The sequence below is a fragment of the Caballeronia sp. LZ043 genome (assembly GCF_031451075.1).
GTDB lineage: Bacteria > Pseudomonadota > Gammaproteobacteria > Burkholderiales > Burkholderiaceae > Caballeronia.
Genome location: NZ_JARUXT010000001.1, coordinates 295151 through 350494 on the forward strand (window position 1 = coordinate 295151; position 55344 = coordinate 350494).

Below are 55344 nucleotides of genomic sequence, written 5' to 3' on the forward strand. Positions count from 1 at the left end.
CAAGACGCCGCCCGTGCTGGAAGCGCTGGTCAAGAACGGCGCGCTGGGCCAGAAGACGGGCGCGGGTTTCTATCGCAAGGAAGGCAAGTCGATCAAGGTGCTCGATCCGAAGACGGCGCAATACGTCGAGGGCGGCGCAAAGGCCGACGAACTGATCGGCCGCATTCTCAAGCGTCCGCCCGCCGAGCGCTTCAAGCTGCTGCGCGAGACCGACAACAAACAGGCGCAATTCCTGTGGGCGATCTTCCGCGACGTGTTCCACTACATCGCGGTGCATCTGGAATCGATCGCGGACAACGCGCGCGACGTCGATCTCGCCATCCGCTGGGGCTTCGGCTGGAACCAGGGGCCGTTCGAAAGCTGGCAGGCAGCGGGCTGGCAACAGGTCGCGCGCTGGGTGCAGGAAGACATCGACGCGGGCAAGGCGCTCTCGAACGCGCCGCTGCCGGCATGGGTGCTCGACGGTCCCGTCGCGGAAAAGGGCGTGCATTCGGACGAAGGATCGTGGTCGCCTGCTGAACGCCGCTTCGTGCCGCGCTCGACGCTGCCGGTCTACGGCAAGCAGGTGTTCCGCGCGCCGCTGGTCGGCGAGACCGGCGCGGATTCGAAGACCTCCGGCAAGACGCTGTTCGAGACCGAGAGCGTGCGCGCATGGCTCGACAGCGAGCAGGGCGACATCGTGATCGTCTCGTTCAAGACGAAGATGAACACGATCGGGCCGGGTGTGATCGACGGCCTCACGCAGGCCATCGAACTCGCCGAGAAGGAGTATCGCGGCGTGGTGATCTGGCAGCCGACCTCGCTGCAACTCGGCACGCCGGGCGGCCCGTTCTCGGCGGGCGCGAATCTCGAAGAGGCGATGCCCGCGTTCATGATGGGCGGCGCCAAGGGCATCGAGCCATTCGTCGCGAAGTTCCAGCAAGGGATGCTGCGCGTGAAGTACGCGAACGTGCCGGTCGTGTCGGCCGTGTCCGGTCTCGCGCTGGGCGGCGGCTGCGAGCTGCTGTTGCAGTCGGCGAAGCGCGTGGCGCACGTCGAAAGCTATATCGGGCTGGTTGAAGTGGGCGTCGGCCTGGTGCCGGCGGGCGGCGGCCTGAAGGAAGCGGCGTTGCGCGCGGCGGAGGCAGCGGCCGCCGTCAATGCCACCAGCGACCTGCTCAAGTTCCTGCAGAAGCCGTTCGAGAACGCGGCGATGGCGAAAGTCTCGTCCTCCGCCTTCGATGCCCGCGCGATGGGCTACCTGAAGTCCACCGACACCATCGTCTTCAACGTCCACGAACTGCTCGACATCGCGAAGAAGGAAGCGCGCGCGTTGAGCGATGCCGGCTACCGGCCGCCGCTGCGCGTGAAGCAGGTGCCGGTGGCGGGCCGCTCGGCGATCGCGACGATCAAGGCGTCGCTCGTCAACATGCGCGACGGCCGCTTCATCAGCGACCACGACTATCTGATCGCGAGCCGCATCGCGGAAGCGGTGTGCGGCGGGGAAGTGGAGGCGGGCAGTCTCGTCGACGAGGAATGGCTCCTCGCGCTGGAGCGCCGCGCCTTCGTCGAGCTGCTCGGCACGCAGAAGACGCAGGAGCGGATCATGGGCATGTTGCAGACCGGCAAGCCGGTCCGCAACTGACCCGCGCGACATAGCGACATACAGGAGCTGCACACAATGAGCAAACAACTGCAAGACGCATACATCGTCGCCGCGAGCCGCACGCCGATCGGCAAGGCGCCGCGCGGCGTGTTCAGGAACACGCGCCCGGACGAGTTGCTGGTCCACGCGATCAGGAACGCCGTCGCGCAAGCGCCCGGACTCGACACCAGCGTGATCGAGGACGCCATCATCGGTTGCGCGATTCCCGAGGCCGAGCAGGGCCTCAACGTGGCGCGCATGGGCGCGTTGCTGGCGGGCCTGCCGAATACGGTCGGCGGCGTCACGGTGAACCGCTTCTGCGCGTCGGGCCTGACGGCGCTCGCGATGGCAGCCGACCGCATTCGTGTCGGCGAGGCCGATGCGATGATCGCGGGCGGTTGCGAATCGATGAGCATGGTGCCGATGATGGGCAACAAGCCTTCGCTGTCGCCGCATATCTTCGAGCGCAATGAGGACGTCGGCATCGCGTACGGCATGGGCCTGACGGCGGAGAAGGTCGCGGAGCGCTGGAAGGTGAGCCGCGAGGCGCAGGACGCGTTCGCGGCGGAGTCGCATCGGCGCGCGCTGGCCGCGCAGCAGGCAGGCGAATTCGCCGACGAGATCGCCGCCTATACGCTCAACGAGCGCTTTCCGGATCTCGCCTCGGGTCAGGTGCGCACCAACACGCGCGAGATCGCCCTCGACGAAGGTCCGCGTGCCGAGACCTCGGTGGAAGGACTCGGCAAGCTGCGTCCCGTGTTCGCCAATAAAGGCTCGGTCACGGCCGGCAACAGTTCGCAGACGTCGGACGGCGCGGGCGCGTTGATCGTCGTGTCGGAGAAGATCCTGAAGCAGTTCAACCTGACGCCGCTGGCGCGCTTCGTCAGCTTCGCCGTGCGCGGCGTGCCGCCGGAGATCATGGGCATCGGGCCGAAGGAAGCGATTCCGGCCGCGCTGAAGGCCGCGGGCCTGAAGCAGGACGATCTCGACTGGATCGAACTGAACGAGGCCTTCGCGGCGCAGGCGCTCGCGGTGATCGGCGATCTCGGTCTCGATACCGCGAAAGTCAATCCGCTCGGCGGCGCGATCGCGCTGGGCCATCCGCTCGGCGCGACCGGCGCAATTCGCGCGGCGACCGTCGTGCACGGCCTGCGCCGGCGCAACCTGAAGTACGGCATGGTGACGATGTGCGTCGGCACCGGCATGGGCGCGGCGGGGATCATCGAACGGCTTTGACGCGAACGGTGCGCGAGCCGGCGTTCTGCAACGGCTCGCGCGCCGGTACAAGGAGGCAGCGCATGGAGATTCAGATCGAACGCGCGGACGGCGTGCTGAGCATCGTGCTCAATCGTCCGGACAAGAAGAACGCGATCACCGCGCCGATGTATCAGGAAATGGCCGACGGCCTGTACGAAGCCGAGATGGACCCGACCGTGCGCGCGGCGCTGATTCGCGCGAACGGCGGCGTCTTCAGCGCGGGCAACGATCTCGACGACTTCCTGAACGATCCGCCCAAGGGCCTCGACGCGCCCGTGTTCCAGTTCCTGCGGCGTCTGAGCGGCTTTCCCAAGCCGCTGGTTGCGGCGGTGGGCGGCACGGCGGTGGGCATCGGCACGACGATGCTGCTGCATTGCGATCTCGTCTACGCCAGTCCGGACGCGAAGTTCTCGCTGCCGTTCGCGCAGCTCGGCTTGTGTCCGGAAGCGGCGTCGAGCCTGCTGTTGCCACGTGTGGCGGGTTATCAGCGCGCGGCGGAAAAGCTGCTGCTGGGCGAGGCGTTCGACGTGAACGAGGCGATCGCCATGGGCTTCGTGAACGGCGCGCTCGATGCCGCTCAACTCGATTCCTACGCCTTCGAAAAGGCTCGGCGGCTCGCGTTGCTGCCGGCGTCGTCGCTGCGTGTGACCAAGTCGCTGATGAAGGGTGCGCAGTCCGGCGAAGTGACCGCGCGCATGGCGGACGAGGCCGCGCACTTCGCCCGCATGCTGGCTGCGCCCGAGGCACGCGAGGCCTTCCAGGCGTTCTTCGAGAAGCGCAAGCCGGACTTCAGCAAGTTCGAGTGAGCCGTTTCACTCGACGTCGTATTCGACGAAGCTGTTCTCGCGCGCGAAGCTGACGAGCCGCAAGCCCGCCTGTTTCGCGATGGCGATGGCCAGTGACGTTGGCGCGGAGATGGTCGCGATCATCGGCACGCCGACGCGCGCCGACTTGCGCACGAGCTCGTAGCTCGCGCGGCTCGACAGGAACACGAAGCCTTGCGTCGTGTCCTGCCGTTGCAGGACCAGATGGCCGATGAGCTTGTCGAGCGCGTTGTGACGGCCGACGTCCTCGAACGCGCAGCGGATCGCGCCCGTTTCATCGCACCACGCGGCGGCGTGCAGGCCGCCCGTCAGCTTCGACAGCACCTGATGCGCGGACAGGTCGCGCGCCGCGCGTTCGATGGCATCCGGCGCGAGACGCGCGAGAAAACCAGTGTCCGGCACGCGTTCGGGCTGCAGATCCAGCAACTCGATGCTTTCGATCCCGCACACGCCGCAGCCGGTCCGGCCGGCCATGGCGCGGCGCTTGTCCTTCAGCGCCATGAACGACTGCTGCACTACTTGCAGCTGCACTTCGGCATGCGGCAGCACGTCGCCGTGATCGTGAAACGTGACTTCGATGTCGTGGATGTCGCTGCCGCGTTCGATGATGCCCTCGGTCAGCGAGAATCCCACGGCGAACGCTTCGAGATCGCGCGGGGTACACATCATGACCGCGTGCGAGATGCCGTTGTACACCAGCGCGACCGGCCATTCCTGGCCGACCTGATCGGCCGCCACCGAGCTTGCGCCCGCGCGATGCCTGCGCACCGGACGCTTGACGAAGCCAGGTTGATCGTCGGTTTCGAGTTGACTCACTTTTACTGCTCCTGACCACTTCTTCGAGTAAAGTCGGGTATGCGACTTGCTGCTTCATTGTGCTGTGCGCGCGTTTTAAACATGTGCCCAGCGGCTCGTTTGCAACGGTTCCAGCCAGATCCAAGGCCCTACAATAACTTAAGGCGGCACTGCGCGTCGCGCACGCCCTCAATCCAACGAGGCTTGTTATGGGACTTTATGACGCCGCGCGACTCTTTGGATTCGAAGTCGAATCTTCAGAGAATCTGCGCTTCATTCCGCTTGCCGTGCGCTTCAATCTCGATCGCTTCGGCATGCGCATCACGCTCGACGAGTGGCAGCAGCTTCCGTATGACGATCGCGTATTGCTTGCGCGCTTTCCCATCGAAGACGAAGCCGAAGTCGAGAAGCACTTCGACCTCGCGCTCGAAGAGATGATGAAGACGCATGCGAACACCGCACCCGAGAAGATCGAGCGCGATCCGGATCCGGTCTGGGCTCACGCCGATGCCGTGCCCGAGACCGTCATCCGTCAAAGCAGCCTGTGCGGCGTGAGCGCGCCGAGTCTTTCCCACTGGGGCAAACTCGACCGTTTCCAGCGCTACGCGCTCGCGAAACTCTCGCGCAACACGGACAAGGTCAATCACGACTTCCTGCCGGCCATGCGCGAGTTCGGCCTCCTGGAATGACGAGCAGTGCTCGCAAACGTTTTGCTGACGCATTGATCATATTATTCGGCAACAAGCCCTAAATACGGCGCTGTTGCTGCCGATATTGGGCGTTATCCAATAGTCGCGATGTGAGCGTTTCTCACAACGCGCAACCGCGTGGGCGCGTCTCTTCGAGCCGCGTCCGACGCGCACCAAAGGGATACGCCCGCCGCATGACTCGTTTCCTCTCCAGGGGTTTGCTCGTCAACATCGCCGTGGTGCTGGCCGCGCTCGGCGCAAACGCTTTCGTCGCCTGCGAGCGCATTGGCGGACTGCGCGAAAGCGATGCGCGCACCCTGCGCTCGATGAGCCTCATGCGCGATCTGGGCGCCTACCGCAGCACGCTAGGCGAGGCGCTGCCCGAGCTCAGCCGCTTCGAGGCCACCGGCGTGGCCGAGACCGAAGCGCGGCACCTGGAGCGCGAAGCTCACCTCGATGCGCTCGAAAGCGGCCTGCGCGCGCAGCTCTCGATCGAGCCCGGCATGAGCGGCGCATTCGAGGCGCTCGCCACGCGCGCCTCCATGTTGCGGCGCGACGCCAATCAGGCGTTCGAACACGCCCGTCATGCACCGCCCGACGCTTCCCGCGCCTGGGCCGACGCCGCCTTCGTGACGCTCGGCGAAGACCAGCAGGCGGTGGATGAAGAACTGTCGGCGGTGCGCACGAGAATCGACAACGCGACCATTGCGGCGCTCGACGAATCCGCGCAGGCCTCCAGCGGCGCGATGCTGCTGCTGATCTTCACGATGCTCGCCGGCAGCGCGGTGCTCATCTATCTGTTCGCCAGCAACGAGCGCCAGTCGAGCGAGAAGCTCGGCATCGAGCGGGCGCGGCAGCGCAGCAACGAGCGCTTCCGCAGCCTGTTCGAGGCGCATCCGGTGCCGATGTGGATCGTCGATCGCGAGACCATGCGTTTCATCGCGGTCAATCCGGCGGCGCTCGCCCACTTCGGCTTCGATGAACCCGCGTTTCTCGGCATGACGCTGCGCGACCTGCATCACGCCGACGACTTCGACAGCTTCGCCGCCCGGCTCGCGCGCAGTGCGGGCGAGACCGGCGAGCGGGCGAATGCGGGACAGGCCTCGGCGGGCGTATGGCGCTATCGGCGCAAGGACGGTTCGATCGTCGCCGCCGATGTCTCGCATCACTCGCTCGTATATTCGAACCGGCCCGGCATCTTCATGCTGGCCAACGACGTGACCGACCGCATCAACGCGGAAGCCGAGGCGCGCCGTTCGAACGAGATGCTCGAAGCCGTCATCGACAACATTCCGCAGCGCGTGTTCTGGAAGGATCGCGACCTGCGCTATCTCGGCTGCAACAACGCCTTCGCGCGCGACGCGGGCCTGGCGTACAACGAGCAGGTCATCGGCAAGACGGATTACGAATTGCCGTGGGGCGCGCTTGCGGATGTCGTGCGCGCCGACGATGAAGAAGTCATCGTCACGACCGTGCCCAAGATGCACTTCGAGCGCGACATCGTGATCGGCGAGCAACTGCGCACGCTCGTCACCAGCAAGCTGCCGCTGCTCGACGGCGAAGGGCAGACCATCGGCGTGCTCGGCTCGTATCACGACGTCACCGACCACAAGCGCGCCGAACTGGCGCTGCGCCTGCAAAGCCGCGCGCTCGACGCCAGCGTCAACGCCATCCTGATCACGGGCGTGGTGGACGGCGCGAACGTCATCGAGTACGCGAATCCGGCGTTCAAGCGCATCACCGGCTATGACCCGAGCGAGGTCATCGGCCAGGACTGCCGTTTCCTGCATGGACCGGACGGCGAGCAGGACGGCCTCACCGCGATCCGCCGCGCGCTCGATGTCAACCTCGAAGCGAGCGTCGTGGTGCGCAACTATCGCAAGGACGGCGCGCTGTTCTGGAACCAGCTGTTCGTCGCGCCCGTGCCGAATGCGCAGGGACTGACGACGCATCACATCGGCATCATCAACGACGTGACCGACCTGATGCGCTATCAGGAAGAGCTCGAATACCAGGCGAACTACGACACGCTCACGCGCCTGCCGAACCGCAATTTGCTGAAGGACCGCCTGCAGCACGCGATCGAAGCGGCGCGGCGGCGCGAGACCAAGATCGCAGTCGTGTTCATGGACCTCGACGGCTTCAAGAACGTCAACGACAGCCTGGGCCACAGCGTCGGCGACCGCCTGCTCGCGGTGATCGCGGAACGGCTCGCCCGCACGGCGCGCACCAGCGACACGGTGGCGCGCCATGGCGGCGACGAGTTCGTGATCGTGCTGCCCGACCTGACCGACGAAGCCGGCCTGATTGCGTGGATGGAGCGTACGCGCGCGGCCATCTCGGAGCCGGTGTGGATCGACGACACCGAGCTGTACGTGGGTTGCAGCATGGGTGCGAGTCTCTATCCGCAGGACGGCGACGACGCCGAGACCGTGATGAAGAAGGCCGACCTCGCGATGTACCGCGCGAAGGACATGGGCCGCAACACCTATCAGTTCTATCAGCCGGAGATGAACGCGAGCGTCGGCGCGCGCATGAATCTCGAACGCCGTCTGCGGCGTGCGCTGCGCGACGGCGAGTTCCTGCTGCACTATCAGCCGCAGGTGGACATGACGACGCGCCAGATTGTCGGCATCGAGGCGCTCGTGCGCTGGCACGACCCGGAACAGGGGCTCGTGTCGCCGGCGTCGTTCATTCCGGTCGCGGAAGAGAGCGGCTTGATCGGGCCGCTGTCGGAGTGGGTGCTGCGCGAGGCGTGCCGCCAGAACAAGGCCTGGCAGGACGCCGGCCTGCCGGCCGCGCGCGTGTCGGTGAATCTGTCGGCGCGCCATTTCCAGCAACGCGACATCGCGCGGCTGGTCACGTCCGTGCTGGATGAAACCGGACTGGAACCGCGCTATCTCGAACTCGAACTCACCGAAAGCGCGATCATGCGCAACGCCGAGGAAGCGATCACGATGCTGTCCGAGCTATCCGCGCTCGGGATCGGCATTGCCATCGACGACTTCGGCACCGGCTATTCGAGCCTGTCCTATCTGAAGCGCTTCCCGGTGCACCGGCTGAAGATCGACCGCTCGTTCGTCGCGGACATCGGCGCGTCGAGCGACGACGAAACCATCACCTCGGCGATCATCGCGCTCGCGCATTCGCTGGAGTTGCAGGTGATCGCGGAAGGCGTCGAAACCTCCGCGCAACACGAGTTCCTGCGCGCCCGCGACTGCGACGAAATGCAGGGCTTCTTCTTCTCGCGCCCGATGCCGCACGAAGCGATTCCGGGCCTCTTGCAACAGGGCGTGCTGCCGAACTGAGGCGCGTCAGTCGAGCGGCGGCAGGACGCGCGGACGGCGGTCGCGGTCGGTTGCGACGTAGGTGAGCGTCGCCTCCGTTACCTTGACGACCTCTTCGGCGAGGCTCATGCGCTGCGCATAGACCTCGACCGATACGGTGACCGACGTGTTGCCGGTCTTCACGATGTCGGCATAGAAGCTAAGCAGGTCGCCGACGAATACCGGATGCTTGAAGAGGAACGAATTCACCGCCACGGTCGCGACGCGTCCGTTGGCGCGGCGGCTCGCGGGAATGGAGCCGGCGATGTCCACCTGCGCCATGATCCAGCCGCCGAAGACGTCGCCGTGGACGTTGGCGTCGGCGGGTTGCGGCACGACGCGCAGCGCGACCTGCTTCTGGGGAAGATTGGATTGCTCGGTCATGGCAGGTTTCCGGTTGGCGAGGGAGGAGCGGGCGGCCGGCGCAAGCGGCCCCTTGGGCCTTCTGCGACAATGCCGTTAGACGGATGCGCTTCCGGCCGCGCGGCAACTTGCAGCGGCGCCGGGCGCTTGCCATAAATTGTACGGGAAAGCCTGCGCGAGACCGGCTCCCGCCCCGCCGACCGATGCGTTACCCGGCGCCGCATTCCGGCTGGAAGCGGCGCGCTTGCCCCACGATACTCATGCGCCGCACGTCCAACCGAGAGCCCGGGCCCGTGCCCCAGGGCCCGCGCAACGACTGGCAGACGATCCGTTCGCTGCTGCCTTATCTCACCACGTACAAATGGCGCGTCGCGTTCGCGCTGACCTGCCTGATCGGCGCGAAGGTCGCGAACCTGGGCGTGCCGATCGTGATGAAGAAGATCGTCGATGGCCTGTCTTCCGTGCAGCATCTGACCGCGCTCGGCCGCGCGACGGATGCGCCGGGGATCGTGCTGATCGGCGGCATCGGGCTGCTGGTGGTCGCCTATGCGGCCGCGCGGCTCTCCACCTCGCTGTTCACCGAACTGCGCGAACTGCTGTTCGCCAAGGTCACCGAAAGCGCCGTGCGGCAACTCGCGCTGCGCGTGTTCCGGCATCTGCATTCGCTGTCGCTGCGCTTTCACCTGGAGCGGCAGACGGGCGGCATGTCGCGCGACATCGAGCGCGGCACGCGCGGCATCCAGCAACTCGTTTCCTATTCGCTGTACAGCATCCTGCCGACGCTCGTCGAAGTCGGCCTCGTGCTGGCGTTCTTCGTGACCAAGTACGAAGCGTATTACGCGATCGTCACGGGGATCGCGCTGGTGACGTACATCGTCTTCACCGTGAAGGTGACGGAGTGGCGCACGCATTACCGCCGCACGATGAACGATCTCGATTCGAAGGCGAATTCGCGCGCGATCGATTCGCTGCTCAACTACGAGACCGTCAAGTACTTCGGCAACGAAGAATGGGAAACGCGCCGCTACGACGAGAATCTGCAGCGCTATCGCGCGGCTGCGATCAAGTCGCAGCGCTCGCTGTCGATGCTCAACTTCGGCCAGCAGACGATCATCGGCGTCGGGCTCGTGTTCATCCTGTGGCGCGCGACGCAGGGCGTAATGGCCGGCCGCCTGACGCTCGGCGATCTCGTGCTGATCAACACCTTCATGTTGCAGCTGTATATACCGCTCAATTTCCTGGGTGTCGTGTATCGCGAGCTCAAGCAGGCGCTGACCGACATGGACCGCATGTTCACGCTGCTCGGCGCGGGCCGGGAAGTGCCCGACGCGCCGGATGCGCAAGCGCTCGCGGTGCGCGGCGGCGAAGTGCGCTTCGAGCACGTGAGCTTCGCCTATGAACGCGCGCGGACCATCCTGCATGACGTCGATTTCACGATTGCCGCCGGCACCACGACCGCGGTGGTCGGGCACAGCGGCTCGGGGAAGTCGACGCTCGGACGCCTGCTGTTCCGCTTTTACGATCTCGAGCGCGAGCAGGGCGGCGCCATCCGCATCGACGGACAGGACATTCGCGACGTCACACAGGACTCGCTGCGCGCGGCGATCGGCATCGTGCCGCAGGACACGGTGCTGTTCAACGATTCGATCTATTACAACATCGCGTACGGCCGTCCTTCCGCGAGCCGCGACGAAGTGATCGCGGCGGCGCGCGCGGCGCATATCCACGATTTCATCGAGGCCTTGCCGGCGGGTTATGACACGCCGGTCGGCGAACGCGGGCTGAAGCTCTCGGGCGGCGAGAAGCAGCGTGTCGCCATTGCGCGCACGCTGCTCAAGAACCCGCCGATCCTGATTTTCGATGAAGCCACGTCGGCGCTCGATTCGAAGTCCGAGCGCGCCATCCAGCGCGAACTGGATTCGATTGCGCGGGAGCGGACCACGCTGATCATTGCGCATCGGCTGTCGACGGTGGTGCATGCTCAGCAGATCATCGTGATGGATCATGGGCGCATCGTGGAACGCGGCACGTTCGCCGAGTTGCTCGATGCGGGTGGTCTGTTCGCGCAGATGTGGGCGTTGCAGCAGCAGAAGACCGGAGAAGCGGCGGCGGATCAGCGCGATGCGGCGAGGGTTTGAAGATCGCGCTGAGCAGCGGGCCTGCGTCGCCCGTGTGTCGATAAAATGCGTGTTTTGCCGCCACAGGCGCATTGCGCGCACGACGAAGCATGGAACTCAAATGGCTCGAAGACTTCGTTTCGCTCGCGGAGACGCGCAGCTTCAGCCGCTCCGCTGAATTACGGCATATCACGCAACCCGCCTTCTCACGCCGCATCCAGGCGCTCGAAGCGTGGCTCGGCACCGAACTGATCGATCGGTCCGTCTATCCGACGCGCCTCACGCAGGCCGGCCAGGTCTTCTACGAGCAGGCGCTCGCGATGCTCTCGCAGTTCCACGAGGCGCGCACGCTGTTGCGCGGGCAGGGCGGCGTGCCGGCGGCGACCATCGAGTTCGCCGTGCCGCATACCTTGTCGCTGACCTACTTTCCGCGCTGGCTGGAGCATATCGAAGCGCGTCTCGGGCGGATCCGCACCCGCCTGCGCGCGCTCAACGTGCACGACGCGGTGCTGTCCCTGGTGGAAGGCGGCTGCGATCTGGTGATGGGCTATCACCATCCCAGCCATCCGGTCGCGCTCGATCCCGCGCGTTACGACATGCTCACGCTCGGCACCGAACCGATCAGCCCGTTCTCCGCGGTGACGAAAGGTGGCCGCGCGCGCTTCACGCTGCCGGCGTCCGCCGAATCGCCGGTGCCGTATCTGTCGTACACGCCGAACGCGTACCTCGGCCGCATGACCGAGACGATCATCGCGACCTCGCCGGTACGCCTCTATCTCGACAAGGTCTATGAAACCGACATGGCCGAAGGACTGAAGGCGATGGCGATCGCGGGCCACGGCATTGCCTTCCTGCCACACAGCGCCGTGGAGGATGCGGTGGAGGAGGGCCGCCTCATCCGTCTCGACCGGGGCACGCGCGGCATGCCGGCCGGCCAGTTCACGCTGACCATGGACATCCGGCTGTATCGCGACAAGCTGGCATCGATGGGCGAGGAACCGCGCCAGGCATTGATGCGTGCGCTATGGGACGCGGTCAACGAGGAGCTGCTCAAGGCGGCTGAAACCGCCGCCACGTAAGGCTTTCGAACGTTATGCACAAAACGCATGACGGGATAAAAATCCGGCATTGGATTTGCAGAGGCCGTTTTTCGACAATGGCTGCATTCCTTCACCGCTGGAGCATCAATGTCTTCGTCGAACGCGCAAACGCCGGACGCCAAACATGCCATCCCGTCGTACCTCAATGCCGATGATCTCGGTCCTTGGGGAAACTATCTGAAGCAGGTTGATCGCGTCGCTCCCTATCTCGGTTCTCTCTCCCGCTGGCTCGAAACCCTCAAGCGTCCCAAGCGCATCCTCGTCGTCGACTGCCCGATCGAACTCGATAACGGCACCGTCGCGCACTTCGAAGGCTATCGTGTGCAACACAACACGTCGCGCGGTCCCGGCAAGGGCGGCGTGCGTTACCACCAGGACGTGACGCTCTCGGAAGTCATGGCGCTGTCCGCGTGGATGTCGGTGAAGAACGCTGCCGTGAACGTGCCGTACGGCGGCGCGAAGGGCGGCATCCGCGTGGATCCGCGCACGCTGTCGCGCGGCGAACTCGAACGGCTGACGCGCCGCTATACCAGCGAGATCGGCATCATCATCGGGCCGAACACGGACATCCCCGCGCCCGACGTGAACACCAACGAGCAGATCATGGCGTGGATGATGGACACCTACTCCATGAACCAGGGGCAGACGGCCACCGGCGTCGTCACCGGCAAGCCGATCTCACTCGGCGGCTCGCTCGGCCGCCGGGAAGCCACCGGACGCGGCGTGTTCGTGGTCGGCAGCGAAGCGGCGCGGCGCATCGGCATGGAGATCGAAGGCGCGCGCATCGCGGTGCAGGGCTTCGGCAATGTCGGCGGCATCGCGGCCAAGCTGTTCCAGGAAGCGGGCGCGCGCGTGATCGCCGTGCAGGATCACACCGGCACGCTGCATAACTCGAAGGGCATCGATACCGTCGCGCTGCTCGAGCACGTCGCGCAGAACGGCGGCGTAGGCGGCTTCGCAGGCGCGGACCCGGTGCAGGCCGACGAATTCTGGATGATCGAGAGCGACATCCTGATCCCGGCGGCGCTCGAGAACCAGATCACCGAGAAGAACGCCGGCAAGATCCGCACGAAGATCGTCGTGGAAGGCGCGAACGGCCCGACGACCACCGCGGCGGACGACATCCTGACCGACAAGGGCATCCTCGTGATCCCCGACGTGATCGCCAACGCGGGCGGCGTGACTGTGTCGTACTTCGAGTGGGTGCAGGACTTCTCGAGCTTCTTCTGGACCGAGGACGAGATCAACCAGCGTCTGGAGCGCGTGATGCGCGAAGCCTTCGCCGGCGTGTGGCAGGTGGCGAGCGAGCATCAGGTGTCGGTGCGCACGGCGGCGTTCATCGTCGCGTGCTCGCGGATCCTCCAGGCGCGCGAGATGCGCGGCCTGTATCCCTGATCTGCTACGCGGTCCACGGGTGAGCGGTCTGCAGGAGGCGGACCCGCGTTGCGCTCACTGATTCATGCGTGCGGCATTCGACAGAATGCCGCACGCATTTGCATGAAAACTACAGGCGGGCGCGGCAGATGTAACACGCCATGCGTTAGTCAAAAAACGCCAGTAACATGCGCCGTCGCAATCGGGCGGCCATCCGTCTTAAAAATAAGACGGAGTGGGTTAACAATCATTCTTTCAGAATAATTACCCTGCTAAACTTGGCCCGGTTTTTCGCCACAGGAGATCGAACACATGAAGATTAAAAAGGCTGCGCTGCTGGTTGCCGCGCTCGGTTTCATCGCAACGGGCGCCTACGCGCAAGATGCCGGCACGCTGAAGAAGATCAAGGACACGGGTGTCATCTCGTTGGGGCATCGCGAATCGTCCATTCCGTTCTCGTACTACGACGACAAGCAGCAAGTCGTCGGCTATTCCCACGAATTCGCCCTCAAGGTGGTCGAAGCCGTCAAGACGAAGCTCGGCATGTCCGAGCTGAAGGTCAAGCTGACGCCGATCACCTCGCAGAACCGCATTCCGCTCGTGCAGAACGGCACGGTGGACATCGAGTGCGGCTCGACCACGAACAACGCCGAACGCCAGCAGCAAGTGGCCTTCTCGAACACGATCTTCGTGATCGGCACGCGTCTCATGACCAAGAAGGATTCGGGCGTGAAGGACTGGGCCGACCTGAAGGGCAAGACTGTCGTGACGACCGCCGGCACCACGTCCGAACGCCTGCTTCGCAAGATGAACCAGGACAAGAACATGGGCATGAACATCATCAGCGCGAAGGATCACGGCGAGTCGTTCCTGACGCTGTCGACCGGCCGCGCGGTGGCCTTCATGATGGACGATGCGCTGCTCGCCGGCGAACGCGCCAAGTCGAACAACCCGGGCGATTTCGTGATCGTCGGTGCGCCGCAATCGCATGAAGCGTACGGCTGCATGATCCGCAAGAACGATCCGGAGTTCAAGAAGGTCGTGGACGACGCCATCGCCAAGGTCGAAACCTCGGGCGACGCCGACAAGATCTACAAGAAGTGGTTCGAAAGCCCGATCCCGCCGAAGGGCCTCAACCTGAACTTCCCGGAAAGTGATGACATCAAGGCTCTCTACAAGAGCCCGAATGACAAGGCAATTGACTAAACGGTTCGAGTTTTGAGCGAACGAGACGGAAGGAGCTTGCTTCTTCCGTTTCTTTTTGGAGTGAGTCCATGTCTTATCACTGGAACTGGGGCGTACTGCTGAGCCCCGTTTCGACCGGCGAGCCCACGACCTATCTCGGCTGGCTGATCTCCGGCTTCTGGGTGACGATTACCGTGTCGCTCGCCGCCTGGGTGATCGCGCTGGTGGTCGGCTCGCTGTTCGGCATTCTGCGCACGGTCCCGAACCGCACGCTGGCGGCCATCGGCACTGTTTATGTCGCGATCTTCCGCAATATCCCGCTGATCGTGCAGTTCTTCGTCTGGTATCTCGTGATTCCGGAGTTGCTGCCCGTGTCCTGGGGCAACTGGTTCAAGCAACTGCCGCCGTCGGCGCAGTTCTTTTCATCGTCGATCATCTGTCTCGGGCTCTTCACCGGCGCGCGCGTGTGCGAACAGGTGCGCTCGGGCATCAACGCGTTGCCGCGCGGCCAGCGCAACGCAGGCCTCGCGATGGGCTTCACCGAATGGCAGACCTACCGCTACGTACTGATGCCGGTCGCGTACCGCATCATCGTGCCGCCGCTCACGTCGGAGTTCCTCAACGTGTTCAAGAACTCGGCGGTGGCCTCGACCATCGGTCTGCTCGATCTCTCCGCGCAGGCGCGCCAGCTCGTCGACTACACGGCGCAGACGTATGAGTCGTTCATCGCGGTGACGATCGCCTACATGCTCATCAACCTGATCGTGATGCAGCTGATGCGCTGGCTCGAAGCCAGAACGCGCCTGCCCGGCTACATCGGAGGCAAGTAATGCATTACAACTGGAGTGACATCCTCGCGTCCTGGCCGACGCTGATGACCGGCGCGAAGATCACGCTGCAGATCACGGTGCTGGCGATCGTGATCGGGATCATCTGGGGCACGGTGCTCGCGCTGTTCCGGCTCTCGGGCGTGAAACCGCTGCAATGGTTCGCGAGCGCGTACGTCACGCTGTTCCGCTCGATCCCGCTCGTGATGGTGCTGCTGTGGTTCTTCCTGATCGTGCCGCAGTTGCTGCAGAACGTGCTCGGGTTGTCGGCGGATATCGACATCCGCCTCGCCTCGGCGATGGTCGCGTTCTCGCTGTTCGAAGCCGCGTACTATTCGGAAATCATTCGCGCCGGCATCCAGGCGGTGCCGCGCGGCCAGGTGAACGCCGCGTTCGCGCTCGGCATGACCTACGGCCAGGCCATGAAGCTGGTGGTGCTGCCGCAGGCCTTCCGCGCGATGGTCCCGCTGCTGCTTACCCAGGCCATCGTCCTGTTCCAGGATACGTCGCTCGTGTACGTCATCAGCCTCGCGGACTTCTTCCGCACGGCCACGAACATCGGGGACCGCGACGGCACGTCCGTCGAAATGATCCTGTTCGCGGGCGCCTGCTACTTCGTGATTTGCGTGGTGGCGTCGGCCCTCGTCAAAAGTCTTCAGAAAAAGGTCGCAAGATGATCTCTATCAAGAATGTTTCCAAGTGGTACGGGCAGTTTCAGGTGCTGACGGACTGCACGACCGAAGTGAAGAAGGGCGAAGTGGTCGTGGTGTGCGGTCCGTCGGGCTCGGGCAAGTCGACGCTCATCAAGACGGTCAACGGTCTCGAACCGTTCCAGAAGGGCGAGATCACGATCAACGGCCAGTCGCTCACCGACAAGAAGACCAATCTGTCGAAGCTGCGCTCGAAGGTCGGCATGGTGTTCCAGCATTTCGAGCTGTTCCCGCACCTGACCATCACGCAGAACCTGACGCTTGCGCAGGTCAAGGTGCTCGGCCGCTCGAACGAGGAAGCGACGCAGAAGGGGCTGAAGCTGCTGGACCGCGTGGGTCTGCGGGCGCATGCGGACAAGTTTCCGGGCCAGTTGTCGGGCGGTCAGCAGCAGCGCGTGGCGATTGCACGCGCGCTGTCGATGGACCCGATTGCGATGCTCTTCGACGAACCCACCTCCGCGCTCGATCCGGAGATGATCAACGAAGTGCTGGACGTGATGGTCGAACTCGCGCAGGAAGGCATGACCATGATGTGCGTGACGCACGAAATGGGCTTTGCGAAGAAGGTGGCGAACCGCGTGATCTTCATGGATCGCGGGTTGATCGTCGAGGACGACCAGAAGGAAGCGTTCTTCGCGAATCCGAAGTCGGACCGCGCGAAAGACTTCCTCGCGAAGATCCTGCATTGAGCTTGACCGCGTAATGATGAAAACGGCGCTCTCGAAGCGCCGTTTTTTATCTCACTCGATCCCGAGTTCCGATTCGACCGTGGCCGTGCTGCGCATCTCCTCGATCTGCAGCGCCGAGCCGACGCAGGCTTTCGCAAGCGGCTCGGCGGCCTTCTTCGCGACCGCCTCCGGCACCGGCACGTTCACCGTGCGCGCCAGCGCGCCGCACTGGAACATCGCGAGATCGCCGGGGGCGAAGCGGGTCCAGATTTCGTCGTCGGTGAGCGGCGAGGTGGCGATCACCGCCACGCGATCTTCCGGCGTCGTGTATTTGGCGAAGTCGATGGACATGTCGGCATCGATCAGATGCGCCGTCGAGAACGGCCAGCTGCGCACCAGATAGTACAAATGGGTGGAGCAGTGCGAGAACAGCGCCTGGCCGTTCGACATCAGGAAGTTGAACACGCCGTATTGCGTGATGTCGCGCGTGAGTTCGGCGAGGGCGTCGAACAGCTCGTCGAGCGGCGGCTGCGAGCAGGGGAATTGGCGGCGCAGGCCCTGCAGCAGCGCGCAGAAAGCGAGTTCGCTATCCGTGGTGCCGACCGGCTGATAGACGCCGGTCAGTTCCGGCGCATGGCCTTTCAGGTCGCCGTTGTGCGCGAAGATCCAGTGGCGGCCCCACAGTTCGCGCATGAACGGATGGCAGTTCTCCAGCAGGATGTGCCCTTGCGTCGCCTTGCGGATGTGGGCGATGGTGTTCTTCGACTTGATCGGATAGCGCTTGACCATGTCCGCCAGAGGCGAACTGGCCGATGACTGATGGTCGATGAACAGCCGGCAGGCCTTGTCCTCGAAGAATGCGATGCCCCAGCCGTCGGCGTGATGATCGGTTACGCCGCCGCGCGCTGCAAACCCGGTGAACGAGAACGTCACGTCCGTGGGTTCGGCGCAATTCATTCCGAGAAGTTGGCACATGTCGCTGAGGCAGGCGGGCGGTCGCCCTGAACGGGTTGTTACAATACGTCCGACAAGCATATCACCGAGGCAAGCGCGAAAAAATCGCCCAACCGCTCATAACCGCGCGCGTTGTGCAATTTCCACGGCGGATTTTTCCTGTGCTCGGGTGGCTTGCGCCATTCCAACGTTCCCCGTCATCTCGCCATGTCCGCTACCTCTTCCTCGCCTCAGTCGCTCACCCTCGCGCGCCCCGACGACTGGCACCTGCACGTGCGCGACGGCGCCACCCTCGCAGCCGTGCTGCCGCACACGGCAAGGCAGTTCGGCCGCGCGATCATCATGCCGAACCTGAAGCCGCCGGTCACCACGACCGAACTGGCGAGCGCGTACCGCGAACGCATTCTTGCGGCGCTGCCGAAAGAAGGCGCCGGTGCGCGTTTCGAGCCGCTGATGACGCTCTATCTCACCGACAACACACCGCCCGATGAAATCCGCCGCGCGAAGGCGAGCGGCTTCGTGCATGGCGTGAAGCTGTATCCGGCGGGCGCGACCACGAACTCCGACGCGGGCGTCACGAGTCTCGCGAAGTGCGCGAAGACGATCGAGGCGATGCAGGAAACCGGCATGCCGCTGCTGATTCACGGCGAAGTCACCGATGGGGACATCGACGTGTTCGACCGCGAGAAGGTGTTCATCGACCGGGTGATGACGCCGCTGCGCCGCGATTTCCCCGCGCTCAAGGTCGTGTTCGAGCACATCACGACGAAGGACGCGGCGGACTATGTGCGCGAGGCCGAGGGGCCCATCGGAGCAACCATTACTGCGCATCACCTGCTGTACAACCGCAATATCATGCTGGTCGGCGGGATGCGGCCGCATTACTTCTGCCTGCCGGTGCTCAAGCGCGAGACGCATCGCGTCGCGCTGGTCGAGGCGGCGACGTCGGGCAATCCGCGCTTCTTCCTCGGCACGGACAGCGCGCCGCATCCGAAGGGACTGAAGGAGCATGCCTGCGGCTGCGCGGGCTGCTACACGGCGCTGCATGCGCTGGAACTGTATGCCGAGAGCTTCGACAAGGCCGGCGCGCTCGATAAGCTCGAAGGCTTTGCGAGCTTCCACGGCGCGGACTTCTACGGCCTGCCGCGCAGCAAGGAAACCGTGACGCTGGAACGCGGCACGTGGACGCTGCCCGCGGAATTCACCGCCGGCGACGCGACCATCGTGCCGTTGCGCGGCGGCGAAACCATCGGCTGGCGCTTCGCGGACGCAAGCTGAAGCGTCGGGTGTGAGCGCCGGTTTCGCTGACATCGACTGGACGCGGCCATGGCTTGCGTCCATCGAAGCGCGCGGCAGGCGCTGGCAGGCCGCGGCGCTTGCCGGTCATGCCGACTATCTCGCGGTGCTGAACGCGGACGCATTCGATGCCACGCACGTAACGGGACGCGGCGCACGGCTCGCGTTTATCGCGCAGGACGCGTTGCCGGCCGGTGCGTCCTACGAAGGTCACATTGCCGAGACCGGCTGTGTGCCCACGCGCCACAACCTCCACGATTTCTTCAACGCGTCGATGTGGTTCGCGTATCCGCGCATCAAGGCGGCGCTCAACGCGCGCCAGGCAGAGCAGATCGCGGCGCTCGGCATCGGGCCCACGCGCGGCGCCGTGCGGGATGCGCTGACGCTCTTCGACGAAAACGCTGTGTTCTTCATCTCCGCCGATGCCGCGCTCACCGATGCCCTGCGCGGCTTCGACTGGCGCGCGCTGTTCGTCGCCGGGCGCGCGGCGTGGGGCACGCGTTGCGAGGCGCGCATTTTCGGCCATGCGTTGCTGGAGAAGCTCGTCGCGCCGTACAAGGCGTGTACGGGGCATGCGTGGATCGTCGAGGTGCCGGCGCGCTATTTCTCCCTCGACGATGACGGCCGCCGCGCGTTCATCGACGAAAGCGTTGCGGCGCGCATCGCCGCCGGGCCGTTCGATAGCCGCGCCTTTGCGCCGCTGCCGGTGCTGGGTGTGCCGGGTTGGTGCGAGGCGAATGCGGACGCCGCGTTCTACGACGATTCCACGGTGTTCCGGCCGGGACGCCGGACGATCCGGCGCTAGCCGGATGTTAGAATCGGTGCCGCAAAGCGGGCCAGGCAATCGCGGCCTCGACGGTTTCGGTCGAAGAGGGCGAGGAAAGTCCGGACTCCACAGGGCAGGGTGATGGCTAACGGCCATCCGTGGCAACACGCGGAACAGGGCAACAGAAAGCAAACCGCCGATGGCTTCGGACGCGAGTCCGGAGATCAGGTAAGGGTGAAACGGTGCGGTAAGAGCGCACCGCGGACGTCGCGAGGCGTTCCGGCACGGTAACCTCCACCCGGAGCAATTCCAAATAGGCAGGCAGGCATCTTCGCGATGCAGGACGGGGCCCCCGTTCGTCTGCGGGTAGGAAGCTTGAGCGCGTCAGCAATGGCGCGTCTAGAGGAATGATTGCCACGTGCGCCGGTTTCGGCCGGTGCATGCACAGAATCCGGCTTATCGGCCCGCTTTGTCGTCATTCAAAAGGAAAGAGCCGGCGTCTCGCGACGTCGGCTCTTTTTGTTTGCGCTTGCAGATCCGGCTAAGTCTACGCTTCGACGATGTCGAACGAATGCGTCAGTTCCGTGCCGCTCTTCGCCAGCATGATCGACGCCGAGCAGTACTTGTCGTGCGACAGGTTGATGGCACGCTCGACCGTCGCCGGGTTCAGGTTCTTGCCGGTCACGGTGAAGTGGAAGTGGATCTTCGTGAAGACCTTCGGATCTTCGCTGGCACGGTCGGCCTTGAGGGTGACCGAGCAGTCCTGGATTTCTTGGCGGCTCTTTTTGAGGATCATCACCACGTCATAGGCGGTGCAGCCGCCGGTGCCGAGCAGCACCATTTCCATGGGCCGCGGCGCGAGATTGCGGCCGCCGCCTTCCGGCGCGCCGTCCATGTTCACGAGGTGGCCGCTGCCCGTTTCGGCGGCGAAGGCCATGCCGTCTTGTCCCATCCAGCTCACTTTGCATTCCATGCTCAGGCTCCAACTGCTCAACACTTCGTTACAGAGGGAATCATTGTAGCGGGTCACAGCGGTCGGCCTGCGGGGGGCTTACGCACATTTCCGGGTTGACGGGCGGGAAAGGGCGCTGTTGAACGCGATATGCTGATGCAAAAAACAAGTCGAGGATAAGATCTAGGCGCGAAATTTCACGTTCTTCGGGGCCGGAGACACTGTCAAGTTGTTGATGTAGAGAGAGAAATCTGACTTGATGCAATTCTGCTATTCATTTCAAATAATGAAATGAAATCTCATGATGCAAATCTTCTTGCTTTGCAGCATGGCCGTGCCTATACTCGTTCCTGTCTCCTCCACCTCCTCCTTTGGTGGATTAAGCCCGAGCCTCAGTTGCCCGGGCTTTTTTTCGTCCCTCGGTTTCGCGGCACCTCCGTTTCTTCGGCCTTCTGCGCGCGACGCGCGCTTGTTAAGACCGCCTCTTTGACGCGACGCCTGATTTCCCTATATAATCCAAAGTTCTCTTCGCCACACGCCCGCGGAGAGAGGCTTGTGAGAGCCTGCACGCGTCGTGGGAGGGCATCAACGTCCCGCAAACGCACCCAATAAGCAGGGCCGAACAACGCAAAGTTCAAGGGCAATTCAATTTTTGGATCGATCATGAAGACGTTTTCCGCAAAAGCCGAAGAGGTGACGCGCGAATGGTACGTGATTGACGCGACGGATAAGGTTCTCGGCCGTGTCGCCAGCGAAGTGGCACGCCGTCTTCGCGGCAAGCATAAGCCTGAGTTCACCCCGCACGTCGACACTGGTGATTTCATCATCATCGTCAATGCCGGCAAGCTGAAGGTCACCGGCAACAAGACCACGGACAAGAAGTACTATCGTCACTCGGGCTACCCGGGCGGCATCTACGAAACGACGTTCGGCAAGATGCAAGAGCGCTTCCCGGGCCGTGCGCTCGAGAAGGCCGTCAAGGGCATGCTTCCGAAGGGTCCGCTCGGCTACGCGATGATCAAGAAGCTGAAGGTCTACGCCGAAGCAACGCATCCGCATACGGCTCAACAGCCTAAAGCGCTCGAGATCTAAGGGGAGCCCACATGATCGGTAACTGGAACTACGGTACGGGCCGCCGCAAGAGCGCCGTCGCTCGCGTCTTCATCAAGTCGGGCAAGGGCGAGATCATCGTCAATGGCAAGCCCATCGCCGACTACTTCTCGCGTGAAACGTCGCTGATGATCGTGCGTCAGCCGCTCGAACTCACGAACCACGGCACCACGTTCGACATCAAGGTCAACGTGAACGGCGGCGGTGAGACGGGTCAAGCCGGTGCGGTTCGCCACGGCATCACCCGCGCGCTGATGGACTACGACGCAACGCTCAAGTCGCAACTGTCGAACGCTGGCTTCGTCACCCGTGACGCACGTGAAGTGGAACGTAAGAAGGTCGGTTTCCACAAGGCACGTCGCCGGAAGCAATTCTCGAAGCGTTAAGCGCTCGGGGTTTCGCATCGGGGGCCGATTTTCGGCCTTGCTGCGAAGCTGCTGCAAAGGCCGCCCGCACTGCTGTGCCGGCGGCTTTTTCTTTTTTCGGCGCACGTCGGGGCAGGCTGTCGAAATTTCAACCAGCCCATTGATTTCATGGGCTTTCGGCACGATATCGAGATCAGCCCTACAATAGCGGTTAGAAGCTTAATTGGAGAGTTCGAATGAGCGCTGTCAGCGACACCCCCACGACCGAAATGCCGTTGCCATTCGTCTTCACCGACGCAGCGGCGGACAAGGTCAGGCAATTGATCGACGAAGAAGGCAATCCGGACCTGAAACTGCGCGTGTTCGTGCAGGGCGGCGGATGCTCCGGTTTCCAGTACGGTTTCACGTTCGATGAAACCGTGAACGAAGACGACACCGTGACGGAAAAGGGCGGCGTGCAGTTGCTGATCGACTCGATGAGCTATCAGTATCTGGTCGGCGCGGAGATCGACTACAAGGACGATATCAACGGCGCGCAGTTCGTCATCAAGAACCCGAACGCCTCGACCACCTGCGGTTGCGGATCGTCGTTCTCGGTCTGAGCGCACAGAAACTTGCATGAAAAACGGAGCCTGCGGGCTCCGTTTTTTTGTTTCGGCGCCGCCGTCAGTGCGGATAGATCGCGCCGAGCACCCGCTCACCCGCCGCACCCGTCACCGCCGGAAGATTGCCCGGCTCACGCGCGACGCAGCGCATCGCAAGCCAGGCGAAGGCCAGCGCCTCCACCTGCTGCGGCGGCACGCCAAGCGCATCGGTCGTCATCACGGGCACGCCGTTCACGCCACCGTCCTCCAGCGCCTGCTGGAGCATCTTCAGCAAGACCGGATTGCGCGCGCCGCCGCCGCAGACATAAACCGCGCGGCTGTCCGATGCATGCCGGGCAATCTCGCGGGCAACCGTCGTTGCGGTGAGCGCAGTGAGGGTCGCCTGGACATCGGCGGGCGCGAGTTGCGCGAACGCGCCGAGCTTCGCGTCGATCCACGCGGGATTGAACAGATCGCGCCCGGTGCTCTTGGGCGGCGGAAGATCGAAGAACGGTTCGTCGAGCAAGGCGTTCAGCAATGCCGCGTTCACCTGCCCCTGTGCCGCGAATTGCCCGCCCTCGTCGTAGGGCTTTTTCAAGTGACGCAGCGTCCATTCGTCGATCAGCGCATTCGCCGGCCCGCAGTCGAAGCCGCGCACTTCGCCGCTGGCCGCGAGGATCGTGATATTGCTGATGCCGCCCAGGTTGCATACCACCCGCGTCTCGTTCCTCGCGCCGAACACCGTCGCGTGAAAGGCCGGCACGAGCGGCGCGCCCTGACCGCCGGCGGCGACATCGCGGCTGCGAAAATCCGCGACGACATCGATGCTGGTCATCTCCGCCAGCAGCGCCGGGTTGTTGATCTGCCGCGTGTAACCCTTCTCCGGCCGATGCCGCACCGTCTGCCCATGCACCCCAATGGCGCGCACCTTCGCGGCCGAGAACCCGCTCATGCTCTGCAGTTCATGGCAGCACACGGCATAGCGTGTCGCGAGCGCGTTGGCGGCGAGGGCTTCGCGTTCGATCTCGTTCTCGCCGGGCGCTTGTAACGCGAAGAGTGCGTCCCGCAAGCCTTTCGAAAACGACACGTGCGCCTCGCCGAGCACGACCGGCGGCTTGCCGATGGCGAACTGCACGGCCACGCCGTCAACGCCATCCATGCTGGTGCCGGACATCAAGCCGAAGTACACGCCATCCGCCTTGCCGGTTTCGATTGCTTCGGCTTTCTTTCCCACGCTGTTCTCCTCGTCGATGCGATGCCGCCGGATTCCTCGATCCAGCGGCGATTATCCGGGTTAAGGACCGAATCGTTAAGATGCGTCTGAAACGATCTGTCTCGTGCGGCACATGCGGGCCGCGTCTGGAAGTGCGGCAGGCCGCCCTTGAACGGTGCAAATCCATCCGAAACGGCACGAATAGCCGCCTGATCGCGTAAAATTGCCGGCTTGAAGCATTCAATGCGCGCGATTCCGTCATTCGCCGCGCGCGCCGCGATCCGACGCGGCGACCCATCCGGCCAGCCCGGACCGCGGCCAAGGCGCGCACGAGACGCCGCCGACGCCAGCCATCGAACCTTTTGACTTCACAAGCCGCAAGCATGACCACAGACTCCAACGCTTCCTCCGCGCCTGCCGCCCAGCGCTTTCCGATTACCGACGAAGTGAAGAGCGCGCTCGCCATCGCGAAGCGTGGCTGCGACGAACTGCTGATCGAAGACGAATTCGCGCAGAAGCTCGCGAGGAGCGCCGCGACGGGCAAGCCGCTGCGCATCAAGCTGGGCCTCGACCCGACAGCGCCGGACATCCACATCGGCCATACGGTCGTACTGAACAAGATGCGCCAGCTGCAGGATCTCGGCCATCAGGTGATCTTCCTGATCGGCGACTTCACTTCGCTGATCGGCGATCCGTCCGGCCGCAATGCCACGCGTCCGCCGCTCACGCGCGAACAGATCGAGACCAACGCGAAAACCTATTTCGAACAGGCGGCGCTCGTCCTGGACCGCGACAAGACCGAGATCCGCTACAACAGCGAATGGTCGATGCCGCTCGGCGCCGACGGCATGATCAAGCTGGCCTCGCGCTACACGGTCGCACGCATCCTGGAGCGCGAAGACTTCACCAGGCGTTTCCAGAGCGGCGTGCCCATCTCGATCCACGAATTCCTCTACCCGCTGATGCAGGGCTACGACTCCGTCGCGCTGAACGCGGATCTCGAACTCGGCGGCACGGACCAGAAGTTCAACTTGCTCGTCGGCCGTGAACTGCAAAAGCAGTATGGCCAGGAACAGCAGTGCATCCTGACGATGCCGCTGCTCGAAGGTCTCGACGGCGTCGAGAAGATGTCGAAATCGAAGAACAACTACATCGGCATCAGCGAGAAGCCCACCGACATGTTCGGCAAGCTGATGAGCATCTCGGACGTGCTGATGTGGCGTTACTTCGAGCTGCTGTCGTTCCGGCCGATGAACGAGATCGAAGGCTACAAGCGCGAAGCCGAAGGCGGCCGCAATCCGCGCGACTTCAAGGTGATGCTGGCGCAGGAAATCGTCGCGCGCTTTCATTCGCAGGCGGATGCCGAGCGTGCGCTCGACGACTTCAATCATCGCGCGAAGGGCGGCGTGCCGGACGACATTCCGAGCATCACGCTCGCGGGCGCGCCGCTTGCCATTGGTCAGCTGCTCAAGCAGGCGGGCCTCGTGCCGTCGACCAGCGAAGCCCTGCGCAATATCGAGCAGGGCGGCGTGAAGATCGACGGTACGACCGTCTCCGACAAGGCCGTGAAGATCGAAGCGGGCGAGTTCATCGTGCAGGTGGGCAAGCGCCGCTTTGCGCGCGTCACGCTGACCGCCTGAGCCGATGATCGCGCTGATCCAGCGGGTCCGGCGCGCCGACGTGCGCGTGAACGAACGCGTGACGGGCGCGATCGAAGCGGGCCTGCTCGCGCTGGTCTGCGCCGAGCGCGGCGACGACGAGGCCGCCGCGGACAAACTCCTCGCGAAGATGCTGGCATATCGCGTGTTCAGCGATGCCGCCGGCAAGATGAATCTGCCGGTGTCCAACATGGATGGCGCGGGGCGTGCGGGCGGCGTGTTGCTGGTATCGCAATTCACGCTGGCCGCCGATACTTCGAGCGGCCTGCGCCCGAGCTTCACGCCGGCCGCCCCTCCGGACGAAGGCAAGCGGCTCTTCGACTACTTCGTGGCGCAGGCGCGCGCGAAGCATCCGATCGTCGAGACGGGCGAATTCGGCGCAGAGATGCAGGTGTCGCTCGTCAACGACGGTCCGGTCACCTTCTGGCTGCAAGTGCGGCCCTGATATCAGGAAGCCTATGACGACGCAGGTCCTCTTCATTCGACACGGCGAAACCGATTGGAATCGCCTCAAACGCATTCAGGGACACGTCGATATTCCGCTGTCGGCGCATGGTGTGCAGCAGGCGGAGCAACTGGGCGCGCGGCTTGCCCGTGAAGGGCGACTCGATGCCGTCTATTCGAGCGATCTGCAACGCGCGCGCCAGACCGCGCATCCTTTCGCCGATGCGCTTGGACTCGAAATACGTTTGTCGGAAGGACTGCGCGAGCGTTTCTTCGGCGCGTTCCAGGCGCACGACAGCGACGAGATCAACGAGAAATTCCCCGCCGAATATATCGAATGGCAGACGCGCGATCCGGGCTTCTCGCCGCCCGGCGACGGCGAATCGCAGCGCGTGTTCTATCACCGCGTGGTGCATGCGATGGAGCCGATCGTCGCTGCGCACGCGGGCGGCCGGATTGCGGTGGTCGCGCACGGCGGCGTGCTGGACTGCATCTACCGGTTCGCGATGAAATTGCCGTTGCAGGAGCCGCGCAACTGGCCGCTGCTCAATTGCAGCATCAACATCGTGGACTACGGCGCGGACGGCGCTACCGTGGTCTCGTGGGGTGACGTCGCGCACCTTTCCACCGATACCGACGACGACAACCTCCGCAAACGCGCCTAGCCGTTATTGGCGTCCCACATGTCGCGCACCGGACCGGCGTCGGGCGCGACGAGCCCGAAGTGGCGATACGTGAGCATCGTGGCGACGCGTCCGCGCGGCGTACGCTGCAGGAAGCCTTGCTGGATCAAATAAGGCTCCAGCACGTCCTCGATGGTGTCACGCTCTTCGCCGATGGCCGCCGCCAGATTGTCCACCCCGACCGGACCGCCGTCGAACTTGTGCAGGATCGCTTCGAGCAGCTTGCGGTCCATCAGGTCGAAGCCGACCGGATCGACGTCGAGCATCTTCAGGGCTTTGTCGGCGACGTCGGCGGTGATCATGCCGTCCGCTTTCACTTCCGCGTAATCTCGCACGCGCCGCAGCAGGCGGTTGGCAATCCGCGGCGTGCCGCGCGAGCGCTTGGCGATTTCGAACGCGCCTTCATTGACGATATCCGCCTTCAACAGCGACGCCGAGCGCGCGACGATGTGCGCCAACTCGTTCGCGTTATAAAACTCCAGCCGCGACACAATGCCGAACCGGTCGCGCAACGGATTCGTCAACATGCCCGCGCGCGTGGTTGCGCCGACCAGCGTGAACGGCTGCAAGTCCAGCTTCACGCTGCGCGCCGCCGGACCTTCGCCGATCATGATGTCGATCTGGTAATCCTCCAGCGCCGGATACAGGATTTCCTCGACGACCGGCGACAGCCGGTGAATTTCGTCGATGAACAGCACGTCATTGGCTTCGAGATTCGTGAGCAGCGCCGCGAGGTCGCCCGCGCGCTCCAGCACCGGCCCCGAGGTCTGCCGCAGATTCACGCCCATTTCCCGCGCGATGATGTGCGCAAGCGTGGTCTTCCCGAGGCCCGGCGGCCCGAACAACAGCACGTGATCGAGCGCTTCGGAACGCCGTTTGGCGGCTTCGATGAAGATTTCGAGCTGCCCGCGCGCCTTTTCCTGCCCGATGTATTCGTCCAGCTTGTGCGGGCGCAGAGCGCGCTCGAACGCTTCCTCGTTGGGCGAGACGGGCGAGGCCGAGATGACGCGTTCGGCGGCGAGTTTGTCGGTTTCGATCATGGTCCGATTGTACAGCGAGCTTTTGCGCGGCGAAGCTGGCCGGATGGCCTAGGAAGAATCCCGCTCTTACGCCTTCGACAGCGCCTTCAACGCCAGCTTGATGCCTTCCGACACACCCGTTCCGGCCGGCACGTTCTTGATGGCGGCGAGCGCTTCCTTCTCGGAATAACCGAGCGCGAGCAGCGCATTGAGAATGTCCGACGCGTGATCCGACTGCGAAGCGGCGCTCGCCATCGCGCCGAGATCGGCGCCGAGCTTGCCTTTCAGTTCGAGCAGCAGGCGCTCGGCAGTTTTCTTGCCGATGCCCGGCACGCGCGTCAGGCGCGCGGCGTCCTGGGTCGTCACGGTCTGCGAGAGCTCGTGCACGCTCATGCCGGACAGCACAGCCAGCGCCATGCGTGCGCCAATGCCGCTGATCTTCAGCAATTCACGGAAGGTCGAGCGCTCCTGCGCCGTGAGAAAGCCGTACAGCAGATGCGCGTCTTCGCGGACGATCATTTGCGTGAGCAACACGACCTTTTCGCCGGTGTTCGGCAGGTTGTAGAACGTGCTCATCGGCACGTCGATTTCATAGCCGACGCCATTGCAGTCGACGAGCAAATGCGGCGGATTTTTTTCCAGCAGAACGCCGGCGATGCGACCGATCATGGATTTATATGCGTGTGAAGTGTTCTAGCCAATGAGCCGCCCGCGACGGACACGGAGGCCTTTTTTCGCGAGCCCCGGCGCAATCTCGCCCAGCGTCGCGAGCCCGCCGCCGCCGTGCGCGTGGCAGATGGCCATGCCGAGCGCGTCGGCGGCATCGGTGCCCGGCATGCCGGAGAGGCTCAGCAGGCGCACGACCATCTGCTGCATTTGTTCCTTGGTCGCGCGGCCGTAGCCGACCACGGCCTGTTTCAGTTGCAGCGCCGTGTATTCGGCGACTGGCACGCCGCCCGCCACCAGTCCGCAGATCGCGGCGCCGCGCGCCTGGCCCAGCAGCAGCGTGGATTGCGGATTGACGTTGACGAAGACCTTCTCGACGGCCGCCTGATCCGGATTGTGCTGCGCGATGAGCGTCGAGATGCCGCTGAAAATGGTGTTCAGGCGCGAGGGCAGGTCGGCATCGGCGGTCTTGATGACGCCGCTCGTCACGTAGCTGAGCGTATGTCCGTGCTTCTCGATGATGCCGAAGCCGGTCACGCGCAAGCCGGGGTCGATGCCTAGGATTCTCATTCGTTCGCGATGCGGGTCGTCGACCGGGTAGTCGATATCAAAAAGGCCTGTTTGCGCCGTGTGTTGCGCAAACAGGCCCATCTTAATGGAAGCGTCCGGATTTAATGACGGAAATGACGCGTGCCGGTGAGGATCATCGCAATGTTGTGCTCGTCGGCGGCGGCGATCACTTCGTCATCGCGCATCGAGCCGCCCGGCTGGATCACGCAGGTTGCGCCCGCATTCACGACCACGTCGAGGCCGTCGCGGAACGGGAAGAACGCATCCGACGCCACGGCCGAGCCGTTCAGCGTCAGGCCGGCGTTCTGCGCCTTGATGCCCGCGATGCGCGCCGAGTCCACGCGGCTCATCTGGCCCGCGCCGACGCCCATGGTCATGCCGTTCGCGCAAAACACGATGGCGTTCGACTTGACGAACTTCGCGACGCGCCACGCAAACATCAGGTCGTCCATTTCCTTCGGCGTCGGGTGGCGCTTCGTCACCACGCGCAGTTCATGCGGCTGCACGTTCTTCGCGTCCAGCGACTGCACCAGCAGACCGCCGCCAACACGCTTCAGATCGAACGTGTTGTGACCGTCGCCGAGCGCGATCTGCAACAGGCGCACGTTCTGTTTCGCGGCGAACACGGCGCGCGCCGCGTCGCTGAACGACGGCGCGATCAGCACTTCGACGAACTGCTTCGCGACCGCCTGGGCTGCCGCTTCGTCGACTTCGCGATTGAACGCGATGATGCCGCCGAACGCCGAGGTCGGATCCGTCTGGAACGCCTTTGCATACGCTTCGTTCGCGTCCGCGCCGAGCGCCACGCCGCACGGGTTCGCGTGCTTGATGATCACGCAGGCAGGCGCGTCGAAGGTCTTCACGCATTCCCACGCCGCGTCCGAATCCGCGATGTTGTTGTACGACAGTTCCTTGCCCTGCAACTGCGTGTAGTTGGCGAGCGCACCGGCTGGAACCGACAGATCGCGGTAGAACGCGGCGCTCTGGTGCGGGTTCTCGCCGTAGCGCAGGTCCTGCACCTTCTCGAATGCGAGGTTGAAGGTGGCCGGGTACGTGTTGCGGCTCGAATGCTTCAGCTCTTCGGTCAGGCTCGTCAGGTAGTTCGTGATGGCGCCGTCATACTGCGCGGTATGCGCGAACACCTTGGTGGCGAGACGGAAGTTGGTCGTGTAGCCGACGCTGTTGCCGTTCGCGCGCATTTCCTCGAGCACGGTGGCGTAGTCGGCCGGATCGACGACGACCGTCACGTCGCGATGATTCTTCGCCGCCGAGCGCAGCATGGTCGGCCCGCCGATGTCGATGTTCTCGATCGCGTCTTCCAGCGAGCACTCTTCCTTCGAGACCGTCTGCACGAACGGATACAGGTTCACGACCAGCAGATCGATAGTCGGGATCTCGTGCTGCTCCAGCGCGGCCATGTGCTCGGGCAGATCGCGGCGGGCGAGGATGCCGCCATGCACTTTCGGATGCAGCGTCTTCACGCGTCCGTCGAGCATTTCCGGGAAACCGGTGTAGTCGGCGACCTCGGTGACGGGCAGGCCCGCGTCGGCGAGCAGTTTCGCCGTGCCGCCGGTCGAGAGGAGCTTGACTCCGAGCGCCGACAGCGATTTCGCGAAATCGACGATGCCGGATTTGTCGGAGACGGAAAGGAGCGCTTGCTTGATCATGATGAACACTGAAACCGAGAAAAAAGAACCAGGCCGGACCGAGGCGGCGCCTCGGTACGAAGAATCAAATCAATCCGTGCTGTTGCAGCTTCTTGCGGAGCGTGTTGCGGTTGATGCCGAGATACTCAGCCGCCAGCGACTGGTTTCCCCCGGCCTGCTCGAGCACCACTTCCAGCATCGGTTTTTCCACGCACGAGATCACCATGTCGTAGACGTCGTGCGGATTGGAGCCGTCCAGGTCCTGAAAATAGTTGTCGAGGCTCTGGCGGACGCATTGTTCGATGTTATGTCTGCTCATGCGGCAATCAGTCGGTCTGTCGTGTTGTTGAGCCCGCCGCACGATTCTTCTTCGGCTGCGCCGTCCGCTTCCCCGGCCTCGTCCACATAGACGAGACGGTCGGACAACGCCTTTTGCGCGTCGAAGAATTCGTTGACTGCGAGCAATTGTTCTTTGGTCGTGTCCAGCGTATTCATCCGGTGCCGGAAGGTGTTGGCGCCGGAAAGGCCGCGAGTGTACCAGCCGATATGCTTGCGCGCCGTCCGAACGCCCGTGAATTCCCCATAAAAGGCGTAGTGATCTTCGAGGTGCTCGTTCATCACCTGCTGGATCTCGACGATGCGCGGCGGCGGCATGTGCTCGCCGGTCTTCAGGAAATGTTCGATTTCGCGAAACAGCCACGGGCGGCCTTGCGCGGCGCGACCGATCATGATGGCGTCGGCGCCGGTCACGGCAAGCACGTGGCGGGCTTTCTCGGGCGTGGCGATGTCGCCGTTGGCGACCACCGGGATCCTCACCGCGGCCTTCACGGCGGCGATGGTTTCATATTCCGCATCGCCCTTGTACAGATCGGCGCGGGTGCGGCCGTGCACGGTGAGCATGGCGATGCCCGCGTCCTGCGCGATCCGCGCAATGGTCAGCGCGTTCTTGTTGTCGCGATTCCAGCCGGTGCGGATCTTGAGCGTGACGGGCACGGCGCCGGGCCCCACGCCGACCGCCTGCACGACGGCTTCCACGATGCGCGCGACCAGCGGTTCGTTCTGCAGCAGCGCGGAGCCCGCGGCCACGTTGCAAACCTTCTTGGCCGGGCAGCCCATGTTGATGTCGATGATCTGCGCGCCGTTCGCGACATTGTGTCGCGCGGCCTCGGCGAGCATCTGGGGATCAGCGCCGGCGATCTGTACGGAGATGGGTTCGACCTCGCCCGCGTGGTTGGCGCGGCGCATGGTCTTTTCGCTTTTCCACAACTGCGCGTTCGACGCGACCATCTCCGACACCGCATAGCCCGCCCCCATGCGCTTGCAGAGCTGGCGGAACGGGCGGTCGGTGACGCCTGCCATCGGGGCGACGAACAGGTTGTTGCGCAGAACGTGTGAACCGATGGTGGGCATGAAGGCTCGGGCATCCGCATGGCAGAGTCCGGCCGATGGCGGCCGCAAACGCGTCTGGCGGAGGCAATGTCACAGAAGGGAAACGCGTATTTTAACGCGAAGCGCGTGCTGAAATTAAGGGCAATCGCGTGCAAGTCATTAAATCTTCTATGAAAGATCGCGCGTTCATAGAGGATAAGTTGATCGCATGACGCAAGCGATTGCCTTCGGACAGGCTAGCGGCGCTGACCAAACATCATCTGGCGGGCGAGCGCAGTTTTTACCGGCGGCAGAAATTCGAGCGCGGTGAGCGCGAGCCCGCGCATGGCCGCAAGCGGCGCGAAGTCGGACGTGAAGAGGCGCGCGAGGGTGTCGGTGGCGCCGATGGTCAGACGCCGGTCGAGCGCGCGGCGCTGGGCGAAGCGGGCGAGGGCGAGCGGGCGCGGGCCGTCGGCGGAGAGCGCGTCGGTGAGCGCGAGCGCGTCGCGCAGACCAAGATTCAGCCCTTGCCCCGCGACCGGATGCAGCGTCTGCGCCGCATTGCCGATGGCGACGGTGCGCTGATCGACCAGCACCTCCAGCGCCGACAGTCCGAGCGGAAACGCGGCACGGCTCGCGATGCGCGTGAACCGGCCCATGCGCGTACCGAAGGCCGCGCCGAGTTCCGTGAGGAAGCTGGCTTCGTCGAGTTGCATGCGGCGCGCGGCTTCCTCCGGCGCGCAGCACCAGACCAGCGAGTAGTCTGCGTGGCGCGGGCCGCCACACGGCAGCAACGCGATGGGGCCTTCGTTGGTGAAGCGTTCCCACGCGACGTTCGGGCGCGGATCCGACACGCTCACCGTCCCGACGATGGCCGTCTGGCCATAGTCGCGCGCGCGACGCTCGCCGGGCGTGCTGATTTCGCTCGTCTTCTCGTTCTTTTGATAAAGCCCGCCTTCGGCGTTGACCAGCACTTTCACGCGGATCTTGCGTTCGCCGTCGGCCGTTTGCAGCGGCAGGGTGATGCCGTCGTTGTCCTGAAGCGGCGCGAGCGCGGCGGTGTCGGTGAGCCAGTGGACGGGCGTGGCGCGCACCGCGGCCGCCAGCGCGCTGACCAGCGAACCGTAGCGCACCACGTAACCGAGTTCGGGGAGTTCGTGCTCGTCATGCTCGATCAGCGTGCGGCCGAAATGCCCGCGCTGCGACACATGAATACGGCGGATGGGCGTGGCGTCGCCGGGGAAGCCGAGCGGCTGGAGCATGACGCGGCTGCCGTGCGACAGCGCGAGCGAGCGCGGATCCTGGACGGCGGCTTCGGGCGTGCGGGCGTCGATCAGCGCGATCGACAGCCGTGAGGTTGCGCTGCGTCGCGCGAGCCAGCCCGCGAGCGCGAGCCCGACCGGCCCCGCGCCGACGATGGCGATGTCGTAGTCGAAATGCGGTGTGACGGCTTGAATATCGCTCATGGCCGATTCGGGTCAGGATGCGCGCATCAGCGCTTCGATTTCATCGGCGGCGACCGGCACATCGCGCGTGATCAGCTCGCAGCCGGTGTCCGTCAGGATGGCGTCGTCCTCGATGCGGATGCCGATGTCCCAGTAGCGCTCGGGCACGTCGGCGGACGCGCGCACGTAGAGTCCCGGCTCGATCGTGAGCGCCATGCCGGGCAACAGCGTGCGCCAGGGCCGCGCGCCTTGCTCGTCTAGCGGACCGCCGGCCTCGCGATACTCGCCCGCGTCATGCACGTCCATGCCGATCCAGTGCCCCGTGCGATGCATGTAGAAGGGCGCATAGGCGCGTTGGGCGAGGACGTCGTCGAGCGTGCCGACCTTCGTCTTGTCGAGAATGCCGGTGTCGAGCAGCCCTTGCGACAGGACTTTGAGCGCGGCCTGGTGCGGTGCGTCGAAACTCACGCCGGGACGCGTGGCCTCGACGGCGGCGGCTTGCGCGGCGAGCACGATGTCGTAGAGCTCACGCTGCGCCGGCGTGAAGCGGCCGCCGGCGGGAAAGGTGCGCGTGATGTCGGATGCGTAGCCGTCGAGTTCGCAGGCTGCGTCGATCAGGATGAGATCGCCCTCGCGCGCAATGGCGTTGCCCGCAGGGTAATGCAGCACGCAGGCGTTCGCACCCGCCGCGACGATCGAGCCATACGCCGGCGCCTGTGCGCCACGGCGGCGGAACGTGTAGAGCAGTTCGGCCTCGATCTCGAATTCACGCATGCCGGGACGGCACGCTTGCATGGCTCGGCGATGCGCTTCAGCGGAGATGGACGCGGCGCGACGCATGATGCCGATTTCATGCTCGTCCTTGACGAGGCGCATTTCGTCGAGCAGCGGCAGCAGATGGTGCACGGTTGCCGGGGCGCGCACGCCGCTGCGGCCCTGCACGCGGACTGCCGCGAGCCAGCCGCGCACTTGCGCGTCCAGTTCCGCCGAGGTGCCGAGCGCGTAATGCAGCGCGGGGGAGTCCGCGATCAGGCGCGGCATCTCGTCGTCCAGTGCGGCGACCGGCAGCGCGGCGTCCAGACCGAACGCGTCAAGCGCGCCTTCGGGGCCGAAGCGGAAGCCTTCCCAGGTTTCCCGCTCGGCGTTTTTTTCGCGGCAGAACAGGATGGATGCGGGCTCGCCGTCCTGCGCGTCCGCGTCGAGCACGAGGACTGCCTCGGGTTCGTTGAAGCCGGTCAGATAGTAGAAGTAGCTGTCGTGACGGAACGGGTAGTCCGTGTCGCGATTGCGCATGACTTCCGGCGCCGTGGGCAGGATGGCGACGCCGCCGCCTTGCGCGCGCAACGCGGCAAGCACGCGCTCGCGACGGGCGCGATACACGCCGACGGCAATGGGCTGGACGAGTTCGGTGAGTGAGTTCATGCGCCGATTGTAGCGCCGGCTTCGCGCCGGCGTGACTCGGCCATTCGGCCTATTGCGCCGTCGCGAAGCGGCAGGGCATGCTTACTCGTCAGCGGGACGGTTGCGCACGCTTCCGGCAATCAGGTCGAACCGGAACAGGCGGCATTCGAGCGCGCCGTTGAAGAGCGGCGTCTTGGTCGATTCGCGCAGGCGCAGCAGGCCGGGCAGCTTGCGGTCGGACGTGAGCACGTAGGCGCGCCAGCCGGGAAAGCGCTGCTTGAGCGCGTTGCCGAAGTTGATGAAGAACTCGGTGTCCGCGGGATCCGGCTGGGCGCGTGCGAACGTGTCTTCCTCGTCGCGGCGGTTGCGCGGCGTCTCGCGAATCTCGCCGCGCGGACCGCGGCCGCGCACTTCGATACGCTCGCCGTACGGCGGGTTGGCGAGCAGAATGCCGGGCGCATCGGTCGGCGGCACCATGTTGCGGGCATCCACCTGCTTGAGCGACAGGTTGGAGACGCCCGCGCGGCTCAGGTTGGCGCGCGCCTTCTCGAGCATGTCGCCGGAAATGTCGCTGCCGAAGATGGTCAGCTCGCTTTGTGAGGCGCGCGCGGCGCGGCGTTGTTCGGTCGCGGCCTGCTTGAGCTTCTGCCACATGCCCGGGTGGAAGGGCTTGAGCTTCTCGAAGCCGAAGCGCCGCTCGCTGCCCGGCGCAATGCCGAGCGCGGTTTGCGCCGCTTCGGCGAGGAACGTGCCGCTGCCGCACATCGGATCGAAGAGCGGCGTGCCCGGCGTCCAGCCGGTCAGGCGCAGGATGCCCGCCGCGAGGTTTTCACGCAGCGGCGCCGCGCCCTTGTCGAGCCGCCAGCCGCGTTTGAAGAGCGGCTCGCCCGAGGTGTCGAGATACAGCGTGCATTCGTTCAGCGTGAGGAACGCGAACACGCGCACGTCCGGCTGCGCGGTATCGATGCTGGGGCGCGCGCCCGCCACGTCGCGCAGGCGGTCGCAGACGGCGTCCTTCACGCGCAGCGTGGTGAATTCGAGGCTCTTCACCGGCGACTTGATGGCGGTGAGATCCACACGCATGGTCTGGCTCGGCGTGAACCAGTTCTCCCAGCGCTGCCGGTGCGTCAGCTCGTAGATGTCGTGTTCGTTGCGATACGGGCCTTGTGCGACCTTCAGCAGCACGCGGCTGGCTATGCGCGAATGGAGGTTCGCGGCCATGCCGGCAACCCAGCCGCCGCGAAAGTGCACACCGCCCGGCACCTGAGCGCCGACGGTCAACTCGCCGCCGCCCGAGAGCGGCGCAGCGGAAACATGCCGTTCCCCGATCTCCGTGAGCTCGGCGGCAAGCGGTGCTTCAAGACCGCGCGGGCAGGGGACGAACCAGTCGAAGAGAGGGGAGGACATGAGGGCAGCGGTATCGATCATTCAAACCGCGCATTGTACGCTGGCCGTCTTGCAATTCGGACTAAGTGACTTGTGGGGCGGGTGCGCGGAGGGATATTGTCGGGATCGCTTGGGGGCGGGGATTTGCAAACTCAACCGAAGAGAGTAGCCATGCGAAGACAGCAGTCAACCCGAATTGAACCACGCTCAATGTCAGTTTCTACATTGAAGCAGTCAGCTTGTTTGCCGTTGAGAGGGACGTCCACTTGAACAAGCATGAACTCGAACTCCAGCGGCTCACGCTCAGTTCAGTGAACCTCCGGGAGTGGTTAGGTTTGGCGAGACATATCATCACCGTGATCGGCCTGATTTGGTGCGCGCGCCTGATGTTCGCCGGGATCGAGAACATTTCCACGGCCAATCCCGAGTCGCTGAAGGCGCTTGCTCGCGTCGTGGAACACATGCATCTCGGGAGCCTGATGGGTTATCTGGTTGCTGCCATGACCGGAGTTGGCTGGTTTTTCGAACGCACCGGCAAGAAACGAGCAATCCGCAAGCTTGGCGAGAGTCGGCGGCAACTGGAGTGTGATGATCCCTGCCACTCAAGCAGCGGGTTGACTGCAACGGGCGAGACGCCCATCCGATAGAAAGGTGATGACGATGCAAATGTTCCTGCTTGGATTGGGCTTGCTGCTGTTCATGAGCGTGTGGCACTACGCGTTGCGGAGAAGCATTCTCGATCATTACCGGGACCAGCTTTTCGACTTGCGCGACGAACTGCGCGAAACGTACTTGCTGCGCGGCTGGGACCTGAACAGTCCGCTGTACGCGCGGCTGCGCCGACTCGCCAACGGCTACCTGCGGTCTACCGAGGCGTTTTCGTTGATCCCGTTTCTGTATCTGGAGATCCGGATTCGAGCCAATCCCCCACTGTTCAGCGCAATGAGAACCGGCCTCGAGCAGCAGTTGGACGTTGAGGACGAAGCGCTCAAGGGGTTTGTCGTCGATTACCGCAGGCGCGCATTCGACATCATGTTGAGGTACATGATCAATGGCTCGCTTCTCATGGTCTCGATCTACTCCGTGATGGTGTACCTCACGACGATCTGTACATTGCTTCGCTCGCTGCACAAGGGCGCGTTCCAATGGTCGAGGCGCGCCGTCGCCGAGTGGTTCTTCAGGAAGGATCTGGTCGAGGAATATTCGTATCGCCTGGGCAGGCAGCAGCGAATCGGAGGTACCTGCAAGCCCGCATCCTGATTGCTCGTCCGCCCCGCTCCAACAAAAAGGGCCCGCATTTCCGCGGGCCCCCCGTCACGACTCCGGCATGCATCCTCATCCGGCAGCAGACATCACTCCACCGCCTTCATCATGTCTTCCACCACCTTCTTCGCGTCGCCGAATACCATCATCGTCTTGTCCATATAGAACAGCTCGTTATCGAGGCCGGCATAACCCGCCGCCATCGAGCGCTTGTTCACGATGATCGTCCGCGCCTTGTACGCTTCCAGAATCGGCATCCCTGCAATCACGGATTTCGGATCGGTCTTCGCGGCGGGGTTCACCACGTCGTTGGCCCCGAGCACGAGCACCACGTCCGTCTGACCAAACTCGCTGTTGATGTCCTCCATCTCGTGGACCATCTCGTAAGGCACCTCGGCTTCGGCCAGCAGCACGTTCATGTGCCCCGGCATGCGTCCGGCCACCGGATGAATCGCATAGCGCACGTCGATGCCTTTCTCGACCAGCTTGTCCGTCAGTTCCTTCAGCGCATGCTGCGCGCGCGCCACCGCCAGACCGTAGCCCGGCACGATCACCACGCTCTCCGCGTTGCCGAGCATGAACGCGGCGTCATCGGCGGAACCGGATTTCACCGGCCGCTGCTCCTGCGCCCCGCCCACCGTGGCCCCGCCCGCCTCGCCGCCGAAGCCGCCCAGGATCACGTTGAAGAACGAGCGGTTCATCGCGCGGCACATGATGTACGACAGGATCGCGCCCGACGATCCCACCAGCGAGCCCGCGATGATCAGCATCGGATTGTTCAGCGAGAAGCCGATGCCCGCCGCCGCCCAGCCCGAATATGAGTTGAGCATCGACACCACCACTGGCATGTCCGCGCCGCCGATCGGGATGATGATCAGCACGCCCAGCGCGAACGCGATGAGCGTCATGATGATGAACGGCAGCCACGATTCGGTGAGCATGAAGATCACGCCGAAGCCGACCATCGCGATGGCCAGCAACAGGTTGATCAGATGCTGGCCCGAGTACACCACCGGCGCGCCCTGGAACAGCCGGAACTTGTACTTGCCCGAGAGCTTGCCGAACGCGATGACCGAACCCGAGAACGTGATCGCGCCCACGAACGTGCCAATGAACAATTCGACGCGATTGCCATACGGAATCGGCTCGCCGAGCGGCGCGAGGCCGAACGCGGCGGGCTCGGCGACGACGCCGTAGGCAATGCACACCGCCGCCAGACCGATCAGCGAGTGCATGGCCGCGACGAGTTCGGGCATCTTCGTCATCTCGACCTTCGCCGCGATGTACGCGCCCGCGCCGCCGCCCACGATCAGCGCGACGAACAGCAGCGACAGGCCCAGCGCGAGATTCGCTTCGAGGAAGGCGGCCTGTTTCACGATCAGCGCGAGCGTCGTGAGAATGGCGATCGCCATGCCCGCCATGCCGAACGTGTTGCCGATGCGCGCGGTCTTCGGATTGGACAAGCCTTTCAGCGCCTGGATGAAGCACACCGAGGCGACGAGATACAGGAGGGTGACGACGTTCATGCTCATTTACGCGCCCTCCTTGTGCGTGATCTTCTTCGGCTCCTTCTTCTTGAACATTTCGAGCATTCGCCGCGTGACGAGGAAGCCGCCGAACACGTTCACCGCCGCGAGCAGCACCGCGAGCGTGCCGAAGAACTTGCCGGCCGCGCCGACGGTCAGGCCCACCGCGAGCATCGCGCCGACAATGACGATCGCCGAGATCGCGTTGGTCACGGCCATCAGCGGCGTATGCAGCGCCGGCGTGACGTTCCACACCACGTGGTAGCCCACGTAGATGGCCAGCACGAAGATGATGAGATTGATCACCGTGTGATTGATGACGTCCATGTTCGTCTCCGTGTCAGGCCGGGGCGCGGGCGGGCTGACCATCGCGGCACTGGAGCGTGGCCGCGACGATGTCGTCCGCGAGGTCGATGTTGAGCGTGCCTTCCTTGGTCAGGATCAGCTTCAGGAAGTCGAGAAGATTGCGGGCGTAGAGCGCGGAGGCATCGGCGGCGACCATCGACGCCAGGTTCGTATGGCCGACGATATGCACGCCGTGTTTCATCACCACCTGATCGACTTCGGTGAGCGGGCAGTTGCCGCCTTTGCGGCCTTCGAACTCGGGGCCGCGTCCGGCGGCGAGATCGACGATCACCGAACCCGGCTTCATGTGCTTGACCGTTTCGACAGAGAGCAACGTGGGCGCGGGACGGCCCGGGATCAGCGCCGTCGAGATGACGATGTCCGCCGCCTTCGCGCGCTCGTGCACCTGCGCCGACTGCCGCGCAAGCCAGCTCGGCGGCATCGGCCGCGCATAGCCGCCGACGCCGACCGCCGCCTCGCGTTCCTCATCGGTTTCGAACGGCACGTCGACGAACTTCGCGCCCAGCGATTCGATCTGTTCCTTCACGGCCGGCCGCACGTCCGACGCCTCGACGACCGCGCCCAGCCGCTTGGCCGTCGCGATGGCCTGCAGGCCCGCGACGCCCGCGCCCAGCACGAGCACGCGCGCGGCTTTCACGGTGCCGGCGGCGGTCATCAGCATCGGCATGAAGCGCTGGTAGTACTGGCAGGCCATCAGCACGGCCTTGTACCCGGCGATGTTCGCCTGCGACGACAGCACGTCGAGACTCTGCGCGCGCGTCGTGCGCGGCGCGGCTTCGAGCGCGAACGCCGTTACGCCCGCCGACGCGAGCCGCGCGGTGTTGTCGGTATTGAAGGGATCGAGCATTCCGATGAGCACGGCGCCCGGTTTCAGCATCGCCAGTTCGCTTTCGGACGGCGACTGAACCTTGAGGACGATCTCGGCGGAAAAGGCGGCTGCGGCATCGACGAGGTCGGCGCCTGCCTGGGCGAAGGCGTCGTCGATATAGCTCGCCTGCAAGCCTGCGCCGCTCTGCACCGAGATCCGGTGCCCCTGCGTGACGAGCTTCTTGACCGTTTCGGGCGTGGCGGCGACGCGCGCCTCGTTCGCCCGCGTTTCAGCGGGTACTCCGATATGCATCTTCGAATCCTCCTGTCTTTGTGTCGTTTTTTTCCCTTGGGCAGGGCTCGAACGACCAAGGCCGAGTCTTGTTTCAAATGCTGGAATGAACGGCTCTCGCCACTGTAACCGAAGAAAGCCCGCGCAAAAATCCGATCCGGCACTTGTTACTGATTATGGTCATAGCGCTTACCCTTAGGCGTTCGGGGCCGTCTGCCCGGCGCAGCAGGCGTAATCGATCGCGTGACGGTAAAATGACGGACCATGAAATCAGACACTTGGGCGCCTCACGTGACGGTGGCGGCGATCGTCGAGCGCGACGGACGCTTTCTCGTCATCGAGGAGCACACGTCGGCAGGGCTGCGAATCAACCAACCGGCCGGTCATCTCGAAGCGGGCGAAACGCTCGTTCAGGCGGTCATCCGCGAAACCTTCGAGGAAACCGCGCATCGCTTCGAACCCGAGGCGCTGGTCGGCGCGTACATGACGCATTTCCAGCGGCCCGACGGCGACGTCACCTATCTGCGCTTCACGTTCTGCGGCAAGTCGGCGGGCGAAGAAGCCGGACGCGCGCTGGACGACGGCATCGTGCGCGCCCTGTGGCTCACCGCCGACGAGTTGCGGGCGTCCGCCGGGCGGCATCGCACGCCGATCGTCCTGGCGTGTCTCGAGGATTACCTGTCCGGGCGGCGCGTGCCGCTCGATTTCATTCATACGCATTCGGTCGCGCCGGCGCTGCGGGCTTGACGCCTTTCGCAGCGGCGCCAGATTCAGACCGCCCCGGGCGGTGCACTTCCCGCACGTTTTCGGCGCTGTGCGGGTCAACGCGGTATCCCTATGAGCAAGCAAAGAGTCGTGGTGGGCATGTCGGGCGGCGTGGATTCGTCGGTGACGGCGTGGCTGTTGAAGGAACAAGGCTACGAGGTGGTCGGCCTGTTCATGAAGAACTGGGAAGACGACGACGACGGCGAATACTGTTCGACGCGGCAGGACTGGATCGACGTGGTCTCGGTCGCGGATCTGATCGGCATCGACGTGGAAGCGGTCAACTTCGCCGCCGAGTACAAGGACCGCGTGTTCGCGGAGTTCCTGCGCGAGTATTCGGCGGGCCGCACGCCCAATCCCGACGTGCTGTGCAACGCCGAGATCAAGTTCAAGGCGTTCCTCGACCACGCGATGTCGCTCGGCGCGGAGTCCATCGCGACCGGCCATTACGCGCGCGTGCGCGAACGCGACGGCTTGTTCCAGCTGCTCAAGGCCGCGGATTCCACCAAAGACCAGTCGTACTTCCTGCATCGGCTGAATCAGGCGCAGCTGTCAAAGACGCTGTTTCCGCTCGGCGAGATCCCGAAGACCCAGGTGCGCGAGATCGCGGCCCGGATCGGTCTGCCGAACGCGAAGAAGAAGGATTCGACCGGCATCTGCTTCATCGGCGAACGGCCGTTCCGCGACTTCCTGAACCGCTACCTGCCGACCAAACCGGGCCCGATGAAGACGGCCGAAGGCAAGCTCGTCGGCGAACATATCGGGCTCGCGTTCTATACGCTTGGTCAGCGCAAGGGCATCGGCATCGGCGGCGCGAAGGACGGCAGCGGCGAGCCGTGGTTCGTCGCCGGCAAGGATGTGGCGAGCAATACGCTGTACGTCGTGCAGGGCCACGATCATCCGTGGCTGCTGTCGCCGGCGCTGGTTGCGGGCAACACGAGCTGGGTTGCCGGCTTCGCGCCGGACGAAGGCGTGGCGTGCGGCGCCAAGACGCGCTATCGGCAGCAGGACGCCGCATGTCATTTCTCGCGCGCCGACGACGGACGCTTTGAGCTCCGTTTCGACGACGCGCAATGGGCCGTCACGCCGGGCCAGTCGGCCGTGCTCTATCAGGACGACGTCTGCCTGGGCGGCGGCATTATCGAACAGGCATCGATGGGGCATGAAGCATCGCAGTCGGCTGCCGTTGCCACGAGTGCGCGTTAGGCGATCCGGCTGGGTTGTGACCGCAAGCCCTGACTACGGTCAGGGCCTTGTTATTTCAAAAATTGACACTTTACGGCGTTACGTTTCAGAAAAAACTTTTTTTGATACAAGTGCTTGACTGTCTATCTAGCGATAGATAAGTTAAACGGATCGCTGGCCAGGCCGAATCTCAAATGGACAAGAGCACCGTACGCGAAGCGCTTCTGGAACACGCTCAGACTCTGCTGATGACGCGCGGCTATAACGCGTTCAGTTATCGCGATCTGGCCGAATTGGTCGGCGTGAAGACGTCGAGCATTCACTATTACTTTCCGGCGAAGGAGGATCTGGCGCTCGAAGCGGTGAACGCTTACAGCGCGGACCTGATGTCGTCCGTGTACGCCATCGACAGTTCCGCGCCCGCCGACAAGAAGCTCGATCGCTATGCCAAGGTGTTCGGGCGGATTCTTGGCGGCGGCAACCAGGTTTGCCTGTGCGGCATGCTGGCGGCGGATATCGAATCGCTGCCGGACAAGGTGCGGCAGGCGGTGCAGGCGTACTTCAAGGCGAACGAGAACTGGCTGGCGAAAGTGCTGGCCGAAGGCGAAGCGCAGGACACGCTCGATGCCGGTGGAAAACCCGAGGCCGCCGCGCGGACACTCTATGCCGCGTTCCAGGGAGGCTTGCTGGCAAGCCGTCTGTTTCAGGTGCGAGCGCGGCTCGAAGAAATCGCCGATTCAGTACGGCGGTAGATAAGCCTGTGGATAACCCTGTGAAAAACACAGGAATCGGGCGCTGACTGTCTATCTTTGGGTAGATAGATTTTGGCGGGGGCGGAACACGAAGGCGGTGTTCGGAAACTGCCTGAGGCGTTTCGCACGAGATTTATCGCCATTCCGCATGTCGAAACGTCGACGGTTCGTCTCACATGTCGGCGTGAAGAAGCTTACGTCTATCTAGTAGTAGATTCAAATTGAAACGCCCCCGCGCTGCATCTTCATGCGGGCAGAGGTGAACGGGTCAGGCCGGCACCGTGTCAATGAACGATTGCCGTTGCGACAAACGCGCGTAGTACTTGTCGAGACTCGGATGGGCATCACGCCAGTTCAGATCGGGCAGGCGCAGGTCGAGATAGCCGAGGGCGCAGCCGCACGCGATATCCGCCAGCGTGAAGCGGTTCGCCGAACACCACTGTTTGGAACCCAGACCGCGCGACATCGCGCGCAGTCCGTCGTCCACCTTGTGCCGCTGACGCGCGATCCACGCTTCGCTGCGATGTTCTTCCTCGCGCAACACGCCTTCGAGGCGGATGAGAACGGTGGCGTCGAGCATGCCGTCGGCGAGGGCTTCCCAGCAACGCACTTCGGTGCGCTCGCGCCGTTCCTGCGGGAGCAGTTTGCCGACGGGCGTCAGGGTGTCGACGAATTCGCAGATCACACGCGAATCGAACACGGCATCGCCGTCGTCGAGAAGCAGGCAGGGCACTTTGCCGAGCGGATTGAAGTCGTGGATTTTCGTGCCGGCGGCCCAGACATCTTCGAGAACCAGTTCGCAATCGATCTTTTTCTCTGCCATGACGATCCGTACCTTGCGGACGAACGGGCTGGTGTGCGAACCGATTAGTTTCATCATCTTGTCTTCGCGTGGCTGCGTGTTCGGGCGTCGATGATCTTAACCGGGCGACCCCGCGCCCCATGCCAGATTCGGCGCGCGTGTCGTCTGTCGACAACACGGCGCGCCGGGGCTCACGACGCGCTGGCCGTGGCCGGCGCGCCCGACGAAGGACAGGGCAACAGCGGCGCCTTCGCGGGCCGGGCGACGACAGCGGACTTGCCTTTCGCCGCAACGCCCGATGCCGCTGATGCAGCCGTAGCAGCCGGCGCTTCCGGCGGCAGCGAAGCCACGCTGCGCATGCCGGCCGAGATGGCCGAAGCCAGTTCGTCGACGGCCTTGCGATGCCCGTCCACCAGCGCGTCGTAGCCTGAGCCCACGGGTTCCTGCGCGACGGTCCGGCACGTCAGCACGTTCGACGACCCCGCGGCGCGCACGCTCCAGACCGCGTCGAGCACGGCGCGCTCGCCGGGCCACGATTCGAAGCGCTGCACGTTGACCTTCACGCGATACACCGGCACCGACTCCGGATGCGGCGTGTTGTAGACATCGATGGCGCCGAGCTGCTGGGTGAGATCGGCGGACAGCGCACGGCGCACTTCATCGGACGGCAGCGAGGACCAGCGGTCCTGCTCCAGCACCTGGACCTGCGCCGGGCTCGTCTGCACGACCAGCTGGTTGCGCGTGACCTGCTGCGGCATGTCGACGGGCGCGAGCTCGAAATAGAACGCGGCGGGCGACGAAGGCACGGGCCGCGCCTCGCCGCCGGCGAGCGTATAGAAACGGCTCGTCGGCGAGGCGCAGGCGGCGAGCATGCCGGCTGCGGCCAGAGTCAACATCAACGGGCCGAACTTCATGGTTTGTCTCCCGATTTACCGCGCAACAGCGATTCCGGATGGCGTTCCAGATAATCCGCGAGCGCATTGAGCGATTGAAGCGTGCGCGTGAGTTCCTGCATGGCCTGGCGCGTGTCCGACTGAATTGGCGAATCGGATTGCAGCGTGGCCTGCGCCGCGCTGAAGGTCTTCTTCGCTTCGTCGAGCGTGCCGCGCATGTCCGGCAGGACTTCCTTGTCGAGCTTGTCGAACAGCGCGTTGGCGTTCTTCAGCGAGCCGTTCAGATTGTTGCCGATCTGGTCGAACGGAATCTTGTCGATCTTGCGCGCGATGTCGGCAATCTGCAGTTGCAGTTCGTCCAGCGTGTTCGGCACGGTCGGCAGCTCGATCGGATCGTTGCTGGCGGACACCTGCGCCGGCGGCGCCTTCGGGAAGAAGTCGAGCGCCACATACAACTGGCTCGTCAGCAGGTTGCCGGTACGCAACTGGCCGCGCAAGCCGCGTTTCACGAGCAGTTGCAGCATGTCCTGGCTCGCCGACGATCCCTGTTCCGGCAGCGCCTGCCTGGCGCGTTTGCCGAGCCGGTCGGGGTACAGGTCGATGGTGACCGGCATCATGAACGAATGCGTTTTCTGATCGTACTGCACGCCGATGCCGGTAACTTGGCCCAGCACGATGCCGCGGAAATCGACCGGCGCGCCCACGGCCAGGCCGCGCAGCGACTGGTTGAAGTTCATCACGACATGCACGGCCTGCCCGTCCGGATCGCGCATGGCGTCGGACTGGTCGGAAGCGAGGCGGAAGGTGGCGTTGTTCTGCGCCTGCGGCCCGGATTGCTGGTTGGGCGGCGTCTGGAACGCAATGCCGCCGAGCACGACCGTCGCGAGCGACTGCGTGTTGAGCGTGAAGCCGCTCGAATCGAGGCGCAGATCCACGCCGCTCGCATGCCACCAGCGCGAATTCGTGCCGACATACTGGTCGTACGGCGCGTTGACGAACACCTGCAAGGTGACGCCGGTGCCGTCCTTGTCGAGCGAGAAGGCCGCGACCTGACCCACCTGCACGCGCCGGTAATAGACCGGGGAGCCGATGTCGAGCGAGCCGAGCGATTCGCCGTGCAGCGTGAAGGTGTGGCCCTTCTGGTCGCCGGTGATGGCGGGCGGCGTCTCCAGCCCGACGAAATAGCTCTGGTCTTCAGTGGACTTGCCCGCATCGACGCCGATGAACGCACCGGACAGCAAGGTGGACAAGCCGGTCACGCCGCTTGCGGCCACGCGCGGGCGCACGATCCAGAAGCGCGTGTCCTTGACGGCGAAATCGGTGGCTTCCTTGGTGAGCTGCACGTCGACGAGCACGCGCGAATGATCCTTCGACAACGTGATGCCTTTAACCGTGCCGATATCCACGTCCTTGAACTTCACCTTGGTCTTGCCGGTTTCTAGGCCTTCGGCGCTGGCGAAGCTGATGGTGACCGTCGGTCCGCGGCTCGACACCGTCTTCACGACCAGGATCACGCCGATCAGCGCCGCGACGAGCGGAATCACCCAGACGAGCGAGGGCAGCCAGCGGCTGCGCGGTTCGATCACGGGCTCCGGAAGGTTCGGCGGCAGGCCGCCGCCTTTATCGGCACCTGCACCGGCGCCGGTGTCGGCGGGCGGCGCGGGCTGCTTCGGGTCGTTCGGACCTTGGGCACTAGTCATGTTTCTTTCCTGACGGTTCGATGTTGTCCCACATGAGGCGCGGGTCGAATTGCATGGACGCGATCATCGTCAGCACGACGACCGACGCGAACGCGAGCGCGCCCGGTCCCGGCGTGATGACGGCGAGCGACTTGAAGCGCACCAGCGCGATGGTGAGGGTGATGACGAAGACGTCGAGCATCGACCAGCGCCCGATGCCTTCGACGATGCGGAACAGGGTGGTGCGCTGCCGCGGCCGCCAGGTAGAACGGCGCTGTACGCTGATGACGAGGAAGCTGAGGGTCGCGAGCTTGAGCATCGGCACGAGAATGCTGGCGATGAAGATCACCGCCGCGAGCGGATAGTCGCCGTCGTTCCAGAAGAGCGCGACGCCGCTCATGATGGTGTCGTCCTGCGAGCCGAGTATCGATGACGTGTGCATGATCGGAAACAGGTTCGCCGGAATATAGAGGATCGCGGCGCTGATGAGCAGCGCCCACGTCCGCGCGATGCTGTCCGGATGACGCCGGTGCACGACGGCGTCGCAGCGGGTGCAGCGCTGTTTCTCGATGGTGTGCGCGAGCGGCTGCACGAGTCCGCAGGCGTGGCACGCCACGACCTGCGCGCGCGATGCCGTGGTGTAGTGGATGGCGGGCGGATCAGGTTGCTCGGCTGCCTGCTCGATGGCGTCGCTCATGATTTCTGCCTTTTGGTGGGCTCGGGCCTGGCTTGACGCCGGCGCCTGGCCGGGCGCGGTTCGAGGCGGCTCGCGATGGCCCACAGCGCGCGCGGGTCGAAGCTCACCACGACGGCGAACATCAGTGTCAGCGCGCCGAAAGCGAACAGCGCAGCCTCGGGAATCACGCGCGCGATGCTCACCATTTTCACGAGCGTGACGAGCACGCCGAGCATGAACACTTCGATCATGCCCCACGGCCGCACGAACTGAATGCCGCGCAGCACCGTGTTGAAGCCCGGCGGAATATACCCCGAGCGCAGCGGCAGCAGCACATAGAGGAGCGCGAGCAGTTCGCACAGCGGGAACAGCACGGTGGAGCAGAAGACCAGCACCGCCATGATCTCCATCTGCTCGCTCCACAGCGCGACGATCGCGCCGATCAGCGTGGTCTCCGACGTGAGCCCGTTGGCCTCCAGTTCGACGATCGGAAAGCCCTGCGCGATCAGGAACGTGACGAGGGCCGCGAGCGTCATCGCGCAGACCTTGTCGAGGTTCGACGAAATGCTGCGATAAAGCAGCGAGCCACAGCGCGGACATTTCGCCGACGCATGCTGGGGCAGGTCACATTTTCGGGAGAGCGCGTCGCATTCGTGACACGCGATCAGGTCGTCCGGTTGATTGGCATTCATGGTCGAAGCCCGAGCCGTGTCGAGCGGAATTGGCGGGCGTTGCGGGGACCGCGGGGACCGGCTCCGGTGGAGCACAGCAAGCAGCGGGCCAGCGCAAACGCAATCAGCATGGTATCAAATGGCGCCTCGATGACGGATGAAGCAGTACGCTTCTTCACATCGGGGAATGAAATGGCCCGTTCATCCGTTAAGTCTTCCAAGCGACATCGCGCCCGGAATGCGCTGCGGTCGATGCCGCGAGGTTGCGCAGACATCGACCGTTGCATGCATGGAATAGTTCGTTGCACCGGTGAAGCGAGCCTTGTCAAAGCAGCCCTCGACCGGCCGCAAACCCGCATCGAATATGACTTTCGGCTATCCTGCATGGACTTTTGGCAGGCGCTGGCGGTTAAGCTACGTTGCGGTAGCATGGCGGCCTTGCGTCCCCCTCATTGCATGTCCGTGCATGAAGGCGGGACGTCACCCCGTCATGCCGTTACACACAGCACTCTCTGGATGAAAGCACTATGGAAAGTACCGCACACGTCGCGGCAGCCGCGCCGCAACCGCGTTACAGCGCCACGGCGATCGGCCTGCACTGGATCATTGCGTTGCTGATCGTGGGCGGTTTCTACCTCGGCTGGATCATGACGGATATCCCCGGCTTCACGCCGACCAAGCTCAAGTATTTCTCGTGGCACAAGTGGATCGGCGTGACGGTGTTCGCGCTCGCCGTGCTGCGTTTGCTGTGGCGCGTGACGCATCCGGCGCCGCCGCTGCCGGGCGGCATGCCGCGCTGGCAGAAGGGCGCGGCGCATCTCGGCCACCTCGCGCTGTATGTGCTGATGCTCGTGATCCCGGCTTCCGGCTATCTGTACAGCTCGGCGGCGGGCCTGCAGGTGGTGTATCTCGGCGTGCTGCCGCTGCCGACCATCATCGGTCCGGACAAGGCGCTGAAGGCCACGCTGCGCCTCGTGCACATCGCGCTGAACTACACGCTGCTGTTCTTCGTCGTCATGCATGTGCTGGCAGCGCTGAAGCATCATTTCGTCGATCGCGACGGCCTGCTCGGCCGGATGCTGCCGTTCCTGCGCTGAGCGCGCATTGTTTCCTCGTCGTTGGCAGGGCGTTTCCCGGCGGCTGATTGTTAACGCGGTCTTTTGATTTCCAATACCGGTTTTGTTCCGGAACCGTCGTTCGCAAGGATGGTTCAGGTTCGTACCGTCTGAACAGGGCACACATGAAAGTGAAACTGAATCGCTGGATGATGGCAACGGGCGCCGCGTTCGCGCTGGTCGCGGCGGCGCATGCGCAGGTCGACCTGGGCAAGAGTTCGGTGGTGGCGACGTCGAAGCAGATGAACGTGCCCACCGACGGCAAGTTCAACAAGTTCAGCGCGCAGATCGCCTTCGATCCGGCGAAGCCCACGGCGGGCACCGCGAACATCACGATCGACACCGGCAGCTACGACCTCGGCGACGACGACTACAACAAGCAGGTGCGCGGCGCCGAATGGTTCGACGCCGGCAAGTATCCGACCGCGACCTTCGTGTCGAGCGCGATCGCGCCGGCCGGCGGCAACAAGTACAACGTGACCGGCAAGATCACGATCAAGGGCAAGTCGCAGACGGTCACCGTCCCGGTCACGGTCACGCAGCAGGGCGCGACCGAAACCTTCGACGGCGCGCTGCCGATCAAGCGCACCCAGTTCGATATCGGCACGGGTGAGTGGAAGGATACGTCGATCGTGGCGGACGACGTCGTCATCAAGTTTCATATCGTCGCCGCGAAGAAGTAAGCGGCGCGTCAACCTTTTTGCACACGCTTTGTGTATCTAGTCAGGAGAAGAACTTGAAAAAGCTTTCGATCATCGCTGCGGGCGCGCTCGCACTCGGCACGCTCGGCATGTCCTTCGGCGCGCTGGCCGCCGACACCTACAAGCTCGACCCGAATCACACCTATCCGAGCTTCGAGGCCGACCACTTCGGCGGCGTGTCGACGTGGCGCGGCAAGTTCAACAAGAGCAGCGGCGAAGTGACGCTCGACCGCGCGGCGAAGACCGGCACGGTGAACGTGACGATCGACATCGCTTCGGTCGACACCGGCAACGACAAGCTCAACGAGCATCTGCAGAAGGCGGAGTTCTTCGACGCGTCGAAGTATCCGACGGCCGAGTACAAGGGCACGTCGATGAAGTTCGACGGCGATGCGCCGAGCGAAGTGATGGGCACGCTGACGATGCACGGCGTCACCAAGCCGCTGAACCTGAAGATCGAGCACTTCAAGTGCTTCGTGAACCCGATGATGAAGAAGGAAGTGTGCGGCGTGGAAGCGACGGCGACGTTCGATCGCGGCGACTTCGGCATGGACTACGGCAAGTCGTATGGCTTCAGCCTGAAGACGGTGCTGCATATCCAGGCGGAAGGCGTGAAGCAGTAAGCGTTTCAGCGCTCCAAAACAAAGCGGCCGGTCTGTGAAGACCGGCCGCTTTTTTACGTCCTGGAATGCCTGAAGCTTCAGACCTGAGCGCCCGCGTTCGGGTCGTTCGGATCGAACTTGTCCTTCTTGTCCTTCACGAGGTCTTCACGCTTCACGCCGAACCACATGGCAAGCGCCGCGGCCACGAACACCGACGAATAGATACCGAACAGGATACCCACGGTCAGCGCCAGCGCGAAGTAATGCAGTGTCGGGCCGCCGAAGAAGAACATCGACAGCACCATCATTTCCGTACAGCCGTGGGTGATGATGGTTCGCGACATGGTGCTGGTGATCGCGTGGTCGATCACTTCCATGACGGTCATCTTGCGCTGCTTGCGGAAGGTTTCGCGGATCCGGTCGAAGATGACCACGGATTCGTTCACCGAATAGCCGAGCACCGCGAGAATCGCCGCCAGCACCGAGAGCGAGAACTCCCACTGGAAGAACGCAAAGAAGCCGAGGATGATCACCACGTCGTGCAGGTTGGCGATGACGCCCGCCACTGCGTACTTCCACTCGAAGCGGAACGACAGGTAGATCACGATGCCGACCACCACGCACGCCAGCGCGAGCAGGCCGTTGGTCACGAGTTCCTTGCCCACCTGCGGACCGACGAACTCGACGCGCTGCAGGCTCACCTGCGGGTTGTCGGCCTTGAGCGCCCCCATCACCTGGTCGCTCTGCTGCGCCGAGGTGAGGCCCTGCTTGATCGGCAGGCGGATCAGCACGTCGCGCGAGGTGCCGAAGTTCTGCACCTGGGCGTCGGCGTAGCCGAGCTTGGTCATGGTCGCGCGCACGGGTTCGGGCGATACGGCCTGCGGATACTGCACCTCGACGACCGTTCCGCCGGTGAACTCCACCGACAGATGCAGCCCGCGATGCACGAGGAAAAACACGGCCGCGAGGAAGGTCACGAGCGAAATCACGTTGAAGATCAACGCGCGCTCCATGAACGGAATGTCGCGGCGGATGCGGAAGAATTCCATGATCTAGCTCTCCGGGTTCAGCGGGACTGGCCCGGTTTCTGTTGATCGACGCCCGGCCCGGAACGGCGGCGCACCGTCGGCTTGCCGCTGCGTGCCTGCGTCTGGACGGGCGCCTGGGCCGGCGCGCGCGGCGCGGCGGTCTTGGTCTTGCCCTTCGCGGTTTTCACGATTTCATCCACCGGCGAGTCGTCGCCGCGCTGGGCCGCCAGATAGGCCGCCGCGGCGGCTTCGGCGTTGCCGCCGTCCGGACGCCACACCTGGCCGATCGCCAGCGACTTCAGCTTCTTCTTGCCGCCGTACCACAGGTTCACGAGGCCGCGCGAGAAGAACACGGCCGAGAACATCGACGTCAGAATGCCGATACAGTGCACGACCGCGAAGCCGCGCACCGGACCCGAACCGAACGCGAGCAGCGCCAGGCCGGCGATCAGCGTGGTGACGTTCGAGTCGAGAATCGTCGCCCAGGCGTGCCTGAAGCCTTCCTGGATTGCGGTCTGCGGCGGCGCGCCGTTGCGCAGTTCTTCGCGGATACGCTCGTTGATGAGCACGTTCGCGTCGATCGCCATACCGAGCGCCAGCGCGATAGCCGCGATGCCCGGCAAGGTCAGCGTGGCTTGCAGCAGCGACAGGATGGCCACCAGCAGCAGCAGGTTGACCGACAGCGACAGCATCGAGAACAGGCCGAACAGCAGGTAGTACGCGATCATGAAGACGGCGATCGCGGCGAAACCGTACTGCACCGAGTCGAAGCCCTTCTTGATGTTGTCCGCGCCGAGGCTCGGGCCGACGGTGCGTTCCTCGATGATGTCCATCGGCGCCGCGAGCGAGCCCGCGCGCAGCAGCAGCGCGAGGTCGGCGGCGGCTTGCGGCGTGGGCTGGCCGGTGATCTGGAAGCGGTCGCCCAGTTCCGACTGGATGGTCGCGACCGTCAGCACTTCGCCCTTGCCCTTCTCGAACAGCACCATGGCCATCGGCTTGCCGATGTTGTCGCGCGACACCGCCGACACCGCGCGGCCGCCGGCCGAATCCAGACGGATATTGACGGACGGGCGCTGATGTTCGTCGAAGCCCGCGGACGCGTCGATGATGCGGTCGCCGGTGAAGATCACCTGCTTGCGCAGCAGCACGTTGCGGTCGCCCTGCTTGAAGGCTTCGTCGCCGGGCGGGACCGGATCGTTCAGGCCGATGTAGGTATTGACCGGGTCGGCGAGGCGCGCTTCGAGCGTCGCCGTGCGGCCGATGATGTCCTTCGCCTTCGCCGTGTCCTGCACGCCCGGCAGTTCGACCACGATACGGTCCGAGCCCTGCTGCTGGATCACCGGCTCGGCGACGCCCAGTTCGTTGACGCGGTTATGCAGCGTCGTGATGTTCTGCTTGAGCGCGCCGTCCTCGACGGTTCGCTGCGTCGCCGCCGAGAACGTGCCGACGACCTGATAGCCGTCGCCGCCCTGGCGCGTGCTCCATTGCAGTTCGTTGACGCCGGTCTGGAGCAGGGTGCGCGCGTTGTCCGCGGCGCTCTGGTCCGAGAAATTCACGACGACCGATTGCCCGACGCGGTTCACGCCGCCGTCGCGGACGTTGCGGTCGCGCAGGTAGGTGCGGGCATCGGCGGCGTCGGAATCGAGCTTCTTGTTGAGCGCGCCGGCCATGTCCACTTGCAGCAGGAAGTGGACGCCGCCGCGCAGGTCGAGACCGAGATACATCGGCAATGCGTGCAGGGCCGTCAGCCAGCGCGGCGAGGCGCTCTGCAGGTTCAGCGCGACGATGTACTGAGGATCGCTCGGGTCGCTGTTGAGCGCGTGGCTCAGCAGGTCCTTCACGCGCAATTGCGTGTCGGTGTCCTTCAGGCGCACGCGAATGTTCGCGTTCAGCTGGGAGTTGTCGAACGTGACTTCATCGGCGGTGACGTGGTTCGCGGCGAGCGCGCTCTCGACGTTCGCGAGCGTGGCGGAGTCGAGCTTGACCGTAGCCTTGCCGCTGGATACCTGCACGGCCGGCGCTTCGCCGAAGAAGTTGGGGAGCGTGTACACGAGGCCGATGACGAGCGCCATCAGCATCACGACATACTTCCAGAGGGGATAACGATTCATGGGGATGGCCGACCGTCAAGTTGGCTTCGGGGAGAGGGCGTCCGGCGGTGTGCGCGGAAGGGCGTCGGGGGAATCCGACGCCCGGCGGCGAGGCCGCGCCGGACGCGGCGGAACAGGTGGCCTTACAGCGACTTGATCGTGCCCTTCGGGAGGATGGTGGTCACGGATGCCTTCTGGATGGTGATTTCCGTGCCTTCGGCGATTTCCACGCCCACGTACGCGTCCGTCACCTTCGTGATCTTGCCGACGATGCCGCCGTTCGTCACCACTTCATCGCCCTTGGCCATGGCGGCGAGCATGTTGCGATGCTCCTTCTGACGCTTCATCTGCGGGCGGATCATGATGAAGTACAGCACCGCGAACATCAGGATGAGCGGCAGGAAGCTCATCAGGCTCGATTCCGCGCTGCTCGCGGTGGTGCCTTGTGCAAAGGCATTGGAAATGAACGACACGTTGGTCTCTCCGTTATGACGCAAAAAAAGCGTTCGATGAATACGTTCGATAATCTCGAATGAAATTAGCCGGCTATTCTACCACCCGCACTTGTCGCGAGACTTTAGGAATGCGCTTTGTCTTCAAGCTGTTATCCGGGTGTTATCAGGCTTATGAAGAAGCTGTGAAGCGGCGAATTCCGTGGCCTTCGCGGCATGAGCCGAAAGCAATAGAAAGCAGATTGTAATGCTTGGGCGCGCGTTTCCGGTCCGCGTCAGTCCACGCCGCGCGCGCGATTCTCCGCGAAAGTCTTGCGGAACGCCTCGAACGAGTGATTTTCGATGGATTCGCGCACTTCGCCCATCAATTCAAGGTAGTAGTGCAGGTTGTGGATCGTGTTGAGCTGCGCGCCGAGAATCTCGCCCACGCGATGCAGGTGATGCAGATAGCCGCGCGTGAAATTGCGGCAGGTGTAGCAGCCGCAGCTTTCGTCGAGCGGTTTCATCGAGTTCTTGTGACTCGCGTTCTTGATCTTGAGATCGCCAAAACGGGTGAACAGCCAGCCGTTGCGCGCGTTGCGGGTGGGCATCACGCAGTCGAACATGTCGACGCCGGCCGCCACGCCCGCCACCAGGTCTTCCGGCGTGCCGACGCCCATCAGGTAGTGCGGCTTCTCCGCAGGCAGCTTCGGGCCGATATGGTTCAGCACGCGCATCATGTCTTCCTTCGGCTCGCCCACGGAAAGCCCGCCAATGGCAAGCCCGTGGAAGCCGATCTCCGACAGTCCCGCGAGCGACTCGTCGCGCAGATCCTCGAACATGCCGCCCTGCACGATGCCGAACAGCGCATTCGGATTGCCGAGCCGGTTGAATTCGTCGATCGAGCGTTTGGCCCAGCGCATCGACATGCGCATGGAATCGGCGGCGTCCTGGTGCGAGGTCGGCACGCCCTGGGTGGCGTAGGGCGTGCATTCGTCGAACTGCATGACGATGTCCGAGTTCAGCACCTTCTGGATCTGCATCGACACTTCGGGCGAGAGGAACAGCTTGTCGCCGTTGATCGGCGACGCGAAGGTGACGCCGTCCTCGGTGATCTTGCGCAGGTCGCCGAGCGAGAACACCTGGAAGCCGCCGGAGTCCGTCAGGATCGGGCGATTCCAGCCCATGAAGCGGTGCAGGCCGCCGTGCGCGCCGATCACCTCCAGCCCCGGCCGCAGCCAGAGGTGAAAGGTGTTGCCGAGGATGATCTGCGCGCGAATCTCTTCGAGTTCGCGCGGCTGAATGGCCTTGACGG

General features: G+C 64.1%; 54 protein-coding genes and 1 other RNA gene (2 of these 55 only partly in view). 29 read left to right on the top strand and 26 right to left on the bottom strand.

Translation table 11 applies throughout. The features are described from left to right. The 3 genes from QCE64_RS01430 to QCE64_RS01440 all read left to right on the top strand — a co-directional run. On the top strand, window positions 1-1624 hold the 3' portion of the coding sequence (locus QCE64_RS01430) for a 3-hydroxyacyl-CoA dehydrogenase/enoyl-CoA hydratase family protein (protein WP_310002481.1). It extends 803 nt beyond the left edge of the window; 1624 of the gene's 2427 nt are visible here — the last part of the coding sequence; its start codon lies off the left edge, out of view; the stop codon is at window positions 1622-1624. Between the two features lie 36 nt (window positions 1625-1660). After that, window positions 1661-2860 (top strand): acetyl-CoA C-acyltransferase, encoded by a 1200-nt coding sequence (locus tag QCE64_RS01435; protein ID WP_309913665.1) that lies wholly within the window; start codon window positions 1661-1663, stop codon window positions 2858-2860. A 62-nt stretch (window positions 2861-2922) separates the two neighbouring features. Beyond that, window positions 2923-3687 (top strand): enoyl-CoA hydratase, encoded by a 765-nt coding sequence (locus QCE64_RS01440; RefSeq protein WP_309913668.1) that lies wholly within the window; start codon window positions 2923-2925, stop codon window positions 3685-3687. A gap of 6 nt (window positions 3688-3693) precedes the next feature. Here the strand turns inward: QCE64_RS01440 and fdhD are convergent, their stop codons facing one another. Beyond that, window positions 3694-4521, bottom strand: coding sequence for a formate dehydrogenase accessory sulfurtransferase FdhD (fdhD, locus tag QCE64_RS01445; RefSeq protein ID WP_309913671.1), 828 nt, complete (start codon window positions 4519-4521; stop codon window positions 3694-3696). Between the two features lie 188 nt (window positions 4522-4709). Here fdhD and QCE64_RS01450 point away from each other — a divergent pair, with 188 nt between their 5' ends. Both QCE64_RS01450 and QCE64_RS01455 read left to right on the top strand, forming a co-directional pair. Beyond that, window positions 4710-5189: a nitrate reductase associated protein gene (locus QCE64_RS01450; RefSeq protein WP_310002482.1), complete on the top strand. Its 480-nt coding sequence runs from the start codon at window positions 4710-4712 to the stop codon at window positions 5187-5189. A gap of 194 nt (window positions 5190-5383) precedes the next feature. Then, window positions 5384-8497, top strand: coding sequence for an EAL domain-containing protein (locus QCE64_RS01455; protein ID WP_310002483.1), 3114 nt, complete (start codon window positions 5384-5386; stop codon window positions 8495-8497). Between the two features lie 6 nt (window positions 8498-8503). On the opposite strand, the gene QCE64_RS01460 is transcribed toward QCE64_RS01455, so the two are convergent. Then, window positions 8504-8899, bottom strand: coding sequence for an acyl-CoA thioesterase (locus QCE64_RS01460; protein ID WP_309929085.1), 396 nt, complete (start codon window positions 8897-8899; stop codon window positions 8504-8506). Between the two features lie 239 nt (window positions 8900-9138). On the opposite strand from QCE64_RS01460, the gene QCE64_RS01465 reads away from it, so the two are divergent. The 7 genes from QCE64_RS01465 (at window position 9139) to QCE64_RS01495 (ending at window position 16880) form a co-directional block, all read left to right on the top strand. Then, window positions 9139-11016: an ABC transporter ATP-binding protein/permease gene (locus tag QCE64_RS01465; RefSeq protein WP_309929087.1), complete on the top strand. Its 1878-nt coding sequence runs from the start codon at window positions 9139-9141 to the stop codon at window positions 11014-11016. 89 nt (window positions 11017-11105) lie between these two features. Further along, window positions 11106-12074, top strand: a complete 969-nt coding sequence (locus QCE64_RS01470; protein WP_309913685.1) for a LysR family transcriptional regulator — start codon at window positions 11106-11108, stop codon at window positions 12072-12074. Between the two features lie 108 nt (window positions 12075-12182). Then, window positions 12183-13490, top strand: a complete 1308-nt coding sequence (locus QCE64_RS01475; protein ID WP_309913690.1) for a Glu/Leu/Phe/Val dehydrogenase — start codon at window positions 12183-12185, stop codon at window positions 13488-13490. 291 nt (window positions 13491-13781) lie between these two features. Further along, window positions 13782-14675 carry a glutamate/aspartate ABC transporter substrate-binding protein gene (locus QCE64_RS01480; RefSeq protein ID WP_309913693.1) on the top strand — a complete coding sequence of 298 codons (894 nt, stop codon included), beginning with the start codon at window positions 13782-13784 and terminating at the stop codon, window positions 14673-14675. 68 nt (window positions 14676-14743) lie between these two features. Continuing rightward, window positions 14744-15484: an amino acid ABC transporter permease gene (locus QCE64_RS01485; protein ID WP_309807196.1), complete on the top strand. Its 741-nt coding sequence runs from the start codon at window positions 14744-14746 to the stop codon at window positions 15482-15484. Next, window positions 15484-16158 (top strand): glutamate/aspartate ABC transporter permease GltK, encoded by a 675-nt coding sequence (gene gltK, locus QCE64_RS01490; protein WP_309807197.1) that lies wholly within the window; start codon window positions 15484-15486, stop codon window positions 16156-16158. The genes QCE64_RS01485 and gltK overlap by 1 nt, the downstream gene beginning before the upstream one ends. Further along, window positions 16155-16880 carry an amino acid ABC transporter ATP-binding protein gene (locus QCE64_RS01495; RefSeq protein ID WP_309807198.1) on the top strand — a complete coding sequence of 242 codons (726 nt, stop codon included), beginning with the start codon at window positions 16155-16157 and terminating at the stop codon, window positions 16878-16880. Before gltK ends, QCE64_RS01495 begins: the two co-directional genes overlap by 4 nt. A 51-nt stretch (window positions 16881-16931) precedes the next feature. Here the strand turns inward: QCE64_RS01495 and QCE64_RS01500 are convergent, their stop codons facing one another. Beyond that, entirely contained in the window at window positions 16932-17834 is a 903-nt protein-coding gene (locus QCE64_RS01500) for a class II glutamine amidotransferase (protein WP_309913697.1), read from the bottom strand. Window positions 17835-18020: 186 nt separating this feature from the next. Here QCE64_RS01500 and pyrC point away from each other — a divergent pair, with 186 nt between their 5' ends. The 3 genes from pyrC (at window position 18021) to rnpB (ending at window position 20350) form a co-directional block, all read left to right on the top strand. Beyond that, window positions 18021-19091 (top strand): dihydroorotase, encoded by a 1071-nt coding sequence (gene pyrC / locus QCE64_RS01505; protein WP_309913701.1) that lies wholly within the window; start codon window positions 18021-18023, stop codon window positions 19089-19091. 10 nt (window positions 19092-19101) lie between these two features. Next, window positions 19102-19914, top strand: coding sequence for a DUF3025 domain-containing protein (locus QCE64_RS01510; protein ID WP_310002484.1), 813 nt, complete (start codon window positions 19102-19104; stop codon window positions 19912-19914). A gap of 23 nt (window positions 19915-19937) precedes the next feature. Further along, window positions 19938-20350: RNase P RNA component class A (gene rnpB, locus QCE64_RS01515), an RNA gene on the top strand. Window positions 20351-20422: 72 nt separating this feature from the next. Here the strand turns inward: rnpB and QCE64_RS01520 are convergent. After that, a complete protein-coding gene (locus QCE64_RS01520) occupies window positions 20423-20848 on the bottom strand; it encodes an OsmC family protein (protein ID WP_309807202.1) in 426 nt (141 codons plus the stop codon). Window positions 20849-21490: 642 nt separating this feature from the next. Here QCE64_RS01520 and rplM point away from each other — a divergent pair. From rplM to erpA, 3 genes are all read left to right on the top strand, one after another. Then, the gene (gene rplM / locus QCE64_RS01525; RefSeq protein WP_016344249.1) at window positions 21491-21919 is read left to right on the top strand and encodes a 50S ribosomal protein L13; all 429 of its coding nucleotides are present in this window, start codon (window positions 21491-21493) and stop codon (window positions 21917-21919) included. A gap of 11 nt (window positions 21920-21930) precedes the next feature. Beyond that, window positions 21931-22323 (top strand): 30S ribosomal protein S9, encoded by a 393-nt coding sequence (gene rpsI / locus QCE64_RS01530; protein ID WP_035497678.1) that lies wholly within the window; start codon window positions 21931-21933, stop codon window positions 22321-22323. A gap of 215 nt (window positions 22324-22538) precedes the next feature. Further along, window positions 22539-22904: an iron-sulfur cluster insertion protein ErpA gene (gene erpA / locus QCE64_RS01535; RefSeq protein ID WP_310002485.1), complete on the top strand. Its 366-nt coding sequence runs from the start codon at window positions 22539-22541 to the stop codon at window positions 22902-22904. A 64-nt stretch (window positions 22905-22968) separates the two neighbouring features. On the opposite strand, the gene QCE64_RS01540 is transcribed toward erpA, so the two are convergent. Continuing rightward, window positions 22969-24099: an anhydro-N-acetylmuramic acid kinase gene (locus QCE64_RS01540; RefSeq protein WP_309931519.1), complete on the bottom strand. Its 1131-nt coding sequence runs from the start codon at window positions 24097-24099 to the stop codon at window positions 22969-22971. A gap of 383 nt (window positions 24100-24482) precedes the next feature. Here QCE64_RS01540 and tyrS point away from each other — a divergent pair, with 383 nt between their 5' ends. From tyrS to QCE64_RS01555, 3 genes are read left to right on the top strand one after another with little or no spacing between them, the layout of a single operon-like run. Further along, window positions 24483-25739 carry a tyrosine--tRNA ligase gene (tyrS, locus tag QCE64_RS01545; RefSeq protein WP_310002486.1) on the top strand — a complete coding sequence of 419 codons (1257 nt, stop codon included), beginning with the start codon at window positions 24483-24485 and terminating at the stop codon, window positions 25737-25739. Window positions 25740-25743: 4 nt separating this feature from the next. Beyond that, a complete protein-coding gene (gene dtd / locus QCE64_RS01550) occupies window positions 25744-26202 on the top strand; it encodes a D-aminoacyl-tRNA deacylase (RefSeq protein WP_310002487.1) in 459 nt (152 codons plus the stop codon). Between the two features lie 13 nt (window positions 26203-26215). Then, window positions 26216-26866 (top strand): histidine phosphatase family protein, encoded by a 651-nt coding sequence (locus QCE64_RS01555; RefSeq protein ID WP_309913713.1) that lies wholly within the window; start codon window positions 26216-26218, stop codon window positions 26864-26866. Here QCE64_RS01555 and ruvB read toward each other — a convergent pair. The 9 genes from ruvB to QCE64_RS01600 form a co-directional block, all read right to left on the bottom strand. Beyond that, on the bottom strand, window positions 26863-27924 hold the full coding sequence (ruvB, locus tag QCE64_RS01560) for a Holliday junction branch migration DNA helicase RuvB (protein ID WP_310002488.1): 1062 nt from the start codon (window positions 27922-27924) through the stop codon (window positions 26863-26865). The genes QCE64_RS01555 and ruvB overlap by 4 nt on opposite strands. Window positions 27925-27990: 66 nt before the next feature. Then, window positions 27991-28572, bottom strand: coding sequence for a Holliday junction branch migration protein RuvA (gene ruvA / locus QCE64_RS01565; protein ID WP_309913719.1), 582 nt, complete (start codon window positions 28570-28572; stop codon window positions 27991-27993). 24 nt (window positions 28573-28596) lie between these two features. Further along, window positions 28597-29139 carry a crossover junction endodeoxyribonuclease RuvC gene (ruvC, locus tag QCE64_RS01570; protein ID WP_309913722.1) on the bottom strand — a complete coding sequence of 181 codons (543 nt, stop codon included), beginning with the start codon at window positions 29137-29139 and terminating at the stop codon, window positions 28597-28599. Window positions 29140-29240: 101 nt separating this feature from the next. After that, a complete protein-coding gene (gene purH, locus QCE64_RS01575) occupies window positions 29241-30806 on the bottom strand; it encodes a bifunctional phosphoribosylaminoimidazolecarboxamide formyltransferase/IMP cyclohydrolase (RefSeq protein WP_310002489.1) in 1566 nt (521 codons plus the stop codon). Window positions 30807-30870: 64 nt separating this feature from the next. Continuing rightward, window positions 30871-31104, bottom strand: a complete 234-nt coding sequence (locus QCE64_RS01580; RefSeq protein WP_008351548.1) for a Fis family transcriptional regulator — start codon at window positions 31102-31104, stop codon at window positions 30871-30873. Then, window positions 31101-32195, bottom strand: coding sequence for a tRNA dihydrouridine synthase DusB (gene dusB / locus QCE64_RS01585; RefSeq protein WP_310002490.1), 1095 nt, complete (start codon window positions 32193-32195; stop codon window positions 31101-31103). The genes QCE64_RS01580 and dusB overlap by 4 nt, the downstream gene beginning before the upstream one ends. Window positions 32196-32410: 215 nt before the next feature. Then, a complete protein-coding gene (locus QCE64_RS01590) occupies window positions 32411-33619 on the bottom strand; it encodes a UbiH/UbiF/VisC/COQ6 family ubiquinone biosynthesis hydroxylase (protein WP_310002491.1) in 1209 nt (402 codons plus the stop codon). Window positions 33620-33631: 12 nt separating this feature from the next. Then, window positions 33632-35020, bottom strand: a complete 1389-nt coding sequence (locus QCE64_RS01595) for an aminopeptidase P N-terminal domain-containing protein (protein WP_310002492.1) — start codon at window positions 35018-35020, stop codon at window positions 33632-33634. An 81-nt stretch (window positions 35021-35101) separates the two neighbouring features. After that, the gene (locus tag QCE64_RS01600; protein WP_309913734.1) at window positions 35102-36406 is read right to left on the bottom strand and encodes a class I SAM-dependent RNA methyltransferase; all 1305 of its coding nucleotides are present in this window, start codon (window positions 36404-36406) and stop codon (window positions 35102-35104) included. A 245-nt stretch (window positions 36407-36651) separates the two neighbouring features. Here QCE64_RS01600 and QCE64_RS01605 point away from each other — a divergent pair, with 245 nt between their 5' ends. Both QCE64_RS01605 and QCE64_RS01610 read left to right on the top strand, forming a co-directional pair. Further along, window positions 36652-37032 (top strand): hypothetical protein, encoded by a 381-nt coding sequence (locus QCE64_RS01605; RefSeq protein WP_309913736.1) that lies wholly within the window; start codon window positions 36652-36654, stop codon window positions 37030-37032. Between the two features lie 13 nt (window positions 37033-37045). Beyond that, window positions 37046-37645 carry a hypothetical protein gene (locus QCE64_RS01610; protein ID WP_309913739.1) on the top strand — a complete coding sequence of 200 codons (600 nt, stop codon included), beginning with the start codon at window positions 37046-37048 and terminating at the stop codon, window positions 37643-37645. 92 nt (window positions 37646-37737) lie between these two features. Here the strand turns inward: QCE64_RS01610 and QCE64_RS01615 are convergent, their stop codons facing one another. From QCE64_RS01615 to QCE64_RS01625, 3 genes are read right to left on the bottom strand one after another with little or no spacing between them, the layout of a single operon-like run. Beyond that, window positions 37738-39180 (bottom strand): NAD(P)(+) transhydrogenase (Re/Si-specific) subunit beta, encoded by a 1443-nt coding sequence (locus QCE64_RS01615; protein WP_310002493.1) that lies wholly within the window; start codon window positions 39178-39180, stop codon window positions 37738-37740. After that, complete coding sequence (locus tag QCE64_RS01620; protein ID WP_106854767.1) at window positions 39181-39501, bottom strand: NAD(P) transhydrogenase subunit alpha; 321 nt, start codon at window positions 39499-39501, stop codon at window positions 39181-39183. A 13-nt stretch (window positions 39502-39514) separates the two neighbouring features. Continuing rightward, window positions 39515-40660 carry a Re/Si-specific NAD(P)(+) transhydrogenase subunit alpha gene (locus QCE64_RS01625; RefSeq protein WP_309913748.1) on the bottom strand — a complete coding sequence of 382 codons (1146 nt, stop codon included), beginning with the start codon at window positions 40658-40660 and terminating at the stop codon, window positions 39515-39517. Window positions 40661-40903: 243 nt separating this feature from the next. On the opposite strand from QCE64_RS01625, the gene QCE64_RS01630 reads away from it, so the two are divergent. The 3 genes from QCE64_RS01630 to QCE64_RS01640 all read left to right on the top strand — a co-directional run bounded on the left by QCE64_RS01630 (window position 40904) and on the right by QCE64_RS01640 (window position 43341). Beyond that, on the top strand, window positions 40904-41386 hold the full coding sequence (locus QCE64_RS01630) for an NUDIX hydrolase (RefSeq protein ID WP_309929121.1): 483 nt from the start codon (window positions 40904-40906) through the stop codon (window positions 41384-41386). 90 nt (window positions 41387-41476) lie between these two features. Beyond that, window positions 41477-42610 carry a tRNA 2-thiouridine(34) synthase MnmA gene (gene mnmA, locus QCE64_RS01635; RefSeq protein ID WP_310002494.1) on the top strand — a complete coding sequence of 378 codons (1134 nt, stop codon included), beginning with the start codon at window positions 41477-41479 and terminating at the stop codon, window positions 42608-42610. 173 nt (window positions 42611-42783) lie between these two features. Further along, entirely contained in the window at window positions 42784-43341 is a 558-nt protein-coding gene (locus QCE64_RS01640) for a TetR/AcrR family transcriptional regulator (protein ID WP_309913754.1), read from the top strand. Window positions 43342-43609: 268 nt separating this feature from the next. Here the strand turns inward: QCE64_RS01640 and QCE64_RS01645 are convergent, their stop codons facing one another. The 5 genes from QCE64_RS01645 to QCE64_RS01665 form a co-directional block, all read right to left on the bottom strand. Then, complete coding sequence (locus QCE64_RS01645) at window positions 43610-44218, bottom strand: glutathione S-transferase C-terminal domain-containing protein (protein WP_309919548.1); 609 nt, start codon at window positions 44216-44218, stop codon at window positions 43610-43612. Between the two features lie 116 nt (window positions 44219-44334). Beyond that, window positions 44335-45057: a PqiC family protein gene (locus QCE64_RS01650; RefSeq protein ID WP_309913757.1), complete on the bottom strand. Its 723-nt coding sequence runs from the start codon at window positions 45055-45057 to the stop codon at window positions 44335-44337. Next, a complete protein-coding gene (locus QCE64_RS01655; protein WP_309913760.1) occupies window positions 45054-46736 on the bottom strand; it encodes an MlaD family protein in 1683 nt (560 codons plus the stop codon). The genes QCE64_RS01650 and QCE64_RS01655 overlap by 4 nt, the downstream gene beginning before the upstream one ends. Continuing rightward, on the bottom strand, window positions 46729-47412 hold the full coding sequence (locus QCE64_RS01660) for a paraquat-inducible protein A (protein WP_404987166.1): 684 nt from the start codon (window positions 47410-47412) through the stop codon (window positions 46729-46731). The genes QCE64_RS01655 and QCE64_RS01660 overlap by 8 nt, the downstream gene beginning before the upstream one ends. Then, a complete protein-coding gene (locus tag QCE64_RS01665) occupies window positions 47409-48083 on the bottom strand; it encodes a paraquat-inducible protein A (protein WP_309929129.1) in 675 nt (224 codons plus the stop codon). Before QCE64_RS01665 ends, QCE64_RS01660 begins: the two co-directional genes overlap by 4 nt. Window positions 48084-48589: 506 nt before the next feature. On the opposite strand from QCE64_RS01665, the gene QCE64_RS01670 reads away from it, so the two are divergent. The 3 genes from QCE64_RS01670 (at window position 48590) to QCE64_RS01680 (ending at window position 50501) form a co-directional block, all read left to right on the top strand. Then, window positions 48590-49159 (top strand): cytochrome b, encoded by a 570-nt coding sequence (locus QCE64_RS01670; RefSeq protein ID WP_309929131.1) that lies wholly within the window; start codon window positions 48590-48592, stop codon window positions 49157-49159. 143 nt (window positions 49160-49302) lie between these two features. Continuing rightward, the gene (locus QCE64_RS01675; protein ID WP_309807234.1) at window positions 49303-49860 is read left to right on the top strand and encodes a YceI family protein; all 558 of its coding nucleotides are present in this window, start codon (window positions 49303-49305) and stop codon (window positions 49858-49860) included. A gap of 107 nt (window positions 49861-49967) precedes the next feature. Continuing rightward, window positions 49968-50501 carry a YceI family protein gene (locus tag QCE64_RS01680; protein ID WP_404987345.1) on the top strand — a complete coding sequence of 178 codons (534 nt, stop codon included), beginning with the start codon at window positions 49968-49970 and terminating at the stop codon, window positions 50499-50501. Between the two features lie 77 nt (window positions 50502-50578). On the opposite strand, the gene secF is transcribed toward QCE64_RS01680, so the two are convergent. The 4 genes from secF to tgt all read right to left on the bottom strand — a co-directional run. Continuing rightward, entirely contained in the window at window positions 50579-51529 is a 951-nt protein-coding gene (gene secF / locus QCE64_RS01685; protein ID WP_309913772.1) for a protein translocase subunit SecF, read from the bottom strand. Between the two features lie 17 nt (window positions 51530-51546). Beyond that, entirely contained in the window at window positions 51547-53619 is a 2073-nt protein-coding gene (secD, locus tag QCE64_RS01690) for a protein translocase subunit SecD (RefSeq protein WP_309913775.1), read from the bottom strand. A 122-nt stretch (window positions 53620-53741) separates the two neighbouring features. Further along, a complete protein-coding gene (gene yajC, locus QCE64_RS01695; protein WP_309807238.1) occupies window positions 53742-54071 on the bottom strand; it encodes a preprotein translocase subunit YajC in 330 nt (109 codons plus the stop codon). Between the two features lie 254 nt (window positions 54072-54325). Continuing rightward, window positions 54326-55344, bottom strand: the 3' portion of a protein-coding gene (tgt, locus tag QCE64_RS01700) for a tRNA guanosine(34) transglycosylase Tgt (protein ID WP_310002495.1). It continues 145 nt past the right edge of the window; only the last 1019 of its 1164 coding nucleotides appear in the window; its start codon lies off the right edge, out of view — the gene reads right to left on this strand; its stop codon occupies window positions 54326-54328.

What these genes read in the sequence shown, in the direction of transcription:
- QCE64_RS01435 (WP_309913665.1), top strand. Translation starts at nt 1,661, where the DNA reads ATGAGCAAACAACTGCAAGACGCATACATCGTCGCCGCGAGCCGCACG.
- QCE64_RS01440 (WP_309913668.1), top strand. Translation starts at nt 2,923, where the DNA reads ATGGAGATTCAGATCGAACGCGCGGACGGCGTGCTGAGCATCGTGCTC.
- QCE64_RS01450 (WP_310002482.1), top strand. Translation starts at nt 4,710, where the DNA reads ATGGGACTTTATGACGCCGCGCGACTCTTTGGATTCGAAGTCGAATCT.
- QCE64_RS01455 (WP_310002483.1), top strand. Translation starts at nt 5,384, where the DNA reads ATGACTCGTTTCCTCTCCAGGGGTTTGCTCGTCAACATCGCCGTGGTG.
- QCE64_RS01460 (WP_309929085.1), bottom strand. Translation starts at nt 8,899, where the DNA reads ATGACCGAGCAATCCAATCTTCCCCAGAAGCAGGTCGCGCTGCGCGTC.
- QCE64_RS01465 (WP_309929087.1), top strand. Translation starts at nt 9,139, where the DNA reads ATGCGCCGCACGTCCAACCGAGAGCCCGGGCCCGTGCCCCAGGGCCCG.
- QCE64_RS01470 (WP_309913685.1), top strand. Translation starts at nt 11,106, where the DNA reads ATGGAACTCAAATGGCTCGAAGACTTCGTTTCGCTCGCGGAGACGCGC.
- QCE64_RS01475 (WP_309913690.1), top strand. Translation starts at nt 12,183, where the DNA reads ATGTCTTCGTCGAACGCGCAAACGCCGGACGCCAAACATGCCATCCCG.
- QCE64_RS01480 (WP_309913693.1), top strand. Translation starts at nt 13,782, where the DNA reads ATGAAGATTAAAAAGGCTGCGCTGCTGGTTGCCGCGCTCGGTTTCATC.
- QCE64_RS01485 (WP_309807196.1), top strand. Translation starts at nt 14,744, where the DNA reads ATGTCTTATCACTGGAACTGGGGCGTACTGCTGAGCCCCGTTTCGACC.
- gltK (WP_309807197.1), top strand. Translation starts at nt 15,484, where the DNA reads ATGCATTACAACTGGAGTGACATCCTCGCGTCCTGGCCGACGCTGATG.
- QCE64_RS01495 (WP_309807198.1), top strand. Translation starts at nt 16,155, where the DNA reads ATGATCTCTATCAAGAATGTTTCCAAGTGGTACGGGCAGTTTCAGGTG.
- QCE64_RS01500 (WP_309913697.1), bottom strand. Translation starts at nt 17,834, where the DNA reads ATGTGCCAACTTCTCGGAATGAATTGCGCCGAACCCACGGACGTGACG.
- pyrC (WP_309913701.1), top strand. Translation starts at nt 18,021, where the DNA reads ATGTCCGCTACCTCTTCCTCGCCTCAGTCGCTCACCCTCGCGCGCCCC.
- QCE64_RS01520 (WP_309807202.1), bottom strand. Translation starts at nt 20,848, where the DNA reads ATGGAATGCAAAGTGAGCTGGATGGGACAAGACGGCATGGCCTTCGCC.
- rplM (WP_016344249.1), top strand. Translation starts at nt 21,491, where the DNA reads ATGAAGACGTTTTCCGCAAAAGCCGAAGAGGTGACGCGCGAATGGTAC.
- rpsI (WP_035497678.1), top strand. Translation starts at nt 21,931, where the DNA reads ATGATCGGTAACTGGAACTACGGTACGGGCCGCCGCAAGAGCGCCGTC.
- erpA (WP_310002485.1), top strand. Translation starts at nt 22,539, where the DNA reads ATGAGCGCTGTCAGCGACACCCCCACGACCGAAATGCCGTTGCCATTC.
- tyrS (WP_310002486.1), top strand. Translation starts at nt 24,483, where the DNA reads ATGACCACAGACTCCAACGCTTCCTCCGCGCCTGCCGCCCAGCGCTTT.
- dtd (WP_310002487.1), top strand. Translation starts at nt 25,744, where the DNA reads ATGATCGCGCTGATCCAGCGGGTCCGGCGCGCCGACGTGCGCGTGAAC.
- QCE64_RS01555 (WP_309913713.1), top strand. Translation starts at nt 26,216, where the DNA reads ATGACGACGCAGGTCCTCTTCATTCGACACGGCGAAACCGATTGGAAT.
- ruvB (WP_310002488.1), bottom strand. Translation starts at nt 27,924, where the DNA reads ATGATCGAAACCGACAAACTCGCCGCCGAACGCGTCATCTCGGCCTCG.
- ruvA (WP_309913719.1), bottom strand. Translation starts at nt 28,572, where the DNA reads ATGATCGGTCGCATCGCCGGCGTTCTGCTGGAAAAAAATCCGCCGCAT.
- ruvC (WP_309913722.1), bottom strand. Translation starts at nt 29,139, where the DNA reads ATGAGAATCCTAGGCATCGACCCCGGCTTGCGCGTGACCGGCTTCGGC.
- purH (WP_310002489.1), bottom strand. Translation starts at nt 30,806, where the DNA reads ATGATCAAGCAAGCGCTCCTTTCCGTCTCCGACAAATCCGGCATCGTC.
- QCE64_RS01580 (WP_008351548.1), bottom strand. Translation starts at nt 31,104, where the DNA reads ATGAGCAGACATAACATCGAACAATGCGTCCGCCAGAGCCTCGACAAC.
- dusB (WP_310002490.1), bottom strand. Translation starts at nt 32,195, where the DNA reads ATGCCCACCATCGGTTCACACGTTCTGCGCAACAACCTGTTCGTCGCC.
- QCE64_RS01590 (WP_310002491.1), bottom strand. Translation starts at nt 33,619, where the DNA reads ATGAGCGATATTCAAGCCGTCACACCGCATTTCGACTACGACATCGCC.
- QCE64_RS01595 (WP_310002492.1), bottom strand. Translation starts at nt 35,020, where the DNA reads ATGAACTCACTCACCGAACTCGTCCAGCCCATTGCCGTCGGCGTGTAT.
- QCE64_RS01600 (WP_309913734.1), bottom strand. Translation starts at nt 36,406, where the DNA reads ATGTCCTCCCCTCTCTTCGACTGGTTCGTCCCCTGCCCGCGCGGTCTT.
- QCE64_RS01610 (WP_309913739.1), top strand. Translation starts at nt 37,046, where the DNA reads ATGCAAATGTTCCTGCTTGGATTGGGCTTGCTGCTGTTCATGAGCGTG.
- QCE64_RS01615 (WP_310002493.1), bottom strand. Translation starts at nt 39,180, where the DNA reads ATGAGCATGAACGTCGTCACCCTCCTGTATCTCGTCGCCTCGGTGTGC.
- QCE64_RS01620 (WP_106854767.1), bottom strand. Translation starts at nt 39,501, where the DNA reads ATGGACGTCATCAATCACACGGTGATCAATCTCATCATCTTCGTGCTG.
- QCE64_RS01625 (WP_309913748.1), bottom strand. Translation starts at nt 40,660, where the DNA reads ATGCATATCGGAGTACCCGCTGAAACGCGGGCGAACGAGGCGCGCGTC.
- QCE64_RS01630 (WP_309929121.1), top strand. Translation starts at nt 40,904, where the DNA reads ATGAAATCAGACACTTGGGCGCCTCACGTGACGGTGGCGGCGATCGTC.
- mnmA (WP_310002494.1), top strand. Translation starts at nt 41,477, where the DNA reads ATGAGCAAGCAAAGAGTCGTGGTGGGCATGTCGGGCGGCGTGGATTCG.
- QCE64_RS01640 (WP_309913754.1), top strand. Translation starts at nt 42,784, where the DNA reads ATGGACAAGAGCACCGTACGCGAAGCGCTTCTGGAACACGCTCAGACT.
- QCE64_RS01645 (WP_309919548.1), bottom strand. Translation starts at nt 44,218, where the DNA reads ATGAAACTAATCGGTTCGCACACCAGCCCGTTCGTCCGCAAGGTACGG.
- QCE64_RS01650 (WP_309913757.1), bottom strand. Translation starts at nt 45,057, where the DNA reads ATGAAGTTCGGCCCGTTGATGTTGACTCTGGCCGCAGCCGGCATGCTC.
- QCE64_RS01655 (WP_309913760.1), bottom strand. Translation starts at nt 46,736, where the DNA reads ATGACTAGTGCCCAAGGTCCGAACGACCCGAAGCAGCCCGCGCCGCCC.
- QCE64_RS01660 (WP_404987166.1), bottom strand. Translation starts at nt 47,412, where the DNA reads ATGAGCGACGCCATCGAGCAGGCAGCCGAGCAACCTGATCCGCCCGCC.
- QCE64_RS01665 (WP_309929129.1), bottom strand. Translation starts at nt 48,083, where the DNA reads ATGAATGCCAATCAACCGGACGACCTGATCGCGTGTCACGAATGCGAC.
- QCE64_RS01670 (WP_309929131.1), top strand. Translation starts at nt 48,590, where the DNA reads ATGGAAAGTACCGCACACGTCGCGGCAGCCGCGCCGCAACCGCGTTAC.
- QCE64_RS01675 (WP_309807234.1), top strand. Translation starts at nt 49,303, where the DNA reads ATGAAAGTGAAACTGAATCGCTGGATGATGGCAACGGGCGCCGCGTTC.
- QCE64_RS01680 (WP_404987345.1), top strand. Translation starts at nt 49,968, where the DNA reads ATGTCCTTCGGCGCGCTGGCCGCCGACACCTACAAGCTCGACCCGAAT.
- secF (WP_309913772.1), bottom strand. Translation starts at nt 51,529, where the DNA reads ATGGAATTCTTCCGCATCCGCCGCGACATTCCGTTCATGGAGCGCGCG.
- secD (WP_309913775.1), bottom strand. Translation starts at nt 53,619, where the DNA reads ATGAATCGTTATCCCCTCTGGAAGTATGTCGTGATGCTGATGGCGCTC.